The organism is Liquorilactobacillus sp. (assembly GCF_047719775.1).
Classification (GTDB): Bacteria; Bacillota; Bacilli; order Lactobacillales; family Lactobacillaceae; genus Liquorilactobacillus.
In genome coordinates this window covers 57,672-115,342 of sequence record NZ_JBDNTS010000003.1, presented here as the reverse complement: position 1 = coordinate 115,342, position 57,671 = coordinate 57,672, and the positions used below count along the sequence as shown (strand labels likewise).

Annotated in this window: 40 protein-coding genes and 3 pseudogenes (2 of these 43 cut by a window edge); 6 read left to right on the top strand and 37 right to left on the bottom strand. The window is 35.3% G+C overall.

Translation table 11 applies throughout. The features are described from left to right. A protein-coding gene (locus ABF682_RS02560) for an amidase (RefSeq protein WP_415618928.1) crosses the window boundary here: on the bottom strand, positions 1-1,316 show its 5' portion. It extends 175 nt beyond the left edge of the window; only the first 1,316 of its 1,491 coding nucleotides appear in the window; it begins with the start codon at positions 1,314-1,316; its stop codon lies off the left edge, out of view. 20 nt (positions 1,317-1,336) lie between these two features. After that, a complete protein-coding gene (locus ABF682_RS02555; protein WP_415618927.1) occupies positions 1,337-2,734 on the bottom strand; it encodes an MFS transporter in 1,398 nt (465 codons plus the stop codon). Between the two features lie 248 nt (positions 2,735-2,982). Between ABF682_RS02555 and ABF682_RS02550 the strand changes: the two genes are divergently transcribed. Next, the gene (locus ABF682_RS02550; protein WP_415618926.1) at positions 2,983-3,480 is read left to right on the top strand and encodes a cysteine hydrolase family protein; all 498 of its coding nucleotides are present in this window, start codon (positions 2,983-2,985) and stop codon (positions 3,478-3,480) included. Between the two features lie 114 nt (positions 3,481-3,594). Here the strand turns inward: ABF682_RS02550 and ABF682_RS02545 are convergent, their stop codons facing one another. The 17 genes from ABF682_RS02545 to ABF682_RS02465 form a co-directional block, all read right to left on the bottom strand. Then, positions 3,595-4,803 carry an MFS transporter gene (locus ABF682_RS02545; RefSeq protein ID WP_415618925.1) on the bottom strand — a complete coding sequence of 403 codons (1,209 nt, stop codon included), beginning with the start codon at positions 4,801-4,803 and terminating at the stop codon, positions 3,595-3,597. Between the two features lie 233 nt (positions 4,804-5,036). After that, the gene (locus tag ABF682_RS02540) at positions 5,037-5,966 is read right to left on the bottom strand and encodes a helix-turn-helix transcriptional regulator (protein WP_415618924.1); all 930 of its coding nucleotides are present in this window, start codon (positions 5,964-5,966) and stop codon (positions 5,037-5,039) included. Between the two features lie 33 nt (positions 5,967-5,999). Next, positions 6,000-7,745, bottom strand: a complete 1,746-nt coding sequence (locus tag ABF682_RS02535; protein ID WP_415618923.1) for an ABC transporter ATP-binding protein — start codon at positions 7,743-7,745, stop codon at positions 6,000-6,002. Positions 7,746-7,757: 12 nt separating this feature from the next. Next, the gene (locus ABF682_RS02530; RefSeq protein WP_415618922.1) at positions 7,758-9,506 is read right to left on the bottom strand and encodes an ABC transporter ATP-binding protein; all 1,749 of its coding nucleotides are present in this window, start codon (positions 9,504-9,506) and stop codon (positions 7,758-7,760) included. Positions 9,507-9,852: 346 nt separating this feature from the next. Next, positions 9,853-10,959, bottom strand: a complete 1,107-nt coding sequence (locus tag ABF682_RS02525) for an ABC transporter ATP-binding protein (protein WP_415618921.1) — start codon at positions 10,957-10,959, stop codon at positions 9,853-9,855. 22 nt (positions 10,960-10,981) lie between these two features. Continuing rightward, positions 10,982-11,734, bottom strand: coding sequence for an alpha/beta hydrolase (locus tag ABF682_RS02520; protein WP_415618920.1), 753 nt, complete (start codon positions 11,732-11,734; stop codon positions 10,982-10,984). A gap of 20 nt (positions 11,735-11,754) precedes the next feature. Next, positions 11,755-12,720: a LacI family DNA-binding transcriptional regulator gene (locus ABF682_RS02515; protein WP_415618919.1), complete on the bottom strand. Its 966-nt coding sequence runs from the start codon at positions 12,718-12,720 to the stop codon at positions 11,755-11,757. A gap of 23 nt (positions 12,721-12,743) precedes the next feature. Then, positions 12,744-13,574: a carbohydrate ABC transporter permease gene (locus ABF682_RS02510; RefSeq protein WP_415596327.1), complete on the bottom strand. Its 831-nt coding sequence runs from the start codon at positions 13,572-13,574 to the stop codon at positions 12,744-12,746. A gap of 12 nt (positions 13,575-13,586) precedes the next feature. Further along, complete coding sequence (locus ABF682_RS02505; RefSeq protein WP_141052641.1) at positions 13,587-14,477, bottom strand: carbohydrate ABC transporter permease; 891 nt, start codon at positions 14,475-14,477, stop codon at positions 13,587-13,589. A gap of 159 nt (positions 14,478-14,636) precedes the next feature. Continuing rightward, complete coding sequence (locus tag ABF682_RS02500) at positions 14,637-15,872, bottom strand: sugar ABC transporter substrate-binding protein (RefSeq protein WP_415618918.1); 1,236 nt, start codon at positions 15,870-15,872, stop codon at positions 14,637-14,639. A 121-nt stretch (positions 15,873-15,993) separates the two neighbouring features. Further along, positions 15,994-18,126: a GH36-type glycosyl hydrolase domain-containing protein gene (locus ABF682_RS02495; protein ID WP_415618917.1), complete on the bottom strand. Its 2,133-nt coding sequence runs from the start codon at positions 18,124-18,126 to the stop codon at positions 15,994-15,996. Positions 18,127-18,443: 317 nt separating this feature from the next. Further along, positions 18,444-19,706, bottom strand: a complete 1,263-nt coding sequence (locus tag ABF682_RS02490) for an amidohydrolase family protein (protein WP_415618916.1) — start codon at positions 19,704-19,706, stop codon at positions 18,444-18,446. A 382-nt stretch (positions 19,707-20,088) separates the two neighbouring features. Next, positions 20,089-21,063 (bottom strand): sugar kinase, encoded by a 975-nt coding sequence (locus tag ABF682_RS02485; protein WP_415618915.1) that lies wholly within the window; start codon positions 21,061-21,063, stop codon positions 20,089-20,091. A 53-nt stretch (positions 21,064-21,116) separates the two neighbouring features. Next, positions 21,117-22,445 carry an MFS transporter gene (locus ABF682_RS02480; protein WP_415618914.1) on the bottom strand — a complete coding sequence of 443 codons (1,329 nt, stop codon included), beginning with the start codon at positions 22,443-22,445 and terminating at the stop codon, positions 21,117-21,119. 32 nt (positions 22,446-22,477) lie between these two features. Then, on the bottom strand, positions 22,478-23,497 hold the full coding sequence (locus ABF682_RS02475; protein ID WP_415618913.1) for a zinc-binding alcohol dehydrogenase family protein: 1,020 nt from the start codon (positions 23,495-23,497) through the stop codon (positions 22,478-22,480). 13 nt (positions 23,498-23,510) lie between these two features. Next, a complete protein-coding gene (gene uxuA, locus ABF682_RS02470) occupies positions 23,511-24,587 on the bottom strand; it encodes a mannonate dehydratase (protein ID WP_415618912.1) in 1,077 nt (358 codons plus the stop codon). A 33-nt stretch (positions 24,588-24,620) separates the two neighbouring features. After that, a complete protein-coding gene (locus tag ABF682_RS02465; RefSeq protein ID WP_415618911.1) occupies positions 24,621-26,240 on the bottom strand; it encodes a mannitol dehydrogenase family protein in 1,620 nt (539 codons plus the stop codon). Positions 26,241-26,409: 169 nt separating this feature from the next. Here ABF682_RS02465 and ABF682_RS02460 point away from each other — a divergent pair, with 169 nt between their 5' ends. The 4 genes from ABF682_RS02460 to ABF682_RS02445 all read left to right on the top strand — a co-directional run bounded on the left by ABF682_RS02460 (position 26,410) and on the right by ABF682_RS02445 (position 29,458). Next, the gene (locus tag ABF682_RS02460; protein WP_415618910.1) at positions 26,410-27,054 is read left to right on the top strand and encodes a bifunctional 2-keto-4-hydroxyglutarate aldolase/2-keto-3-deoxy-6-phosphogluconate aldolase; all 645 of its coding nucleotides are present in this window, start codon (positions 26,410-26,412) and stop codon (positions 27,052-27,054) included. Positions 27,055-27,089: 35 nt separating this feature from the next. Beyond that, positions 27,090-28,046, top strand: a complete 957-nt coding sequence (locus ABF682_RS02455) for a sugar kinase (protein WP_415618909.1) — start codon at positions 27,090-27,092, stop codon at positions 28,044-28,046. A gap of 66 nt (positions 28,047-28,112) precedes the next feature. Next, positions 28,113-28,784 (top strand): GntR family transcriptional regulator, encoded by a 672-nt coding sequence (locus ABF682_RS02450; RefSeq protein ID WP_415618908.1) that lies wholly within the window; start codon positions 28,113-28,115, stop codon positions 28,782-28,784. Positions 28,785-28,933: 149 nt separating this feature from the next. Next, complete coding sequence (locus ABF682_RS02445) at positions 28,934-29,458, top strand: hypothetical protein (RefSeq protein ID WP_415618907.1); 525 nt, start codon at positions 28,934-28,936, stop codon at positions 29,456-29,458. 579 nt (positions 29,459-30,037) lie between these two features. Here ABF682_RS02445 and ABF682_RS02440 read toward each other — a convergent pair. The 18 genes and pseudogenes from ABF682_RS02440 to helD form a co-directional block, all read right to left on the bottom strand. Next, a complete protein-coding gene (locus ABF682_RS02440) occupies positions 30,038-31,042 on the bottom strand; it encodes an alpha/beta hydrolase (protein ID WP_415618906.1) in 1,005 nt (334 codons plus the stop codon). Between the two features lie 14 nt (positions 31,043-31,056). Next, positions 31,057-32,940, bottom strand: coding sequence for a beta-glucoside-specific PTS transporter subunit IIABC (locus ABF682_RS02435; protein ID WP_289980804.1), 1,884 nt, complete (start codon positions 32,938-32,940; stop codon positions 31,057-31,059). Positions 32,941-32,954: 14 nt separating this feature from the next. Next, positions 32,955-33,797, bottom strand: a complete 843-nt coding sequence (locus ABF682_RS02430; RefSeq protein ID WP_289980803.1) for a PRD domain-containing protein — start codon at positions 33,795-33,797, stop codon at positions 32,955-32,957. A gap of 314 nt (positions 33,798-34,111) precedes the next feature. After that, positions 34,112-34,675 (bottom strand): MFS transporter, encoded by a 564-nt coding sequence (locus ABF682_RS02425; protein ID WP_415618905.1) that lies wholly within the window; start codon positions 34,673-34,675, stop codon positions 34,112-34,114. A 286-nt stretch (positions 34,676-34,961) separates the two neighbouring features. Continuing rightward, a pseudogene (locus tag ABF682_RS02420) lies at positions 34,962-35,285 on the bottom strand (EmrB/QacA family drug resistance transporter); the annotation flags it as partial. An 81-nt stretch (positions 35,286-35,366) separates the two neighbouring features. Beyond that, positions 35,367-35,591, bottom strand: a complete 225-nt coding sequence (locus ABF682_RS02415; RefSeq protein ID WP_415618904.1) for a hypothetical protein — start codon at positions 35,589-35,591, stop codon at positions 35,367-35,369. Positions 35,592-35,915: 324 nt separating this feature from the next. Beyond that, positions 35,916-36,548 (bottom strand): hypothetical protein, encoded by a 633-nt coding sequence (locus ABF682_RS02410; protein ID WP_415618903.1) that lies wholly within the window; start codon positions 36,546-36,548, stop codon positions 35,916-35,918. A 14-nt stretch (positions 36,549-36,562) separates the two neighbouring features. After that, positions 36,563-40,249 (bottom strand): restriction endonuclease subunit S, encoded by a 3,687-nt coding sequence (locus tag ABF682_RS02405; protein WP_415618902.1) that lies wholly within the window; start codon positions 40,247-40,249, stop codon positions 36,563-36,565. Positions 40,250-40,445: 196 nt separating this feature from the next. Then, positions 40,446-41,424, bottom strand: a pseudogene (locus ABF682_RS02400) (transposase); the annotation flags it as partial. Continuing rightward, positions 41,394-43,037 carry a PTS transporter subunit EIIC gene (locus ABF682_RS02395; protein ID WP_415618901.1) on the bottom strand — a complete coding sequence of 548 codons (1,644 nt, stop codon included), beginning with the start codon at positions 43,035-43,037 and terminating at the stop codon, positions 41,394-41,396. The pseudogene ABF682_RS02400 and the gene ABF682_RS02395, both read right to left, overlap by 31 nt. Before the next feature lie 1,018 nt (positions 43,038-44,055). Further along, positions 44,056-47,574: a hypothetical protein gene (locus ABF682_RS02390; protein ID WP_415618900.1), complete on the bottom strand. Its 3,519-nt coding sequence runs from the start codon at positions 47,572-47,574 to the stop codon at positions 44,056-44,058. 236 nt (positions 47,575-47,810) lie between these two features. After that, positions 47,811-48,192, bottom strand: a pseudogene (locus tag ABF682_RS02385) (hypothetical protein); the annotation flags it as partial. Positions 48,193-48,310: 118 nt separating this feature from the next. Next, on the bottom strand, positions 48,311-49,408 hold the full coding sequence (locus tag ABF682_RS02380) for a hypothetical protein (RefSeq protein WP_415618899.1): 1,098 nt from the start codon (positions 49,406-49,408) through the stop codon (positions 48,311-48,313). 170 nt (positions 49,409-49,578) lie between these two features. Next, positions 49,579-51,117, bottom strand: a complete 1,539-nt coding sequence (guaA, locus tag ABF682_RS02375) for a glutamine-hydrolyzing GMP synthase (RefSeq protein ID WP_415618958.1) — start codon at positions 51,115-51,117, stop codon at positions 49,579-49,581. Positions 51,118-51,254: 137 nt separating this feature from the next. Further along, positions 51,255-52,175 carry a type I pantothenate kinase gene (coaA, locus tag ABF682_RS02370; RefSeq protein ID WP_289980768.1) on the bottom strand — a complete coding sequence of 307 codons (921 nt, stop codon included), beginning with the start codon at positions 52,173-52,175 and terminating at the stop codon, positions 51,255-51,257. Between the two features lie 172 nt (positions 52,176-52,347). Then, positions 52,348-53,082, bottom strand: coding sequence for a GntR family transcriptional regulator (locus ABF682_RS02365; protein WP_415618898.1), 735 nt, complete (start codon positions 53,080-53,082; stop codon positions 52,348-52,350). 265 nt (positions 53,083-53,347) lie between these two features. Then, positions 53,348-54,058: a deoxyribose-phosphate aldolase gene (gene deoC / locus ABF682_RS02360; protein ID WP_415618897.1), complete on the bottom strand. Its 711-nt coding sequence runs from the start codon at positions 54,056-54,058 to the stop codon at positions 53,348-53,350. A 587-nt stretch (positions 54,059-54,645) separates the two neighbouring features. Further along, positions 54,646-56,946 carry an RNA polymerase recycling motor HelD gene (gene helD, locus ABF682_RS02355; protein ID WP_415618896.1) on the bottom strand — a complete coding sequence of 767 codons (2,301 nt, stop codon included), beginning with the start codon at positions 56,944-56,946 and terminating at the stop codon, positions 54,646-54,648. A 177-nt stretch (positions 56,947-57,123) separates the two neighbouring features. On the opposite strand from helD, the gene ABF682_RS02350 reads away from it, so the two are divergent. After that, on the top strand, positions 57,124-57,671 hold the 5' portion of the coding sequence (locus ABF682_RS02350) for a VTT domain-containing protein (protein ID WP_415618895.1). 94 nt of this gene lie beyond the right edge of the window; only the first 548 of its 642 coding nucleotides appear in the window; it begins with the start codon at positions 57,124-57,126; its stop codon lies off the right edge, out of view.

Here is a 57,671-nt window from a genome sequence, read left to right as displayed (position 1 = left end):
TGTTGTGTAAATGGTGAACACGTCAATGCAGGTAGCCATTGATCCCAAATCAATTGCCTTTGTTCGTTGGGTTCCAACTCTTCTATATGTTTCATTTTAAACAAATTATCATCACTGACTAATTTATCCGTTATTCGCGGTGCCGCATAAGCAGTTGTTGGCGTTAAAATTACTGGATATTTTTCATGTAACCGTGCCATTTGGTAGGCAGCTTCATCCCAATTATTTAAAGCCTTACTGTATTCAGCGGCCGAAAGATTTTTACCTGTTTGATATAATGCCCATGTGAGTAACTCCATATCATTTGAAGTTAAAGTTCGCTTCATAGCTTGCTGAATTGAATCAAGAGTCGCTACCATTTCTCCTTCATTCATTGTATAGTAAGAATGCATTAATTGAATTCCATCAGTCGGTAAAATAATTTCTTTTGTGTTAAATCCTTGATCATTTAAAAACGAAACAGCATTTTCCACTGCCTTAATTGCTTCTTCATCAACCCGTGTCCCAATTGGTGACTTGGTAGTATAGCCAATCGTGATATTACTAATTCTTGAGTTAACGCTATTTAAAAATCCCCGCGTATTCAATGGTACTTGAAAAACACCTGCTGGTTGAACAGTCTGCAAAGAATCAAGCAAAGCAGCTGTATCATCAACACTTCTCGTCAAGGCAAAATTAACGGATGCACCTTGCCACGAACGCCAATCAGTCGGTCCGACTGGAATTCGCCCACGGGTTGGCTTTAAGCCAATCACCCCAGACCAAGAAGCGGGTATCCTAATGGAACCTCCACCATCATTTCCTGCTGCAATTGGCAGTATTCCATCTGCCAATACTGCACCTGCACCTCCGGATGAACCTCCTGCGTAATAATCTAAATTCCATGGATTATAGGTTACCCCTTTAATCTTAGAATCTGTAATATTTTTCAATCCAAACTCTGGAAAATTAGTTTGTCCGATGACAATAAAGCCCTCGCGTTGCAATGCTTTAACATAATTATTTGTTAATTGAGCTCTCGCATCTTTGAACATTTTGTTTCCATAAGTCTCAGGTTCACCTGCAAGTGACTGGCCCAATCCCTTAAGTAAGATTGGAACCCCTAAAAAGGGCTGGCCTTTATCTTCTAACTGGCTGGCCTCTTTTAAGGCTAACTCCCGTCTTGTTGAGATTACCGCATTTAATTTAGAATTATCCTTCGCTATTTTACCTAGTGCTATTTCAACTAATTCAGCGGAACTGATTTTCCTTTTTCGAACTAACTTAGCCAGTTCTAATGCCGGTTTTAACAGTAATTCTTGTTCATCATTACTCATTTTAGCTCTCCTTAAAAATCTTAGTTACTATCTATATTCGACTTTAAATTCAATAAATGATGAAATAAATAAAAGATAATCACCCCAAATACCACTAGCAAAACGAATGCGCGTGTACTGCCCGCACTAATATTTTGCGCGCGTGTGTACCCCGTCTGATTAACTGAATCCATTATCAATGCTAACACCGTAGTACCAATTGCACCTGTGACTTGCTGACCAGTATTATAAAGTGCATTTGCATCACTGCGAAACTTCTTATCAATGTGTTCTAGACCATAAGCTACCGAATTTCCAAAAGCCATCGAGCGGCCGACTGCAAAAATCATATATGCTAAGGTAATTCCCCAAATGCCTAATTGCGTGCCCCCAACTGTGAGTCCCACAAGTGAAAGTGTAAATAAGATATCACCTATGTATAATGGCAATTTGCCACCCAAGTGATCGAGCATCCACCCATAAATTGGTTGACCAAAGCAATTCAAAATGCTGCCCGGTAAAAGAATTAATCCTCCAATTAATGATGTTGCCTGAAACACCTCTTGTACATAATTGGGTAATAAGAAATTAATTCCAACATTTGAAAACTGCAACATAATATATGGTAGAAAGCTGAACAAAAAAGCTTTTTCCTTAAAGACTGATAACGAGAACAATGCTTTAGTTGCCTTACTTGAAAGTCTAACAAATATTCCTGTTAAAATTACGCTTGTTATTAATAAGACCGCAAAAGTAATATACAAATGCGAGCCAAGGTCGTTTAATCCAATGATTAAGCAAATTAAGGCCATTCCCAAAATTAAAAACCTTGTCCAATCAAATGTGTACTTTCCTTCAATTGGTGCATACTGTCTAATTCTTTTAGTCCCCATTACCAATAAAATAAGAGCTAATGGCAGAGTTGCCCAAAATATTACACGCCAGCTCGCAAAAGCCACAACTGCCCCACCAAAAGTTGGTCCTAGAGCCGGTGCAACCAAGATAATCAGATTTGCTAAGCCAATATATGTTCCTAACTTGATAGGTGAAACAACATCAAGAATAATGTTGACCATCAATGGTGTACAAATTCCCACACAACCTGCTTGAATCATTCGGCCTATCAATAACATCCAAAAATTAAACGCACTCCCGCAAATAATATCTCCTAAACTAAAAAGAATGACAGCGATAATAAATAGTTGCCGATTTGTAAATCTCCTCTTCATATAGGCAGAGGTCAACATGACCAATGCGGCCATTAATAAATATCCCGACGTTACCCATTGAACCGTGCTCAACGACTCATTAAATTCGCTCATTAAAGCAGGAAATGTAACATTCATCGATGTCTCCGTCAATACCCCCATGAATGACATTAGCGCAACGATCGCAACAACGAACATCGGTTTTTCTTGCTTTATTGCTGGTGCTTGCATTTCAATTCTCCCTTTGATGATTTATATTGGTATCAAGCTGGTTAATTGGACGTACACAACTTAATGTAACCGTGATAATTATACGGCAAAAATATGAAATGCGGAAAAATAAATTCCATCTTTAAAATTTTTTGCATTATTAAATATATCATCTAATTATGGTACTATCTTGGTTGTGCTATGATAGAGTTCATATAAAAGAGCTATTTATACTTAAAAAACCGTCGATCCATGGGAGGAAATATCAAATGCTACTAGCGGATGTTCTATTAATAATTGACTTTCAAAATGGTGTCTGTAAAGGTTCAACACCTGTCGCTGATCTAAGAAATTGTATAAGTAAAATCAACAAAAGAATTGAAATGTATCGACAATCTGAAAAACCAATTATCTTTGTTCAACACAATGATAATGAGCTAGTGAAAGAGCAATGGAACTGGTCAATTATAGATGAAATAAATACCAAAGATAATGATTATTACGTCCAAAAAACGCATGCTAATTCTTTTTTCAAGACAAACTTAAAAACAATTTTGGATGAAAATAATGTCGCTGCAATAGAAATCTGCGGTGCGCAAACAGAATATTGTGTGGATACGACCATTAAAATGGCTCATGGTTTAGGATATAAGCTGCAAATGGTTCGTGGTACTGCCACCACCATTGCTAATGATTACATGGATGCAAAAACAACCAATTCATTTTACGAAAATATCTGGAATCATAGATTTTTAGAGTTCGTATAATTTCAGTTTTCTATCCCTCTATCGTTTATAAGTTTATTATTTCTTACGACAAAAAAAGACCTCCTACTGTTCTAAAGAGATCTCTTTTTGTTATACATTATGATAATCCATTATTTAGCCTATCAAATTCTTTTTTTGCTTTGTAACCATCAGAAAGAATAAATAGGCAAGGCATGCAAAACCGCCAAATAAGAAGAAAGGAAATTTAGGATTCAACTGATAAACGAATGATCCTAATAGCGGTGAAACAATTCCCGCAATACCTTGAATCATCGCAACAGTTCCAGCTACTGCACCCTGCTGACTTTCAGAAACAGCTAAGGAACAGCCCGCAGATAATGAACTCATGCCTAAGCCTGCACCCGCACCAATAAGAATATAACTAACAAAAATTAAATAATATGCACTCGTTATAGTTGCAAGAAGCAAACCAACAATTATCAGTGGTATTCCCACCATCATCATCGTCTTGGCTGTCCACTGTAATACTTTCATTTGAAGGACCTGAACAAGCATTAAAGCAATCCCAAGTACAAAAAATAATAGCGCTGCGGTTTGTGCACTTTGGGTAACCGTTTGCTTAAAGCTATCATGTAAATATAGTGAGGTAATCAACTGTAGTACAACAACTACTAGCATAACTGCACATCCTGCTAACAACCATGCTGCCAATTCCAATGAAAAGAAACTCCTTTTTGATTTTGTTTGCTGTAATGTATTCGTTAATGTTTTTTCAGGAGACTTTATTTTCTGTTGTCGTGGTAAACCGACTACCATTACAAGTGAAAAGATTAATAATCCTACAATAGTTAAGTAAAAGGGTGTATATAAATTACCAATTGTGGAAACAGCACCACCAATAATTGGTCCTAATACCATTGCAAGTCCAGTTGCAAATCCAAGAGAAGCCATGTCTTTAGAGCGATCTTGTGGTGAAGAGATGTCAGCCATATATGCACTGGCAGCTGTAGGAGTAGTTGTCATGAATATTCCTAACAAAAATCTCGTTCCCATTAGACTATAAACCAGTACATTGACCGCTTTGCCAGTCGAAATCGATAAATGAAAGAGAACAACATAGAGTATAAAAAAGATAGACATTCCTAATAATCCACTAATAATAACCATCCGACGGCCTAATTTATCACTGATTTTCCCCCAAACCGGGGCGAATAAAAGCATTGCGAAGGCTCCACATGAAATCATTACACCAATTTGGCTAGGAATCATGTGCGCTTTGGTAGAAATTGCGGATAAGATCGGCATAGTTACGTATATTCCTAAATACGATACTAGTGTTGCTAAAAAAAGTTTGTTCTTCATAGTTAATTCCTCTCATGCTAATATTTTTATCACCAATTAACATTCTATATACTATAGGTCTCTTTCTCTGCTCCACAAAGACAGGACTGCCCCTAAAAAATACTTAACTATTTCACTGATGTAGTTTTGCTGTAATATTAATTAAGCCAAATAAAAAACTAACACTTGGAAAACACAATACGTTCCATGGTTAGTTTTTCTTTCAGACACCCTAATAAATTTCCTGTTCTTCCTTAATATCGATTCAAACTGCGATATTTAGTAGGTGTCATCATCATCTTTTTCTTAAACATTGCAGTAAATTTACTTGGATTCGTGTATCCTACTTCGTTTGCAATTCGTGCCACATAAAAATTTGTTTTCTTAAGTAATTCACAAGCCTTTTCAATTCGCTTTTCTCTTAAATAAGCATGAATTGATGCTCCATAAAAATCACGATACCCCTTTTTCATTGAAGTGGTGGAAATTTCAAATTTGTGAGAGAGCATTTCTAAACTAAGTTGTTTTGTAAAATTCTGATCTAGATATTGTCGCAAGCGACGAATTTTATCCATTATTCCTGCAGAAAAGGTTTCTTTAGGATGATTATTCTTTGCTATTGTTTTGGAGGAAAGATAAATCAACAATTCGGCAACTTTCAAACGCAGATAAGTTATTGAACGCTTCAAAGTAGGCGTGCGAAGATCCTCAAAAAGTCTTTCAATAAAATCCGTCTTTAAAAAAACATGATCTCCATTTTTACGATAATTATCGCTAATTATATTTAAATTGAATTTTTCTCCAGTCATCTGCATGAGTGTTTCTTCTTTTGCCTTTTTGTTGATTATAATTGTTACCCCACTGTATTGGTGAGATGGGAAAAAATATCTCATATTTTGTTTTTCACGCCAATCAAGTTTTAAAAATCCGGGTTCAAAGAAAACATTATACTTATCCACGACAGCGTAATCAACATGTCCCTTGTAACAATAATCTAGACGCAAGCTGCCCTTAGCAATCCTTAATGGTGACTCGAATTTAGTAAAATTATAGTGGTGAAAAAAAATTGAAACTCCTTCAAAAAGAGTAAGATAATCTGTTTGTACCACATCTTCTTTATTAACAAGTGACAGTATTTTGGTCTCTTCTTGTTTATCTTTCTTCCATCCTATTTGTTTTTTCATTTATCGTCACCAACCTTTTATAACCTGCATTCTTTATAGCTGCCATTTTTTGGCTTTTTCTTTGATTTCGACAAAGTCACGATAAATACCCGGTTGCTCCATTAATTGCTTGTGCTTTCCTTTTTGGACTATCTTCCCTGCATCTAAAACCACAATCTGATCCGCATTTTGAATAGTCGCCAAACGATGAGCAATCGTTATGATTGTTTTATGCGTAACCAACGAAGTGATAGCACATTGCAAAGCCTGTTCATTTTCGGGATCAATACTAGCCATTGCTTCATCTAAAATAATGATTGGTGCATCTTTTAAAATCGCTCTAGCTATAGATAATCGCTGCTTTTGCCCTCCTGATAAGGAATTACCACCTTCATCAAGTACTGTGTCATATTGTTGTGGTAGTTGCATAATAAAATCATGACAACATGCTTTTTTACTTGCATCTATGATTTCAGCCATTGTTGCATTCTTTTTACCAAACAAGAGGTTGTTCTTAATAGTATCATGAAACAAGTACGGTTTTTGAAAAACAATACTAATGTTTTTTATTAAACTACTGTATGAGAATTCTTTTACTTCATGTCCTCCTATGAAGATTTGTCCTTCGTCACAGTCATAGAAACGTGCAATCATTTTACAAAGCGTACTTTTCCCGCTACCTGAAGGCCCAATAATTGCTGTAGTTTTATTTTCTGGGATAGTAAGCGAAACATCATGCAATACTTTGGGTCTATCTTTTTCATATCCAAAAGTAACATGCTTGAATTCAATTTCAAAATTTGTGAGTTCCACATCTGAGCCTTCTGTATCAAGTAGCGGCATTTTTTCTAATTGTTGTAGGTGATGCAGATTATTATCAATTGCGCCTAAAATATGAGTAGCATCCGTCATTTCCTTGATACTGTTGAAAAGGATGAACGAGAAAAACATTAGTGTCACAAAAAAATCCAATGATAATTGACCGCTTTGCTGATTAGCTATACAAATTGCCATAACAACAACCGTCGCAGTATCTAAAAGCAACAATAACAAGCAATTTAAAAAAACAAACTTTGTCTGAATCTTTAACCGAATCTGCTTGCTTTGTTTAAAAACAGACTTCAAACTATCCAAAACTGTACTTTCTTGTCCATATGTTTTAGCAACATTGATTCCTTTAACGAATTCGACTACACTATTTGACATTCCTATCTGAACTTGATCGGCTATCTGTGAATTTTCTCGACTTCTTCTATTGATTATTTCTATTACTAAAGTTCCTAGGATAAGTGTAACAAAAACTACGATTCCGATACGTACGTCAACCACAAACATAAATAGACTCATAACAAAAAAATTAATATAACCATTTATAATTAAATCAATCATTTTTGTGCTTTGTAGTTCCAACATTGACAATTCAGTTGTAACAGCATTTAGCAAGCTGCCAACATTATTTTTACTGAAATATCCCATCGAAGTTTTTTTCAATTTTTGTGCAATTTCAAGTCTTGACTTCGCAGCAATTTGAAATCCAATGCTTTCCTGCGATTTTGCTTTTAGATATAAAAATAAGAATCTTAAGCCACAACATAGTGCAAGTGCACAAAATAAAAAAAATGCAACTTTAGCTGGTGAAATATCTTCACTTCTTTTATATGTTGAAACTACAGCCTGTGTGGCTATCCAAAAAGGCAAAGCTGCAAACATCGAAGCAATGAAAGAATATAAAAAGCCACGATACAATTGCTTCTTGTAACTGCTGCTCCACTGCATGATGCCTTTAATAGTATTAAACATACTTTCTTCCTCCTAGTGATTGTCAATGTGCCATCCCTCAGTTTGAGTATAAGAAGCCCATAATCGCTGATAAGTTGGACAACTTTTCAATAATTCTGCATGCTTTCCATTTCCAACAATTTTACCAGTATCTAAGACTACAATCTGACCTGCATTTTTGATTGTACTCAATCGGTGTGCTACTATGATTACTGTTTTATTTTGAGCTAATTCCAGTAATGACTCTTGAATTTGTTGTTCATTTTCAGGATCAATACTTGCAGTAGGCTCATCTAAAATGATAATGGGCGAATTTTTTAAAATCGCACGTGCAATAGAAATTCGTTGTTGCTGTCCACCTGAAAGCTGTCCATTGCCAAATGAAATTTCAGTTTGGAAACCTTGTGATAGTTCATTAATAAACTCTAGACAACGAGCGGCCTTCGCTGCAGCATAGAGTTCATCTTCAGTTGCAGTCGGATTACCCATTTTAATATTCTCAGCAATTGTTCCTTTAAAAACGAAACTGTCTTGTGTGACGTAACTGATAGCACTATTAAGTTGATGAAGTGTTAAATCTTGCAGAGCAATATTGCCAATCATGATACTTCCCTCTTGAATGTCCCAAAATCTAGTTAATAATTGGAGTAAAGTTGATTTTCCACTTCCAGAAGGGCCCACAATAGCACAAAAACTATTTTCTGGAATTTTTAAATTAATCCCTGTTAAAATAGGTTCATGACGAGTATAACCAAATTCAACATTCGACACTGTGATACTGTTATCACTAATCTGACCAACTTCTTTTTTATTAAAAGAAAGAATGGGTAGATCTAAAAATGCTTGTGTATTAATCACACTCTGCTTCATAGCATTAAAATCATTCGTAAATAAGGAAAGTTTATTCAGTGGATTGCTCAAACCAATAGCTAGTAATAACCCCAGCAATAGTTGATTCAAATTCAAGATGTCATCTAGATATAACCAAATGCCAACAGGCAAGGTGCCTAACAGTGTGAAGGGCAACAATGCAAAAATTAGATTTTGCGTTTTCCATGCAGTCCTTAACCAGTTAAGGGTATAATCTTTAAATCCATCAACAGCATTCGAAAATTTTTTAAATGAATTTCCTGTTTGATTAAATGTTTTAATGACTTCAATTCCCTCAATGTATTCCACCATGACATTGTTAACTTCATTATTTGCCTGCATATAAGCTTGATACTTTTCGCCAAAATTCTTCATTAGTAAAAATAATGGAATACTAGCTAACGGAATCGTTAATAGCGCAGCCAGTGCCAATCGAAAATCCAATATAAATAAATAAACTACTGTCACCACAATGAGAAGTACATTAGCTGACAATTCAGGAATCATATGTGCTAACGGGATTTCAACTTCCTCTGTACGATCAAGAATTGCGTTCTTAATGCTACCTGCTGAAAAACTTTTAACAACTCCCAAAGAAGTCTGCATCAGCCTATTAGTGATAGCATTACGCAGATTGTTTAAAGTATTATATGCAGCATGATGTGAAAGTGTCGTTGAAATTCCATAAAAAATAGTTTTTAAAACAAATGCAAGTAGTATTACGCTAAGAAGTACAATGAATTCTTGATAACTATTTTGTTTCATAATTATCATCGCCATTAATCGTGCACCGATTACATAGGGAACGATTCCTGCAAAGACACTTAAAATTGAAAAAAAGACGGACCAAATAAATAAAAATTTATGTCCACTAGCAAAGTTGAATAATATTTTTAACCACTTTTTCTTCATCGATTTATCCCCTAACTTACAGTATCTATTAGAGTTTAAATTCTTATCGGATTTCAAAGTGTTCCATTTAGACAAAAATATACCATTTAGACACTATTTTTTACTTGTATCACTCAGAGTTTAATAATCTATTTCATTACGATGTTAAATCAAAAATGGTAGTACGAAATCGGAAAACCTGAACACTGACAAGAAAATTATAAACATTTTTTGTACTTTATTATAAATAATTTAAAGTTAGGCAAAAAACTTTGATTTATAGTACATACTTATGCAAAATCAAAAAAGAAGCCAGATCAAAATTTATTTGATTCAGCCTCTTCTTTGATTTATCGCTTATACTACTCTAAAGTATACTTTTTTGGGTTTCTGCATCAAAGAAATGTGAATTATTCAAATCAAACCCTAACTCTACAATCTGATCAGGATCTAAATAGTCGCGCGCGTCTACTTTGGAAACGAATTCATTTTTTCCAACTTTAGTGTATAAAATAGATTCAGCACCTAATAATTCAGAAACCACTACTTTGGCCCTGACAGTTGCATTCGGAAAGGTCTCAATAAAAGCTTGTTCTGCATGAATATGTTCAGGTCTCACCCCTAAAATAAGTTTCTTCCCTTCATATCCCTTTTGCTTCAATATTTTATAAACACCTTCGGGTACATCCAAGTTAAAATTATTCTCTTCTGTTTTAATATGCCCATCTTGCAAAATAACATCAAAAAAATTAGTTGCTGGAGCTCCTATAAAGTCTGCTACAAAAACATTCACGGGCTTTTGATAAACTTCTCTTGGCGTTCCTACCTGCTGAATTTCACCATCACGCATTACTACTATCCTATCCGCCATCGTCATTGCTTCTGTCTGGTCATGAGTGACATAAATTGTGGTTGTTTGTAAGTTTCTGTGAAGCTTGGCAATTTCAGCACGCATTGAAATACGTAATTTAGCATCCAAATTAGATAAGGGTTCGTCCATCAAAAAAATTGGTGCATCCCTTACAATTGCCCGTCCTAAAGCTACTCTTTGCCTTTGTCCCCCTGAAAGAGCGGCTGGCTTACGTTTCAGAAAATCCTCTAGGCCTAAAATTTTGGCTGCATTTTGAACTCTCTTCTCGATTTCCGCCTGTGCATATTTTCTTAATTTCAATCCAAAAGCCATGTTATCAAAAACTGTCATGTGTGGATAAAGAGCATAGTTTTGGAAAACCATTGCGATGTCTCGATCCTTAGGCGCCTCATCATTTACCATCTTTTCATCTATATATAGCTTACCTTGGGTAATTCCTTCAAGTCCTGCAATCATCCTTAATGTCGTTGATTTTCCGCAGCCAGAAGGTCCAACAAAAACAATAAACTCTTTGTCTTTTATGTCTAGATTAAAGTCTTTTACCGAATAGCCTTTAGCTTCTGTATACTTTTTAGATATATGTTCTAATTTTATTTCTACCAATTGTTAACACCCTCTATCTTAATTATTGCGCTTCAAAACATAGTTTCTTTATCTCTGCAATCACTATAACAATTGCCCTATCCCATACTTCCCAAGAATGGCTTCCTTCAACTTCTAAAAACAAGCTTCGATAACCCTTTTCTTCAAGTAATTCATTAAAATCACAATTTTCTTGATAAAATGGATCATCTCGACCACATAATTGCCAAATATATGGTTTTTTCACAGTTATTTTACTATCAGTAACCAAATTAAATAAATCATTCTCAGAATTTTTTAACTCTTGAAGTGAGCCAAACAACGTTTTGTACCACATCTCACGTTCTTTGTCTTGTTCCCATCTTTGTGGCAAATTTAAAGCAGCAGACATAAGAAAAGCACTCTTATATATTTCCGGATGCAATAAGGCTGCTTTTGCCGCACCAAAACCTCCCATGGATAATCCACCGATGAAAGTATGATCTAAATCTGTGTTCAAATTAAACCAAGTACGGCATTTTTCAAGCAACTCTGTACAAATGTAATCAAAATATTTTTGCCCTGCTAATCCATTCTGATAGTAACTTCTCTCAGCTCTTGGCATGATTATTGCCAAAGATTCTTGCCCAACATATCTTTCCAATGATGTTTGCCTAATCCAACTATTTTCATCATCTCCAAGCCCATGCAGTAAAACAAGAACTGTGAGTATTTCATGTGGCTCATCTGGCAGTAAAACATTAATTCCTGTCTTCATCATCAAACAGTTAGAATAAAAATCAATATGTGCCAGCATTTTTTTAATTTCCTCCAAATTTACTTTTCTAGAGACCCTCTACTGATCAATTTAGTTGCAACAACTTCATTCCTAGTAACTTCATTTTCTATCATGTCCAAGAGAACTTCTGCTGCTTTTTTCCCCCATTGATGTTTTGAATAATCAACAGTTGCAAGCTGTGGCCTCACGTATCTTCCTATCAAATCATTATCATAACCAACAATTTTTATGTCTTTTCCTGGAGCAAGATTATTTTTCTTCAATCCTTCATACAATCCAAATGCCATTTCATCATTTAGCGCGAAAACACCAATTTGCTCTCTTTTTATCTTAATAATCTCTTCTGCTGCCTTCTTACCGCCTTCGATTGTAAAGTCACTTGGAATTACAACTACTGTCTGATTGCCTTTTGCTTGAAATTCATTTAAGGCTGCTTCAAGCCTTTTCCTCCCATCATAGGATGTACTTGGCCCTGTCAGAATCGCAAACATCTCAGTTTTTGTTTCAACTAAAGCATCAACAGCCTCTTTTGCTCCCTTTTCGTTATCTAGTAAAACATGACTCACAGACGACATATTTAATTTTCTGTCCATTAATACAAGTTTATTTCCTGCCTTAGACAGCCTTTCAATCTCGTTATCAGGAAAGGTTGGATCAAGAATAATAGCTCCGTCTACCAAGCCTTGTGAAATAAAGGATCGTGATTGTTTTCCACCAGAAGCAACAATTAATTCATACCCTTTATTTTTTAATACTTCTGCAACACCTGCTAATAAATGACCGTAGAAATAACCACCAAAATCTGGAACATACATCTCAACTAGCTTCGTCTTTTGTTTTTTCAAACTCCGTCCAGCCAAATTCGGTGTATAGTGGAGTTCCTCAGCTATTTTTAAAATTTTATCCCGCGTTTCTTTGGTAATTTTATTACTATTATTCAAAGCATATGACACTGTTGAAATCGAAACTCCAGCTTTTTCAGCTATTTCTTTAATACCAGCCATAATATCTTCTTCCTTATCCTTTTTTATTTATCCATTTGAATATTAAATCCTTGTAAAATATATTTTTGGAAAATCACAAAAATTATTACTATAGGAATAACCATAAAAGAAGAACCTGCCATTTGCAACCCATAATCTGATGTATGTTGTCCCTGTAATAACTGCAACCCTACTGATAACGTATAGTACTTCTGATCATTTGCAATAATCAATGGCCATAAAAATGCATTCCAACCACCAATAAATGTCAATATTCCCTGTACTGCTAACACCGGCTTAGAAATTGGCAAAATCAGATGAAAGAAGATGTACCACTCTCCTGCTCCATCAAGTCTAGCTGCCTCTACAATTGAATCTGGAATATTGGACATGAATTGTCGAAATAAGAAAATTCCGAAAGCGCCCACCAAACCTGGCAACACAATACCCAGTAAAGTATTTGTCAGTTGCATCTGATTAAGGATCAGATAAACTGGAATCATTGTTACTTGTCCAGGAATCATCATAGTGGCTAAGACTGCCATAAATAAAAACTTTCGCCCTTTAAAATCAAATTTGGCAAACCCATATCCTGCCATAGCATTTAAAAATAAACCTACAAATGAAGCAGCAGTAATAATCAAAGTATTCTTAATATAAGTACCAAAGCTCCCATTTGTAAAAAGGTTCTTATAATTATCAATTGTCCAGTGCTTTGGCCAAAAAGTTTGTGATAATGAAATTTCTGTACTCGTTTTGAATGATGATAAAAACATCCAAAGAAACGGAAGAATCATTAAAAAGCCAAGTACTGTCAACACTAGCCCAACGAGTACTTTAGAAGTTTTGCTTATATCTTGCATTCCGGTATCCATTTCCGCTTCCTCCTATTCTCCACGCTGTTTTTCTTGTAACTTAAATTGGATTAATGTTGCTAAAATGATTGCCACAAACATCACAAAAGAACCTGCTGCAGCATAACCAAAATTACTATTTTGGAAACCATTTTGATAAACAAAAAGAGCGACAGAATTAGTACTGTTCAATGGTCCTCCCTTTGTCATAATAAAGGGTTCATCAAAGAACTGGAACCAACCAATTAATGTAGTAACCGTTACAAAAAAGATAGAGAATTTAAGTGATGGAAGAGTTATATGTCGTGTCTGTTCCCAATAATTTGCCCCATCTAACTCAGCTGCTTCATATAAGGAACGTGGCACACCTTGCAATGCTGCTAGAAAAATTAACATATTAAGTCCCACTGCTTTCCACACTGCCAAAATAATAAGTGATAATTTTGCAACATTGGGATCTGTCAACCAACCAATCGGCCCAACACCTACTTTTGCTAACAAGGTGTTAAAAAGTCCTAGACTTGGATTATAGAGATATGTCCATACAACAGCTACAGCTACAGTATTTGTTATTGATGGCGTGTAAAAAACTAGACGCATCATTTTGAAAAAACTATTTCTTCCGCTATTAATTAAAATCGCAATTGTGAGTGAAAAAATAATAACTAGGGGTACCCCTACCAAAACATAAATTACCGTATTCATAATTGATTGTAGAAATGCACTATCTTGGAATAGTTGTAAATAATTTGAGAGTCCCACAAACTTGATTTGTGACCAATCACCTAATCCTGTAATATCTAAGCCAGTAAAACTAATCAATAAGGCTATGACAATTGGAATAAGTGAAAAGATTGCCAAAAGAAGCAGTGCGGGAAAAACAAATGTATATGGAACAATTTTTTTCAAAAAACTACTTTGCATCTTGCTACCTCCTTTACAATAAAAGGGATCATCAAATTAAATTTTGATTTAGCCCTTTTTCTTGATTCCGTATAAAAATGTTCCAAAAATCAAAATTCTTCATACAATTTCAGATAGATAATCAAATTTTACTAACTTATGCCATACTTCTAATAAAACCTACTTATTGATCAATTGTTGTGTTTCTTTGTTAAATTTCTCCATTGCTTCTTTAATATTATTATTCTTCAATGCTATTGGTTCCCATACCTTTAGATAATTCTGACCAATTTCTTCCCATTGTTTCAACGCTGGCATCGCTTCCGAATTATTTAATTGCTTTCTAAACACTTGAATTTTTTCGTCTTTGAGCGAGCTATCTGTCCATGCGGATTTTAAAGTAGGCATTGAATTACTGTTCTTGTAATATGCTAATTGATTTTCACGTTTGGAAAGATACTTCAAAAGTTTAACAGCATTTGATTTATTTTTACTATATTGGAAGACCGCCAAGTTTCCACCACCAGTAACTGACATATTGCTCTTCTTTCCCTTAGGTAACTCTGCTACAGCCCACTGATCACTCTTTAACCCAGCTTCTTGTTTAATTGTTGACAGCATCCAAGGCCCTGAGATAAACATTGGAATTGGTGCTTTCCCTCCAAATGATTGGGCAATAGTCAATTTCAAGTCTTGTTTAGGTGACACTCCATTTTGAACAAACTTATTTAAATACTCTAGTGAGTTTACCATCGCTGAACTGCTAAATTGTGTTTTTCCATTCTTTACTAATTGAGCTCCATTTTGGCGTGCGAACATAAAACCAAATGTTGGTTCACTACTATCAACATTAAATCCATACATATTCTTGCCTCGACTTGCAAGTTTTGAAGCAACCTCATAAAGCTCGCTCCAAGTTTTTGGTGCATGATCGTAGCCTACACTTTTAAGAACATCTTTTCTGTAATAGAGAACTCGTGTCTCAACATACCATGGCACAGCGTAATATTTACCACTGAACTTAGTTGTATTTTCAGAACCACTAAAAAATTTACTTGGGCTCAAAGTTTTATCATTCTTTACATATTTTGAAATATCCATCAATGACTTTGAACTAACAAAATTTGCCATTTGTGTTGTTCCCATCAACAATACATCCGGACCACTTTTTGACGATGCAGCTGTCAGCAATTTGTCATTATATTGACTCCATGGAATGCTTTGAATTTTAACTGTAATTCCTGTTTTTTTCGTGAATTTTTTTATTATTGGTTTAATTGCGGTATCACCGTCTCCTGCATACCAAAATGTTAATGTTTTGCTTGATGAAGAACTGCTTTTACCACATCCTGTTAAAAATATAACTAACCCTAACAAACTCATAAGCACTAAAATTGTTCTTTTTAATTTTTTCACTGTAAGTCCCCCTCTTTTGAAACGTTTCTATAGATATTATATACTTTTTGGTAGCGATTACAATACTATATTTTAAGCATTTCTATTTATTTTTTAAAAAATAATAATCAAAATATTCTAGTTAAACCTTTTTATGATTGAGCAATTTTTTCAATGCTGCTACATAGATTCCAGGGCCACTGCTGTATAGACGCCAGCCACCTTTAACTGGAATCTCTCCTTTTTTCAATTCTGCAAAATTTTGTTGTGCCTGATAACGATCGTTGAATGCTGCATCAGAACTTGAAAAATATGTGTTAGCTTGCCTTAATGCAGCATTCGGAACTCTCTTCTTTAAGGAAATTGGATTAATCTGTAAAAGTGCTTTCCAAGCCTCTTTAAAATAGCCACATTCAATTAGTGCTTCAGCATATCTTATATGAGCATGCACATATAAAAGTCCCGTTTCTCTACCAAAGAAGGACGATTGCTCCGCTCTTTTAAAAATCTCACTAATTCCTCCTTGGTACGTAGCTGGACGATCCATCAGTCTCACACCGTCTGGAAAAAGAAGATTCTTCTTAATTATCGCAAGCACTTCTTGCGTTTCTCGTTCATTGAAAATATTACTAAGAATTCCTTGCTGTAATGGCAACAACCTATAATTTATCTTAGTAACCTTATCTTCTGGATGAATTATATAATGTGGCTTATTTTCAGTATCCATACTAATAAAACCTGGTAAAACACTGTCTTTCATAAAATACTTTCTAAAATCAGTTTTCATTTTTTCTTTTAGTTCAAAAATTTCTCGTGCAAATTCCTCATCAAACTCTGCTATTGCTTTAGAAGTTAAGTCTAATGTTTCAATCGTCAATTCTTGCGTCCAGGTACTTGCCATCGTTTTTTTCTGCTCACTATTTGCGGGTTGCAAAGTATCATCCCAATCTCCATCACCATAAGCCGAAACAAAAGTATGCGGTAAGAAATGACTCGTTATATAATTAAGCTGCCTTTTAATGTGATCTATCAACTTCTCCTTTTTAGAAGTAGTTTGCTTATCTTTAAATGACATATAACTTAATGGTTCATTTAAAATTGTTATATCATGAGATTGCTTGAGATATTCTGCTACAACCTTTAGCGGCCAAACTATGATATCTCCATGGCTTTCCGCTGCAAATTGATCTGCATATTCATCAAACATAAACCATTGTGGCCAATTTCCATTTTCAATAAATTGATGCTCGTACATAATCTTAATAATTTCACGCACGGGTTCGTTATATCCCAATGCCAAAAATAATTCTGTTGGTCCCTGAGAAACATCCCTTGTACCCCAAGCAGCTCCACCATATTGTTCAAGACCATGGGGTGACATAAGGTGTACTAGCGCATCATGGGCATACCACTTAATAATTAATTCCGTGGGTTGTAGATATTCAGCTAATACATCTTCAGATTGTACCTGCTCCAGATTTATATTTTGCACAAAGTTTGCAATAAATTTCTCATTTTTTTTGCGTTCACTGTCAATGTCAAATTCTTTATTAGAATGGCCTTGAAGACCAGTAACAATTCCAAATTTATTACATTGTTGATATTGAGCTACTAAATACTTCTCTTTTTCTTTTTCTTCGAGTTGGAGAGTGACATCATCTTCTTCATAAGACAACGTGTATTGCAGTTTTGGTAGTTTTTTGGCCATTTCACCTGCCGGTATTATCTTCATCTTTGCATCTTGAATATCTACCTTTACATTTTCTCCAAGTGTTGCAAGTTCAAGTTGAGTAATTACCTTAATATCATATTTCTTTTGCTTCATAGAAATAAATTCAAGCCTTAATTGATCTGTATCTGCAGAAGCTTCACCTCTGATGAGCAGAACATCATCTTCAAGTTTATAAATCCAGTCCGTTCCATTAAAGCTCATTGCAAAAAGTGAAGGCATTGTTAATAATCTGTATTTTCCATTTATCCTAACTAGAATACGAGTTCCACTATTTTTGAAATAATTTAAAGAATTACGGACATTGGTTGTCAATATATTCATATTGGTATTTCCAAAAACTGTTTGAGATTCAAAGATACCACACATATATTGAGTTGTTGCCATCACTGGTGCTCCTGGTTTAAAAGAGGATCCAGCCATAATAATATTACCCGTCATTCGCTCTTGCTTTTTTTCTTTTGCAGGTAAGACAATGTGTCTGCCTTTTGTATCAAAAAATGATAGCAGTTCATTCTTGCTGTTAGTATGGTTTAGCAAACACATTTTTGGAAAATACTATAATACTTTTGAAAATAATGTTCAGATATATCAAAAAATGAATATGCTCCTTCAGTTTATTATGATTCAAATTGCATTAAGCAGCTACCACAAAAAATTGCATCATAATCATAAACCTAGTAAATGCAAGTATAAAAATCTTACCTCAGGAACATACAAGCCTACACTTTAACAGCCGTAGGCCATTCTTGTATTGAATAATTTCATGCAATATTAAAGAAAGAAGAGACATTACTATTACCCTACTATTTTTTTGAAAAAATATCCTTGAGCTTTTTTAGTCGATTGCTTCACCTAAAATCTTAAGAAAAGGGCTTTCTAATTTCTTTGCCACAAACATACCGGTGCATAATATTACGATCATCTCCACAATAAATAAACTTTTCTAATTGTTCTGAAATAGTTCTTTCAGAATTATGGACATCTTCTTTTATTACAAGCGCGTCAAAATCATATTCTTTTTCAAATGAACCAACTTTGCCAAAAAAACTTCCACTTGATTTTGTTGCTAGGAAAAAGGCTTCTGATAATTTTATTGGTAAATCCTTTGGATGGTTCACCCACCACAATTTTGAGGTCTGAATTGCTTCTACTATGTGTCGGTTCATATCTGGTACATGGGCACCCGCAACATCACTCGCAATTGCACAATGCAGACCTTCATTTAAATACTTCCTTAATGGCATTATTCCACTTGATAAATCTGCATTTGATTGTGGGCAATGTGCTACTAAAACTTTTTCTTCTTTTAATAACTTTCTTTCTTCTTCCGACAGATAAATACAATGAGCCATAATAGTTTTATTCTTTTTTATTAGTCCATATTTTTGATATACATCAGTATAATTTTTACTTTCGGGATGTAACTCTTTTACCCACTCAACTTCTTTTCTGTTTTCTGATAAATGAGACTGGACAGGTAAATCAAATTCATCAGCGATTTCACCTAGTTTTTTCATTAAGGAAACTGAAGTCGATGGAACAAAGCGAGGGGTCACAATATACTGTACATTCTCTCGAAACTTTTTTGTGGCTTCAATCAATGCTAATGTATCTCTGACAGAATCTTCTGTTAACTCCGTCAGAGACGCAATAGAATTCCGATCCATATTTACTTTTCCTACAAAAGCCTTTAATCCGGATTGTGAAATTAAATCCATTAAAATAATCGTTGATTCTTTGTGAATAGTTGAAAATGCAACAAAACGTAAAGTCCCAACTTCCCATAACTTCGTCAAAAAAAGTTTATATTTGTCTAATGCATAATTTGTATTTTCATATTTTGCTTCCATAGGAAAAGTATACTTTTGCAACCATGGTAATAACTCTTGATCAAATCCTAATCCAGCCATTGGAAATTGCGGAGCATGTAAATGTACATCATTAAAAGCTGGGATAATAAGCTGTTGCCCAAAATCAATTATTTCTGAATTAGGATATTTTTTATCTAAGTATTTCCCGGTTTCAATTATTTTCCCAGCCTTGACCGCAATAAATCCTTGCTCATACATAGTAAATTCAGTGCTCACTTTTGTAAAAATAATATTACCCTTATATAGTTTCACCTTTAGTCACACCCATTTTCCATATTTTTCTTGTGGCCTCAACAAGCTTAAGAAATCTACTGTTAATTATTATTATCCAGATACTTCAAATTTTCGATAAAAACTAATTTTTTGAATTGTATCATTTAAGTGTTAAAAAAACAAACAGCAAACCATGATTAAGATACCTAGTATTTTTTTGAGTTTTCAAATTAAATTTACAGTATAAAAAAATTAGGCAAAAATTAAATTTTTACCCAACTTTTTCCCATTTTTTTGTTTTTCATTCAATTACTAGGTATGTTGAAATAAACATATATAGAAAATACTTTTTTTATAAATTTGCTTAACTCAATCAAAAACAATTTTTAATAATATCAATAGAGAATTTTTTCCAAAAAAATCACCCAATTGTTACTTTACTCATAAATTCATTTAATTCATTCAAATTAGGCAAACCTTCATTATCACCAAGATTTTCCATTTGAATTGCTCCAACCGCACTTCCTCGTCGTAAACAATCTCTATCACTTAAATTCTCTAATTTTGCTGAAAGCACTCCTGCAACAAATCCATCTCCTGCTCCAACACGATCAACAATTTTTGAAACTTTGATTGCCCCAACTCGCTCAGTTCGATAATTTCCACTTAACTGTCGGTGTTTACTATATGCACCATCATCCACTAGATTAACAATTACTTGTTGGACATGACTCTTTGGATCTTCCAAATAATAATTGGCAATCTCTTCAACTGCTGTTTTTCCAGTTAAAATTCGGCCTTCTTTAATGTTTGGCAGCACTACATCACATAAGTTAGCGATTTCATTAGTTCGTTTAATCATTGGGCCTTCAGAATTCCAAATTGTTGGACGCAGATTTGGATCAAAAGTAATTTGAACATCATGTTTACGTGCCAATTCAATCAGCTTTAACGTAGCCTGATAACCCTCATCGCTTAACCCGACCAAGATTCCGCCTAAGTGTAAAATTTTAGCACTAGTAAAGTCCATAAAAGCTATTTTTTTGGAATCAATATGTGAGGCAGCACTTCCTTTACGATAATAATCAGTCTCTGGACGCCCATTATCTGCCAAGCTTTTCAACATGAACCCCGTTTTCCAATTAGCACTAATTTGTAAATCACCCACATTAACTTTCTCGTTTTGCAGCAATTCTTTAATTTGTTCACCAAATGTATCTTTGCCAATTTGTGAAATAAATTTGACTGTGTGATTTAGTCGAGCAACTCCAATTGCAACATTTAAATCAGCTCCTGCAATTCGACTAGTAAAATGCTTTACATTTTTCAAAGGGCCTTTGTCTTGAGCAATAAATAATCCCATTGGTTCACCAGCAGTAATTAATTCTCCCACCATTTATCCCTCCTTTAAATTTGTGCCAAAAATAATCTCGTATTGCATTAATTTGCTTACATTGGATCGTCCAAATCATTTAAATCTCTTCCTGTAGTATCTTTAGAAACATAGGCACTAAAGAATGTTATAAGCGAAAATACAATCACCATAATTGCAATAGGCCACCAACTATTTAGCATTGCTGCTACCCAAGCTGCAGCAATAACTGGTCCAAATCCGGTCGCTATAACTCCTGCAATTTCTTTTGCTAATGAAACAAGGGTTACTCTGTTCTTAGAACCAAATAATTCAGCTAAAGTTACATTTTCGAGAGCAAACAATCCTTGTACACCTAAATTCAATCCAATAATTAAAGATATTGTCAAAACAACTATATTTTTTGAATTGATCATTAACATTATAGGAATCGCATAAAAAGCCATTGCTAAAGAAAGAATCATATACATCAATCTTCTACCAAATTTATCACCTAAATACCCTACTACAGGAATTGTTATAAATGAAATTAAAGAAGATATAATATTTGCATCCGTAGCAACTGTTTTTTGCATAGCTAAAACGGTTACAATAAATCCTGCAATGTAAGTCTGTAAAAGTCCACTATTTCCAGCTTGACCAAAGCGCAATCCAAGTCCTACCAAAAAGCCCTTATGCAAGTTTTTACTGGTCTTAATGTTGTCTGTAGAGTCTTCTTTTCTCTCCTCTATAAGCAATTTCTTCTTTTCAGCCATAACTGGGCTTTCTTTAATGAAAAGTCTAATTAAAATAGCTGCAATCATAACTATAAATGAAGCAAAGAATGGAATTCTCCATCCCCATGTAAGAATGTTTTCCTTACTAACAGTTCCAAGAATAATTGCCCAAACAATATTTGCCAGTAATGTACCTGAAGAAGTTCCTAAACAAACCAAACTCCCTATCAACCCACGATTACTTGTTTTGGAAAATTCTGCAACCATTACACCAGCACTACTAATTTCCGCTCCTGCTCCGAAGCCCTGAACAATCCTAAGTATTACCAATCCAATAGGTGCAAGAATACCTACCTTTTGATAAGTTGGCAAAAATCCAATTAGCGTTGATGCAAGGCCCATCAAGGTTATCGTGACAAAAAGAACAGTTCTTCTTCCCAACCTGTCACCCATTCTACCAAAGAAATATGCACCTACTAATCTTGCCACATACCCTGCCCCATAGGTTCCCATAGACATAACTAATCCCATCGCCGGACTATCATTTGGGAAAAAGACTTCATTAAAAACGATTGCTGATGCAAGTGAATATAATTGAAAATCCATGAATTCCATAGCGGTACCTAACCAACCACTTGCGGCAACTTTAATTAATTCACTAGTTCTAACTTGATACTTTTTATTTTCCATTTCTGATACCCACCTTAACTTATTGGAAATAACTAATCAAACGTCAAAACAATTTTACGCGCCTTTTCTGGATGGTTATTAATTAAATCAAAAGCTTTTTGAACATCTCTAATATTAAATTTCTGATTCACCACACCATCATCAACAAGCAGTCCATTTTCAATTGCTTTTATAACTGGTTCAAACTGATATGACTGCATTCTTGAACCATAAATTGTCAATTCTTTTTGCATTATTGGTTTTTGCATAATATGTGAATATTTTTCAGACATTCCTAACGGAACAATTGCACCAGCCACTGAAACTAAATCAAAACATTGTTCGAATGTCTGTGGTAAACCGACTGCATCAATTACAACATTTGCCATTTCACCATTAGTCCATTCACAGACCTTTTCTTTTAAATTCTCTTTTCTTGTATTTACAATTTCATTTGCACCGTTTTCTTTAGCAAAATTCAATTTCTCTTGATCTATATCAGTTACCATCACACTTGCACCTTTTACTTTAGCCATTCTCAATGTCAATAATCCTATTGTTCCAGCTCCTTGAATTACTAGTGTTTTACCAACTCCTACTTGACCACGACTTGTTGAGTTTCCAGCGACCGTATAGGGTTCAGCTAATACAGCTGTTTCCCATGGAATACTTTTACTAATTTTATGCGCCTGCATAGAAGTAATTTTTAAATATTCCTGCATTCCCCCGTCTTTATGCACACCTAATGCTTCTAGATGAGAACAAACATTAGGCATCCCCTGCCGACATGCATAACATTTTCCACAATAACTAATTTGCTCAACTACTATATGATCACCTATTGACAAATCTTTTACATTTTCACCTAACTCTGTAACTTCCCCAACAATCTCATGTCCCATAACTCTTGGTAGTACTACAAAAGGATTTTCGCCATGATATATATGATTGTCACTACCACAAATACCAACCATCTTTACTTTTATTATTACATCTTCTGGTGCAGTGATTTCTGGTTCTTCAACTTCTTCTAAACGTAAATCTTCATTCCCATACACTCTTGCAGCTAACATATTTCAATTCCTCCTATTTATTTTCTTTTCTTATTGCTTCCCATAACCCATTCAAATACGAAATTCCTAAGGCACGATCATACAAACCATACCCAGGTCGTCCATCTTCACCCCAAATATTCCGTCCGTGATCAGGTCTGATATAGCCATCAAAGTTTGTATCAGAGAGGGCCTTCATGATCTCGTACATATCCAATGAACCTTCTGAAGATAGATGCGCTGATTCATGAAAATCTCCTTCATTACCCATAAATTTAATGTTTCGTGCATGGATAAATGGTGCCCGATCTTTTCCAACAAACTCTCTGATAATTGCTGGAACATCATTATCAGAGTTCTCCCCCAAACTACCCGTACAAATCGTAAAGCCGTTGTATCTTGACTCGTGTAGTTCCTCAATCACAAACATATCATCACGATTCTTACAAATTCTTGGTAATCCAAATAATGGACGTGGTGGATCATCTGGATGGATGGCCATTCTAATGTCAACTTCTTCACATACAGGGATAATTGCATCTAAGAAGTATTTCAAGTTCTCTCGAAGTTTGTGCTCATCAACATCCGCGTATGCTTCAAATAAATTTTTCACCTCGGAAAGTCTTTCTGGTTCCCAACCAGGAAGAATGTACCCATTTGAGTCGTTTTGAACCGCTTTCAAAATATCTTTTGGATCACTCTCAACTTTTTTATGTTCAAACGCTAAATCGTTCGACCCATCTTCTAATTTAAAGTGAAGATCTGTTCTTACCCAATCAAATATTGGCATAAAATTATAGCAAATTACCTTTATTCCTGCTTTAGCAAGATTCCTAATCGTTTGTTTATAATTTTCAATGTACTTATCTCTTGTTGGTAATCCAATCTTAATATCATCATGAATATTTACGGATTCAATCACTTCAAGATTTAATCCTGCTGCTTCGACCTCCATTTTAAGAGATTGAATCTTTTCCATTGGCCAAACATCACCAACAGGTACATCAAAGAGCGCTCCTACAACTTGTGTAGTTCCTGGAATTTGACGAATATCTTGTAATTTAATTGGATCATCATTTGATCCATACCAACGAAAACCCATATTTTTCATAATTACATAATCTCCTTATGCGAAAGTTGCTCATTAATCTGCAACAATTCTTTTGATTGTTTTAGCTACTGCTTGCTTCCCATTAATTAATTCTTTAAAATACTCTTCCACTTTTTCTCCGAGACCAATCTGATACAAGTCAAAACCAAATATTTCTTTATTACTCAAAATAGTTTTAAGATGCTCATGTACGTCAACCGGTGCACTCAACTTAATATCTGCAACTTTTGGTGTTAATTCTGTCAACATCGGATCTGAGCTTAATTCAAATTTTTGACCCTGATCATCAATCCCCATCAAGTAACGACACCAACCGGCAATAACAAATGGAATAAATTCCAAATCTGTAACATCAAAAGCGGGATTATTCAGATAATGTTGAATTGTTACTCCATAACGAATTTTTAATTTTTGTGATGTATCTGTTGCAATCCGTTGAGGCGTATCAGGGATATTACGATTAGGTAACCTCTTTTCAATTAACTGATCAATAAATAGTTTTGGATTAATAATTTTAGGGTCTTTGACTACTGGCAGGCTTTCCTTATATCCAAGATTCTTAATTAAATCAAGCAAATCAGGATTTTCAACTTCTTGCCAAATTGATTTGTACCCAAGTAAATTACCAAAAATTGCAAGAGCAGTGTGTAACGGGTTGAGGCAGGCCGTCACCTTCATTTGATCTGCATCGTTAACAGTATCCCTATCTGTCAGGATTACACCTGCCTTTTCTAAATCCGGTCGTCCATTTGGGAAGCTATCTTCAATTACTAGATAGTGTGTCTCTTCAGTATTACCAAATGGAGCAATATTAGTATGCTTAGCAGTGTGCACAATTTTACTATCTTCAAATCCTATTTTTCTTAGTTTCTCAGCAACCGTTTCTGCTGGGTTAGGTGTGATTCGATCAATCATACTCCATGGAAATGTAACTTTGTTTGTATCTTTTAAATAATCCAAAAATCCACTCTCAACAAACCCATTTTCAACCCATCCATTTACAATTGTTAAAATTGCATTTTCTAGTTTTGCACCATTTTCTGAGAAATTATCCGTGCTTACCATTGCGATAGGCGCTTGATTTTCTAAATAACGTGCATATAGAAGATGTGCAACTGCTCCCATATTTGTCTTAGGGTGCGATGGCCCATCTGTAATATCCTCAATTGCAAGTTGTGTTAAGTTACCTGAACTATCCCGTAAACTGTAACCTTTTTCAGTAATTGAGAATGTTGCAAATTGTAGTGAGGGATTCTCAAATACTCTTGTCAAGTACTGCCATCCAGTAGGATTTTCATCATTAAAATAAACACTGTGTGCAACACTGGCCACTAATTTCTTTTGTAATGATCCATCCGCATTCATTGTCACACTAAGAATCCGATTATTATAAGCATGATAGATTTCTTCAATCACTTGGTCATCATATGTTTCCGCAACAATGACTCCACTCTTCATAATTTCCTTATTAAGTAATTCTTGAGCAATCACCGCATGGAAACAGCGAAATAAATTCCCCCCTCCAAAGTGTACCCACAAAGGTGTTTTATCAGTTTCCATACTAACTTCTTCTTGAGAATATTTTGGCACTTCAATATCCGCCAAACTGAAATCTCTTTGTTTACCTACATAATCATCTGTAAGTTTAACCATTTGTATCCCCTCCATTTTTCAACCAAGTTACGGTTGTAATTTCCAAAAAATTGTTTTATCATACTGATGTACTAATATATCAGTTCACAAAATACAATGTAATCGCTTTCTACAAAAAAGTCAATACATCTTTGAAATTATTTTCACAAAAAATTAGGAGGTAGACATAATGCTTAAAAAAATAGTAACTACCCAGAAAATTAAAAAATCTGGCGTAATCGCTGTTATCAGAGCCAAATCAGCAAAAAAAGCAGTTGATATATCTGAAGCTGTAATAGCTGGTGGGCTTACAGGAATTGAAATAACCTTTACTGTACCTCAAGCAGATCAAGTAATTACCGAACTATCATCAAAGTACCAAGATACTGATGTTGTAATTGGAGCTGGTACAGTTCTGGATTCCGTTTCAGCACGATTGGCTATCTTAGCTGGGGCACAATTCATTGTTAGTCCTAGTTTTGATTCTTCTGTCGCTGAAATTTGTAATCTTTATCAAACACCTTATACTCCAGGGTGTCAGACTCTAACCGAGATGCAAACTGCTCTTAAAGCTGGTGTAGACATTATCAAATTATTTCCAGGTGCAATTGCTGGCCCGCAAATGGTTAAGGCCGCTTTAGCTCCATTGCCGCAACTTAATCTGATGCCTACAGGTGGTGTAAATCTTGAAAATATGACTGATTGGTTTAAGGCTGGTGTAATTGCCGTCGGAGCAGGTAGTAATTTGCTAAAACCTGCAGAAAATGGAGATCTTGCTGGTGTAACAGCTACTGCCAAAAAATATGTGGAAAAGTTGAATCAAATTCGGAGTTAATTGTTAAAAATCTTTTTAAGTGAGGTATTTTAAACATGATTGATTTTTTAACGATTGGTGAACCGCTTGTAGTATTTGCGGCTACAGAAACCAATAAATCATTAGCAGATGCAAAAACATTTCATAAATATTTGGCGGGAGCCGAATTAAATGTTGCAATTGGTTTAGCACGTCTTGGATTTTCAACAGAGTATCTCTCTCGTGTAGGGTCAGATCCCTTGGGGCAATTTATTATTAGTGAACTAAAAAATAAAAAAGTTGGCGCTAAAAAAGTCACAATCGACTATACTGCGTGGACCGGTTTTGAGATGAAACAAAGAGTTACAGCTGGCGATCCTAATACTTTCTACTTTCGAAAAAATTCAGCAGCTACTAGATTATCTACTGAAATCGTCGAAAAAATTGACTTTAGTGAGATTAAATACCTGCACTTGACAGGTATCTATCCAGCCATTTCAGACAACGCATTAAAAGTTGCCGAATTGCTGTTATTTAAAGCAAGAAGGGCAGGAACAACCATAATTTTCGATCCAAATTTACGCCCTGCTTTATGGCAAAATGAAACAAAAATGGTTGAAGCCGTTAATACCTTAGCAAGTAAAGCTGATATTTTCATTCCAGGTATTAAAGAAGCCCACCTATTAACCGGTTTATCGGACGAATCTGAAATTAGTGATTACTATTTACAAAAAGATTGTAAATCTATCATCATTAAAATGGGTGCATCTGGTGCTTACTTGAAAGACAATAATAATACTGAATTTATTCCCGGGTATCATGTCAAAAAAGTGATTGATACTGTTGGTGCTGGTGACGGTTTTGCTGTTGGCTTAATTTCGGGTCTATTAGATAATCTGTCACTATCTAAAGCCATACTTCGTGGTAATGCCATTGGTGCTTTAGCAGTACAATCATCAGGAGATAGTGATGGCTATCCTACACGGGAACAACTGGATTCATTTGTTATTAATAATTTACCAACCTTCGAATAACTGATATACTAATGTATAATTATCATTGTTACTTAATACATTAGACGATAGAGAAGAGTTGGTACCTTGCTTAACACATCCTTGAACCTCCATGATCAGGCTTACAAGATTATACTTGAAAAAATTCTGACTGCTGAATATGAACCCGGTCAGAAAATATCTGAAAAAGAAATTAGCGATGAGCTGGAAATTGGTAGAACTCCTGTAAGAGAAGCTATTTTACGCTTACGCCAAGAAGGATTAATTAATGTTATCCCTCAATCTGGAACATATGTCACAAAAATTGATTTAAAAGTTGCTACCAGTGCGCGTTTCATTCGTGAGAGCATTGAAACCAATGTAATAAGGGAAGTCGCATTAAAAAAAGATATTATGACCGATCAATTGCACATAATTATTGATAATCAGAGGTATTTTTCCAAACAAAAGCAATTCGAGAAATTTTTTGCCGAGGATGAAGACTTTCATCGTGAATTTTATGTTCTATCTGGACACAGTCAAGTTTGGGAATGGCTACAAACTATCAACACACAATTGAATCGTTTCAGAATTCTACGATTAAAGGTTGCGAAGCTTCCTTGGGAAACCCTGATACAAGAACATGAAGATCTCTTAAGTGCTGTCGAAACACACAATGTAGATGTCGCAACGACCCTGATATCTAATCATCTTCATTTAATGCTTGATGAGGAGAAGACATTAATACAAGCTTTTCCAGACTATTTTTCAAATTATTAGTTGTGGTTATTTGAATTGTATTTTAATTATAAATACGCACTATTATTAAAATTATTCGTCACTTTTCAAAACTAGTTATCGAATACTAAAAACCATTTTGAAACATGATGCAGATGCAGTATTATCACAATGTCATGGAGCTTAGGGAGATGAACATGGGTAAAAGTCTAAGGGAAAAGCTTAGTGGCGGTGATTTGCGCTCTATCGGAGAAGCAAATCTAGTCATTGGTGACATAAAAAATCAAAGTGAATTTGATATTCTTTTTCAATATTTATATGATAATGAACGATTGATTGTGATGAGAGCAGCAGATGCGATTGAAAAAATTTCTTTAACACATTCTGAATATCTATATTCACATAAAATTGATATCATAAATTTATGTTCATCAGCGACTGACATTGAATTAAAATGGCATCTAGCCTTATTAATATCACGCCCTTCTTTGTTGGTTTCAGAGCAAACAATTGCATTCAACATATTGAAAAAATGGGCAATCAATCCTAAAGAAAGTAGGATTGTTCGAGTGAATGCTATTCAATCACTCTATGAATTATCAAAACAAAACAGTTCATTTAAGACAGGCTTTTCGTCAATAATCAATATTGTTCAAGAAGAGAACATTGCTTCTATAGATGCAAGAATTCGCAAAATACTAACAAGTGAGGTTTGATTAAGACGAAAGAATTTCTCGTAATATTCTTCTAATTCTAGTTTAATATAGAGAGTATGCCACGAATTGGCAATGTAGCACCCTCTCGAAAAATGACTCTTTTGAACAAAATGAGATTTTGGGATAATAGGGTATTAGAATTAAACTTTTTTAGAGAGAACTATTTAGCCATTTGTATTTGCAACTGACAGAAAAAAATCCGTTGATAGATTGCCACATTTACAATCTGTCAGCGGATTTTTTTCATACCAAAAGACACATAAACCTTCGTCATTAAAAATTCCACGTACGACAACATTTTTAAGATGATTGAAAACTTATGAGTCTCTTAGACAATTCTATAAATTTTTTGCTCAATATTGTAATTCTTCACAATTATGCATATGGAAACTTTTTAGAAATTGGAAAGCTGAAACCTTTTTTACTATTATTAGATGTCCATGACCACCATTTTAAAAAACAGTTGTCTTAACAAAGATATCTTCAACTAAATACACACGCTTGAGAATACGTACGAAGCAATACAAGACATCATGGTAAGTTCAAAAAGTCGTTTTTGATTTCAGGAACTATTACTATCTAATTTTCCATAGTATCAACGATCGTATTTACTAAATCTTCAGCTTGTTTTAAAAAACCTAACCTGTCAAAAAAGCCATGATCAAGACCTTTGTACATAACTACATCGACATTTGCTCCCAATGCTTTTGCTTTTTCGGCAAAAAAGATGTTGCTTTGAAGAAAATAGTCAAATTCAGCTTCAATAAGCGTTATGTCAGGAAAATTTTCAAAATTATTTATATATACGGGACTAATCAGTGGATTTTCTACTTGCTCAAAGTTGGTATACAAAACATTAATTATTTTGGTTAGTAGAGCAAATTTGTTTAATCTCGTATGAATATAAATTTCATGTTTTTTGGCAATGTTATATTTAGAGTAATTCCACTTATAAAGTGTCTTACTCTTTTCTGTCATATCAAGTGCTCCATAAATAGAAATAACCCTACGGATAAAATTATTTTTATTTTTCAAGCCACAAATAATTGCTAAATTACCTCCTGCACTATCACCTGCAATATATATTTGTGAATCATTAAACTCTAAAACTGCTTTATTGTTACTAATCCATTCTAATGATTCTACAACATCAAGGTAGGCTCCTGGATATGGTGTCTCCGGAGCTAGCCGATATCCAATAGAAATAACAACACAATGGCCTCTTTCAGCTATTAACTTGCATTGATTATTTACTGTATCTATAGATCCTCCAATAAAGCCACCACCATGTAAATAAACGAGACATTTAGTACTATTCCCATTAATATTCGGTGTATATTTTCTAGCCGGAATATAACGACCTAAACAAGGTATCAAGAAATTATTAATCTTCACATTCTCCTCACTTAGATCTCTGTTGTAAGACCCCATATTCTCTCTTAAAATATTAAGTTGAATATCTTCAATGACTATTTTTTTATCAACAACTTTATCAAAGATAAGTGCTTTCCTCTTTGTACGCTCTAAAACCTGTGGGTCTAAGAAACCCCATTTTTCTCCATACGCTGAATTTTTAATAATCATATTCGACCCACTTTCTAACTAATAAATTGCCCTAAAATAGCTCCAGCCGAAATTTCCCCTAGTTTAGTATCAACAATATCTGTAGTCGGAGTAGAATTAACCAGTGTTACAATTACCGTACCATCGTATCCCCTAGTTGCTATACTTTCAAAATCAGCAACACAAAGCTGCTCTCCCTTTTTAATTTTCTTACCTTTTTGAATAGCTTCACTAAATAATTCTCCTTTTAAATCAACAGTATTAATTCCAATGTGAATTAAAAATTGTCGTCCATCATCTGCAGTAATCCCATATGCGTGTTTAGTAGAATAAGTTACCGTAATAATGCCATTTACTGGAGATAAAACACTTTGCCTAACTTTACTTGGCTTAACTGCAATTCCCTTACCTAAGGAACCGGAAGCAAATACATTATCAGCAACTGTGGATAAACTTACAGCCTCACCATTTACTGGAGCATAGACTATTAGTGGTTTCCAATTTTCAATCTCTCCCTCTTTGATAGATTTTATTTCTGGCTTTACTGGAATTGTGGCAGTTAAAGAAGCATTATTTATCTCAACTTTTTTATCAAAGCCAAAGAAGTAGGTTAAAACTGCTGCCACCATAAATGCTACAAAGTACCCAACAATAAATTGAATAAACCCATGTCCAAAGTAAACAGGAAAGCTTGGTACACTGGCAACTGCTACAGCAGTTGCACGAGAACCAGCTGCACCTGCTATTGCTCCTCCTATGCCTCCTCCAATCATAGCCATCAAAAAAGCACGTTTATACTTTAGAGTAACACCATAAATAGCTGCTTCTGAAATTCCGAAGAAACCCATAATTGTTGCAGAAGAAGCAACTTTTTTCATTGCAGAGCTTTTAGTACGCAATAAAATACCTAAAGCGGCTCCTGATTGTGAAATGATACTTGGACCAAAAACAGCTAAAATTGTATCATACCCATATTTTTGAATATTAGAAAAGATAATTGGGAACAATCCCCAATGAATTCCAAAGACAACCATTGCTTGTGCAAAAAAGCCTATAAATGCCCCGGCTACCATTTTATTTAAACTATATAAATTCATATATACGCTTGCAATACCATTACTTAAACCTGATCCTAGAGGTCCAAATAAGATAATCGTCAAGGGAACAAGCACAATCAAAGAAATTAATGGAGAAAAAATATTTTCAACTGCAGAAGGAATGATTTTTTTTATAATTTTTTCAAGATATTTTAATGAAAAAATTGCAAAAATTATCGGAAAAACACTGCTCTTAAATGTAGCAATTTCAATAGGAATATGCATAAAATCTATTGTCTTACCATATAAAGTAGCCATGCCTGGATAAACCAAGGAACCGCCTATCGCTAGTGAAACAAAAAGATTTGTTTTTAATTTTCGTGCACAAGTAACTGCCAAAAACATGGGTAGAAAATAATATAGACTATCCCCCGCGGCATTTAAAATCGCATATGTCCCCGATGTTGCGGTCATCCAACCAACAGATATAAAAATTGCTAATAGCCCTTTAATAATACCAGAACCAATTAATACGTAAAGTATTGGTGTAAAAACGCTAGAAACAAAATCAATTAATGCGTTAAATGGGTTTTTCTTACCTGTGTTTTCCCCATTGATGTCAACGTCTTGATCCTTAATAGTTATTAGGTCGTTCATTTCATTAAAAATATCAACTACTTTCGGACCGAAAACAACTTGATATTGTCCAGCAGCTTTAACTACAGAAATCACGCTTGGTATACGTTCAATATTATCCTTATCTGCTTTATCTTCATTTTTAAGCTGAAATCGTAACCTAGTTGCACAGTGTGTAAAAGACTTAATATTCTTTTGACCACCTAATCTTTCAATCAAATTTTGAACAATTTCTTTATCATTCATTATTTATCCCTCTCTCAGTTATTATTTAAAATAATTCTTTGAATGTGAATTGTTAAATATGCCTGTTCACTTTTTGATAATTCAACTTTACGTGTCTTTCTAATGTAATCAACTATTTTCAATGTACATTTAAAGGCTTGTGGCATTTTTTGAGATAGTTGATCATAAAAAAACAACGTATTTTCATCTTCTTTTTCCCCGTATAAAATCCGTCTAGTTAAAAAACGAAGATGAATTACAAATCTTACATAATTAAAAGAATTCACGTTATATTCAATATTAAAAAAATATTTTACTATATTTAAAATATCTGTAATTGTCTTGATTGCAGTCCCTGTATCAATCTTTTGGTAATTCTTTTTCAAGTTGTCTACTATATGGAATGTAAGCATTCTAGCTTCTTCTATTGGAAGTGTTATGTTAAAAAAGGCATTTATCTTTTTAAGTGTTTTGACTGCTTCTTTATATTCATCTGGATAGATATCTTCAACTTCCCATAGAAGTGAAGTATTAATATTATCATTGTCTTTTTTAAAACGAGATACTGCAAAATAAATATGATCCGTTAAGGCAATGTAGATGTTGTCATCTAGTTTTATTTTTAAATTACTTTTTAGTTCTCGGACTATGCTATCCGTAAATTTCAAATATTCATAAGGAACTTCAGTAGCAACTTGAATCAATTTATTTTGATTATCTTGAGTATCTAATTTGTAGGTCCTTTCAATCTTTAATTTGTTAACTTCTTGTCCCCTTTTTACATTGAATCCAATCCCATTCCCAGTCAAAATAATATCAATTCCATTTTTGTTTATTGCCAAAATTGCATTATTATTCAACTTTTTTTTGACAATCATAAATGTCCTCCTTCCATTGTATTAAAATTTTTAATACACATTTTAAGCTTTCACCTTCTTTACTTTAAAAAAACAAAAAACCTACTAAATAATGTGAAAATTCCTAAAAAAGAATTCACAAAATTTAGTAGGTTATGCCAGCACAATCTGTAACAAATCCTATTCCTGTTTACGCTTACATTATATAATTAGTACTATAGCATGTCAATCTTTAATGTTCATTAGTTACTAACATTATTCATAGATTTTCTATGTTTATCAACATTTAATTACAAATCGTATTAAAAAGCAGAACACCCCTATAATATTTGGTATCAACCTTTAGTCGATAAAATAATAACTAACATGATTATGGCTGCACCTGAAGCAATCCAATAATTGTAGTCTGGATTAATAGTGAATAATTTCCCAGCAAAAAAAGTAATTGCAGCCCAACCTAGTGACCCCCACATTCTAGCCCGTCCATATTCAAATCCATACTTCAAACTAAGTTTTTGTGCATAAGATTCGAGTGCACTTAAACCTGCTTGAAATCCAATCCCTAAGTACACCCCACCAACCAAAGAACCAATTATCAGATTATTAGTCAACAAAGTGCCATAAACATAAATAAAAAATGGACCTGAAAATGCTAATAAAACACCTAGGAAAATTAGGACATTTTTCTTCAATCCCAACTTATCAAGAATATACCCATAAAGTGGCTGAGCAACTAAGGTTACTGCCGCATTAAGATCAAACACAATCCCTGAATCCGTCCCATTTAGGCCAAGGGATTTGCTTAACCAAATTGAATATAAAGAATAACATGCTGCAAAGCTAACAAGGAAAAAGAAAAAATATGCACTAATTGCCCAATAAATCCTTCTTTCAAACATTACCCTACCTGCCTTATCATCTATCTGTAAATGCTTTCTCTTAGAGATTATACAAGCCAACAGATTGAAATCAATCATGTTTTTGGCAACATTTTAGCAGTAAATAAAAGCTAAACAAGGTATATTCAACGATATATAGGCTTGTTTGTGCAACAAAATGGGTAATACAAAAAAAGGCTTAAATGGTAGGTCGCAAATGATCATTAATAACTGGGTTGTAATCACTCATATGGCTCATTAAAAAATTTAACAAATGGGACGGAATACCTAGCAATATTAACATTGATTAAAGATTATTTAATAGTTTTTTTGATAATTGCGTTGCAAGTATTAAACCGACAAGAGCTAAAATAAACGTAAAATAGAAGCCATAATGAGTACCGTTCACAAATGCGTTGGCAGCTTGATGGCCAGCATTAGCATAGTAAGATGCCTGGCCTATGTTTAGTAGACTAGTGGCAATTGCTGTTGAAATGGCCCCAACGACTTGCTGTAATGTATTCATAATAGTGCTACCGTCAGCTGCAATTGGCCCCGTTAAGGCATTTAAGCCATGTGTTTGGGACGGAGACATTGCCAGTGGCACACCAATCATTAAGACGACATGGGCTGTAGCTAGTTTCTCCGCTAATCTGCAATGCCATGTTTAGCCCTTGTACTAAATACTTTGCTAATTTTATAGCACTTGGTATCATTTGACCACACGCACCCCTTCTGCACTAAAATAAACGTTAGAATGAATTTCAATTGCTTCTAAGTTGTCTAATTTCACCTCTGATAAGAACGGTGGCAAGGAAGGCATTTTTTCAAACTTCACAGCAAAAGGATTAACGCCTTCTTGTGAAAAGTAAAGTTTATACCCCTTGATTTCATCCGCAAGATATTTTGCGGTCGTTTCTACACTGTATACGCTCACTGAATTACGAGTAACTCTTCACCTCACTTTAGTAGTATCGGATATCAGCAGTTAACCGACCCCTTCGCCGTGTCGTTCGCGACAGACATGACGACTTGTTATCAAGCTCTGCTGCACTTGATGAACTAAGTATGCCCGATTTTTTCTTAATATGTATGGGCTTTAAAAATAAAAAAATAAAACCCCCGCACTAATGCGAAGGTTTTATGCTTCAAATACTATCCGTTTTTTCCCTTATTTTTAACGGTTGAAAACCGTGTTCTTTCTTGCTCTCTTCATCAAGAAGTTCATGAAATTCATCAAATCCAACGAGCCAAATAAACTTTAATAAGCCTTCTTAACAAATACGTCGAGTGAACTAGGCAAATTTTCAAATGTCAAAGTTTTTGAGCTGACGTTTTTCAAGTAGCTATTATCAACTTTCACATCTTGCCACTGAAAAATATCCCCGCTTTGCTCAATGCTCTCATAACCGTTATAAGTAAAGCCAATGAATGTTGATAATAGGGAATTAGTTTTCTTCCCGTCATTCAGTATTCTATTTTCATATTTTTCATAGAATGTTTCAATTTCTTCCTGTGTTGATAACGGTATATTCCAGAAATAACCAATATAATCCGCTGATTCTTGGATTTCTAAGAGCAAAGTAACGAAGAAGTTCTTAAAATATTCTCGGGGATCACCCCAAAAAACTTCATTTAGATTGTTGAAGCCCAGATTTTCTACTAAAGATTTTGCCAAGTCTAAAGTAATAAGTTTGGAATAATTTCCATTCTTAATTTTCTTAGTTTTGTGGTAACTCAACACATTGGTTAATAATTTAGTATCAGAATAAATAGTTATCTTAGCAGGACGTTGTCGTCGTTCTGCCCACTCAATATATTTATCATCAATGCACTTTGAAGCCTGAGAATAAATTAGTTGAATAGTTTTCGAGTATAATAACCGTTTTACCATGTCTTTCAAATCACCTATCTTAAAAAGTTATCAAGAATTTGATTTTTAGATTCTTGAACACTATCCATAATACTTTCTTCAGTTGAAATTTCACTTTCTAATGATGAAATTTTATTTATAACTTCTTTTTGATTATTAAATACTGGCAACTGCGTATTGTAAAGGTCACGACTATAAAGTCTCTTAATAGTTGAACCATCAGAAGATGTCCAATTTATATATGGTAAAACTTTTGCTAGATACTCGTTGCTTACTAGTTTTTCATCATTTTCTATCCATACTATATTGCTATCTTGAAAATATGCATCTTCACCGTCATAAACAAAAGTTTTGCCAATTGTTCCTGATGCAGAAATCAAGACATCACCTTTTTTGGGGAATGGATATTTGGTTCTATATTCTTCATATTTTTCTCTAGTAATAAATGCATCCGGAGCCTTTCCAAGCGTACCAATTTTATAAAAAGGGACATCTCCCGATGAAGTAGTTTCTTTCGCATAAATTCGTTTACACATCTGCATCTCGCCAACTTTTCCAAGGCTAATCCACGCACCTCTTAGTATATCAAGGCTTTGGAAGATTTCTGATATTTGTTTTCTGTAATCTTCAATCTTCATGCGAGAAGTTTCATATTTTTCATCCAGTTTTTCAACTGATTCAATTATTTTCTTCTGAACATCATCTGGAACTTGCGGGATAGGTATTTTCGATACATCTTTTGGATAAACATGAGGTTGAGCAGCACCCCTTGCCAATTCAAAAATCAAGTTCTGTCGCGACTTCAAGAAATTATAAATATATTGCGTCTCCTGTTTATTATCAGTTTGAACAGTTATAGTATCACTTGCAAAAATTGGTTCATCCCAATAATTAACAAAGCCTGCATTTGCGCCTGAGGCAGAAATTGTAATAATCTCCGCAGAACGATTAGCAGTGTCATGAGTATATGCATAATCAATACCACCCGCAACAACTTTTATATTTCCTTCTTTTGTTTGAGCTTGTGTAATTGTAGTTCCTTTTTGAACATTTGCAATCTTTCCCAATTTTTCTAACGGATATTTACTGATGATTTTAATTTTTTTATCAGAAGTTGTTTTAATTTGAGTATCAAAGCTAGTTCGAGTAAAATCTAGCATATCAACCAAAGTAGAAGTATTTGCAAAGTTATCAAGTGAAGTTGGAATTACATTCAATTCCCCATTAAAATTATTCCGTATCACTGAGTTTATTTTATCTTCATCCATTAGATTATTCGGGTTGAACAAAGGAGTTTGAATGTTGTTAATGGCCTGATTTTTAGAAGTCTCCATATCTTCATCAGAAATATTTTTCCCGATGTATTTAATTCCTTCTTGTCCTTTTCTTTTAGACCACTCATAGCCTAAGAATTGTTTCATTCCTGAATTATCCGTTGGAGATTTGACAATTACGACATCTCTAATTTGCGCATTAGCAATAGCAAAATAAGTAGCTTTTTCTTGTTCAATATCTTTTACATAAGATATTTTAGCCCTTTCAAGTTCAGTATCCCTTTCTTCTTTAGAGTATCTCGCTGTTACTTTTTTCTTGGATATCCTTTTGTAATTAGCCGATTTTTCAAAATTCTCAACGTATTCTTCAAATAATTCGTTTTCAAGCAATCTGTCCAAGGTATTATCTTGTAATTCACAATAATCTTCATACTCTATGCCAAGTAGATTACAATAATCTTGAATTACTATTCTATCTTCATCTAGTACATCTGTGTCAGAAAACCATCGTTCCACAGCATACTTATAGTTATCTGATTCTTTTGGTGGATATTGTTTCTTCTGTAGGAATAAAGTAACCGTATTTGTGCCGGTCGAACCAAATGTTTTAGAACCAAACTCTGCGATTGCAATAATATCAAAGTTTTCAATCAACATTTTTCGTGATTTTGAATATAAGTTACCATTTGATAATACCGAACTAGGAACAATGATGCCTGCAACACCTTGCGATTTCAGCAATTGCTTAGCTCGTTCTAAGAAGAACAATTCAATACTATTATTTGTATCAATCTTATCGACGAATTTATTCAGTTCATAATTCGCTCGTTGCCTTTCAGTAAGTGTTCCTAAAAAGCCCTTAACTGAATAAGGCGGATTTGCCACAATAACAGAATAACTATTATTGTTTACTCCCTCGTGCTCAACTAGAGCATCGCCATAAACAATATTAATATCATCTTGACCGTACATAAACGCTGAAACCTTTGAAACTTTTGAAAGGCGATATTCTTTTTCAATTCCGTATATTTCAGAATAATAATCAGGTAACTTTTCTGAAGTAACAAATTTTTTGATTTCTTCTGCATATTCATTTAAGAAGTGCCCTGAACCACTAGCATAATCAATTACTTTGGGAATATCCGTACTATTATTGATTTTTTCAAGCGGTAAACTAGAAACAATAAACTTGACTATCGGTAGTGGTGTAAAAAACTGTCCTTCTGATTGTTTGACACCATTATCAAGAAAACCTTCGAACAAGTCACTCAAGAATTGATTTTGTTCTTTTGTTTTCAACTTCATATCCTGTAACATTTGAACAATTTCAACTAGGATTTTTGAGTTTTGATAGAAAAGCTGTTCATTATAAACGTCTAAAAAAGTAAAATCATTATTTGAAAAATACTTCAACTCTTTAAAGTATTTCAAAATAGCTTCCTTAGCCGCATCTTTTTTAAGTCTAAAGGAATCAACTACATCTTTTTCTGAAACATATGAGACTTTCTCATCAAGGAATTTTCCCATACCAACTTGATACAATTTTTGCAGGCGATCAACTAATTCAAAATATGTGTCCTGTGCGACACCTTTCCAATTGAACTGTAGATCATCAGAATTTTGTTGCTCATCAACAATTTTAGCTAAGAATAAATTAACTAGTTTATCAAAGGCATTTTCACGCCCACCAACATTATACTTACGAAGGATAGTCGCAAATTGGTTATACTTTTTCCGAACTTCATCATGTGTAATTTTATTCAAATCATCAGTTGATGATTTTGGTTTACCAAAAGTAAATGGCGCAATATTTTCTTCAAGAACACCATTTGTGACATAATCTTGCTGATATGTATCCCGCCAAATTTCAAATTTGTCGTTTCCACCCTTAGCGTCCTTATACCCTCTAGGATTATCTAAAGTTGACAAAAAATCTTCATTATCATTTAAGCTTACTGCGTGGTAAACTCTTTCGATAGATTCATTTATAACTCTTGAAGAATATAAAACAAGTACTTGTGCCTTGTTATCTTGTTTTTCATAGGAAAATAGTTGTCCACCATCTCTAGCAGTGTTACTCCATTCTTTTTCAAACTCACCGCCATACGTTTTGGCTTCGATAATAAAAAATGGATTACCTTCATTATTATCAACCGTAATATCTGCGTTACCAGATTTTGTATCGTGTCCAAGTTTATAACCCTTTTCAATTGAAATTTGATTAGGTTGATAACCTTGCTTTAACAAGCCAATAATTGCTTCAAGTACTACAAAATTTTCCGGGCTTGAAAGATTTGTTGTTGTATTTCTACCTATTTCTTTTAATTGCGGGTAGTTAATATTTTTATCAGTTGCATCTAAATCAATGCTTATTGTATTGCCTTTAATCGTCAGTTCATTATTTTCATCAAAGCCCAAAGCATTGAGCCATGGTTTAATATCCGCCATTGAGTTTTATCCTCCAAATAGTTTTATTATCAGTTATTAGTACTATGTTAAATTTATATATTCATTTTACATACAAAATTCACTATTAATTATACCATTAACAACACCTATAAGCACTAGGTACCATCTATCTTAATACGCAAAAGGGGCTGTGCCATAAGTCCTTCAAAATAGAAGAGATTATAAAACAGTTATGATTGGTGCCCTTCGCCACCAATTTTCTAATATTCATTGCCATCAAGGCAATTCCAGCTTTTCTTTTTACCTTTTCAAGACCTCTAACAGAAAATCTTTTAAAACCCAAACAAGCCTTCAATCCACCAAAAACTGATTCGGCATCTATTTTACATCGTCCGTAAATTGAACCAGTTTGGTGATTTGAAAGCAACTTGCGTTCCTTGGCTTTGAAATATTCCCATGCGCCATTGATATTTATTTTACGAGGATTTCCGTTTTTAGTGAAAGCTCGGTGATCAACTTGAAAATCCCTATCATATTTGTTTGCCTTATACTCTTTAAATTCACGTACAAATCTGTACTTGTCTTTGCGCTTACGGTAAGCATAAAAACTAAATCTAACTCCTTGTGGATCAATAAAATAATCGTCTTTAGGATGATATGCCCAATTCATGACCTTGCGGTCGTCACTTTGCCATTTGCGACCATTTTCTTTCAGCATTGTTCCATATGGAATTAACGCTGTATGTTCAGATAACTCATCTTCAAGGTATCGATAATTTGTTTCTGAACCGTATCCTGCATCAGCCACAATATACTTACCTAAAGTTCCAGCTGATTTTTGCTGCTGTAAAAAGGGAATTAATATTTTGGTATCTCCTGGATTTTGAAAAATATCAAAGGCAGTTACAAATTGTTTACTCGTGGCAATCTGTAGATTATAAGCTGGTTTTAGCTGCCCATTGAGCATTGAATCTTCTTTAACACGCATAAAAGTTGCATCATGATCTGTTTTCGAATAACTATTTCGTTTACCATACAGCTTGTATTTTATGTTCTAATAACTTAGTTTGGCGTAACCCAAGTTTTCTTTTTAACGATTTCAGTTTTCGACGTTTAGACTTGTCTGGATTTGGAGAAGTGTACTCTTTTTCAATTTTTTTATTCAGATCCTTCAAATTATTCTCTAATCGCAAGATAATTTTATCAAGCATTTCCTATGAAAAAGAATTTCGATTCCGTCATCAGTTGTCATACCTAATGCATGCTTAGTTTCATAAACCATAGTAACCTTCCCATCAATTGGGGCAAAGAGTTTACCCTCTTTTGGAATAATTGCAATCCCCTCACCCAAAATTCCGCTAGAAAATACACTATCACCAACTTGAGAAACTGGTTCAATCTTACCAATAACCGGAGCAGTCAATTTAACTGCACCAATCTTATGCATTTTTATCTTTTCTTCAGCAACTTCAATTGTCTCTGAACGATCCTTCCAAGTAATTAGTCCAATTACAAAGGAAATAATCATGGTAACTGCCATACCAACAAAGGCCCATAATAGATTGCTATTATCAGTTTTAGAAGTAAACATGGTCATACTTGCAATACCTGGGCCTACAGCAACAAATGCTTTAACTCCGAAGAAGCCCACTAGACCACCTCCAATAGCACCAGCAGCCATTACACTTCCTAGAGCACGTTTATTTTGTAGCGTAATCCCATAAAGAGCCGGTTCAGTAATACCAAAAAATGCTGAGATAGTTGCTGAGATAGCAGTTGCACGAATAGTTTTATCCTTAGTTCGTAGTGCAACTGCAAAACAAACACCACTTTCAGCAAAGTTATGCCCAATCGAAGCTGGGAGATAAAGTGGTTCACCAGCAGTCGTAGAAACTTGGGCAACCGCATACGGTATGAATGCTTTGTGCATTCCTAATGAAACTAGGAGCGGTAACAATCCTGCTAGCAATGCAGTAGCAACAAATCCAAAATAGCTATAAAAGAAAAAGATAATTTTAGTAAATCCTTCTCCAAAAATATAGCCCGCCGGACCGAGAAAGAGTAATGTGATAGGAACTGTTATTGTAAGAGCGACCAGTGGCACAAAGAATATACGAATAGCTTTAGGTGAATATTTGGTCAATATACGCTCAAGGATAGAATATAGTAGCACACATAAAATTGCAGGAAAAACTTGTGACGCATAAGTAATATTGGTAATACCCATTCCCAAAAATGTTGCACCCTTAGTTAAGGCAGTAGTCATATCAGGTAATAATAATGCTGCGACTGCCGACATTGCGACAACAGGATTAACATTTAATTTTTGTGCAGTTGTAAATCCCACTAGTAATGGTAAAAATATCAACGGAGCAGAACCAATTAAATTCAAAATACTATAGGTACTACTCGTAGCACTCATCCAACCAAATGATGAAAAAAGTAATAAAATTGATTTGAGCATTCCACCACCAGCAATGGCTGGAATTAGTGGTTGAAAAACACCTATTAAAAAATCAAGAAAGACTGCACCTGGTTTCATTTTCTGTTTTTGGGAAATTTTCGGACTGTCACCAAGGTCGCCTAACTCCGCTTGAACTGCATCAAACATTTCCACAACATTGTTACCAACGATTACTTGGCATTGTCCAGCTGCAATTATTGCCCCCATAACACCCGTAACTTTTTTTAATTCGTTCAAATCTACCTTGTCAAAATCACTCAAGGTAAAGCGGAGTCGTGTCGAGCAGTGTATAACTTTAATTATATTTTCTTTTGTGCCTACAAGGCTAATAATATCCTTGGCACTAGATTTATAATCAATCATGTTTAAACCTCCATCTATTTGTAGTTAACAAGTCGGACCGGGCCCAAACCAGTTTACAAACAAAAAGCAGAACCCAAAAACGCCATTAAATGGTGTCTTCGGATCCTGCCTGCATTACCAGTTACATGTCCAAAACTTATCTATAGTAGGAGTATAACCTTTTATTGTATGCGCTGTCAATAAAAAATAATCTCACCACTTATATTTTAAAATGTAATATTTATCATCTTGTGGGAATCAATTAAATCGTTTGGGGTTCAAAGCTATTATCTTTTACCTTTTCCTAATAACCCAAAAGCACTAAAAAGCCTACCAAATATAAGGTAGGCTTTTTAGATAGGAAACATTATCCCTACTCACTCTAAAAAAATCAAAATTATATTACAAGATACTGTTTTATTGGTAATTGCAAACTAAATTAGTTATATACTTTATTCCCCACGCAAGCTTATCTTCAGTGGTGTTAACCCGCAACATCACTAGCTTTCTATATTTCAACTGCCGTTTTGGCTAGTCTTAGTTGTTTGTACTTAACCGCCTGATTTACCCACGAGCCGCACCTGATTTTGGCTTGCCGTCTCGATCGTGATGTTGCCAGCAATACACATTAAGTCAGACTAGGCATCATTGAGCAAACTGTCTCCAAGATAGAACGCGGCGTATTCACCCCTCGCAGATACAATCATGCAGGCCTGTGACGCACTCAACGTCACCCCAAACAATTGATGACCAATAATCTGGAAATGCAACGGTGGCAATCTGAGCAACTTGAGCATCAAAAACACTCTATTAACGGCCTGGCTGACCAGATCAGTACCGTGTAGAATACCTTCGCCAAGGATGACATCATCCAAATGTACGCCTGGTGAAACGATGATATGAGAGAGATTGCAGAATGGCTGAATAGACGGCACTTGAACCAATATCTGGCAAAAATGCAAACTGAGGTTAGAGCAACGATTATTAATAATACTAAGATCTAAACTAGATTACTCCTTTTTGAATTAAGAGTATTTCTTTATTGAAGTTCAGGGACAGCACGAAACTCGTTGAATCCTAAGATTGAAAATGGATATTCTTTGAATTGAGATCGGACAATTTTATTCGCCACAAAATAAGGTCTAACCGTAAAGTGACCATTAAAACCGATGTTATGCATAATGTCATCTACATGTGCTTCAAAGTAATTAACTCGTTTCAAAAATTTCTCGCCTTTCGCCGTCTTATCAAGGAAGTATTCACTCTGACTCTCAATATTCTCGGAAGCAGTTTGATCCAAGCGTAAATATTTCACTTCGACAATCCAGACCTCATGTCTTTGAGGGGCGATGGCAATCACATCATAATCTCCTAGATTCCGAGGATGTCTGCCTTTTTTATCAAGCTTATATAATTCTTTATTTACATGCGTAATAAATCGATTTGGCAAGAACAGTGATGCAATATTTTGAACAATTATATTTTCATACTCTTTTTTCCATCTATCAAGCACTCGCTTCGAGCTAGCCATGTTCAACTGGTAGGGTAGTGTGAAATTGTAAGCACCAACGGACCAGTTGGACAGTGTGTTGTTTAGATTTACGGGTTCATAAACAATCTTATTATTAAAAAACACTATTGGTTTTGCTACGTACTTATTTGAACGTCGCTTTTTCTCCCATGTTGGAATTAGGCCTGATCCATCAGTTAACGAAGAGGAATCTAAACATAGAAATTTGATAACTTGATAAAAGTTTTCAATACTTAAAGTTGTTTGTAAATCAAATTCCATCGCCAGTTCATCCATTGGTGCTTCAACAACATTTCCAATGACAGTTACTTTGTGCCTACGCTTGAGCTCTTTCACGATTCCATAACATGCTAAGAATTGGAGAACACTTACCATCACATTGAAGTTAATTCCAGTATCAGTTTGGAAGGCTACTTTAAATTCTTTGAAGTATTTCGAGTCCAAAGTCTCATCACGATTATCAAAATCTCCAAATTTATAACGTGCTTGAGTAATCTGCGTTCCGATTAAATCTGCATGTGTTGTCGGTATTAAATCAACCACTCCATTGTCCTGGATACTGACAGTAACCCAGTTCTCGGCCCCCGATTTAACTTGATCATCAACGGATTGAAAGTCAAGAATCCATTTGGCTAAAGCAATCATTTTTTCCTTATCGTTATCAGTAACATTTTGCTCAGATAAGTTGCCGCCATATATGAGTGACGCTTCGATTAAATATTCCATTACCCCTTGATATTGTTTCGCTTCTTCACGTAATTTAATAGTTTCCTTCCTAAATGCAGCCTGACTTTCTTCGGTTAATCGGCTGCCCTCCGAAAAAGACTCAAGCCTTTTTTTATGCAACGAGATTTGGAATACATCAGCCGCGTGCCAATTCATAAAAGCAACAAGTAATGACCGCACGTTAAAAGACCGCAAAAGGTCAACAAGCTTCATCCGTAATTCGGATGAAAACAATCTCAACGGCTCAACTGATTCCACGTCTTTATACTTACCGGCTTTAATCTGTTGCTTGTAAACAACTGAAGCTATTATCTGACGCGCCTCGTGAACCGCAGTAATACTCGGACTGAAGAATTGAATATGAGGATCAATGTAGTATCTCTCTTCTACCGTTGAGATACCACTGGTTCTTCTTGCATGATCATCTTGATGTATCTCCTCTAAAAGAATTTCTTTATCATTCAAATCCGAAACAGTAACAAAATCAATGAGTAAACTATTCTCAAAGGCGCGTTTTTCAGACGCAAGATTGTCTTCTAATATTTTCCCCCACTTAGGGGTTACGAATAGCGTTTCGACAATTCCGCTTGCATTGCGGCCGATACTGTAATAGTTGCTTTCAACGAGAGCACCCATAGATTGCATTTTTGTCAACTTTTTTGAGGAAATAACAATTTTTAAATATCTATAATTCAGTTTTCCAAGTATTTGTTTCTTGTGTTGTTTCAATTCGCGATCGATGATTTCTTCAAATGATTGTATACCAGTTATTAAACCTTCAATCTGTGAGTCTTCCAACATACTCTTGTTTTCGCACAATATGATTGAGTTATCTCGATCAGAGTACACTGTAATGTGCGATTCATTTCCTTTTGAGTTTAATTCTAGATCTGCAGCGCGCTCACTTTTCTCTGGGAAATACCAGTGATGTGGGTTAAGGAACTCTTTTCCCGCGTCATATGGAAATGAACGTGATAATGAAGCAAAGAATTCTATATTCGCATCAGCCTCAATATATGTCGAAACCATCAACGAAAGTGGGGACGCTCCCTCATTTAGAACCTTGTGTTGTTCGTGCCATGTTTGAAATAGACCTGCTACTCCAGACGTCAGCCACATCTTTTCAACATTTAACGATGTCGGATCTGCATAACTCATTAAGAAATCTACTATCTCAGGAATATTAGATGCATAATTTACAATTGCTATAATATCTGTACTGTACATCCAACTTCGCATACCTCTTTCACCGAACGATGATTTGTTGATGTTAGGTGAGAGATCTGTAGCGGTTACCAGCTGATAGAAAATATTAATTCGTTTGGGGACTTCCACATGTGCTTTCAGCTCTATGCTCTGTCTCCCCTTAATTTCCACATCGCGTTCTTTGAGTACTGACTCAATCCGGTGGGTTACAACGTCTGGTTCGTCCGTAACAATTATCACAACGCATCGATCTTTATCGAACAAGACCAATGCATCTTCTAACACGGTATCACCTTTATCATTAGAGATAGTAGCCGAGCAAAGGTATTCTAATACTCCATTTGTATGATTAGTATAATTACTAATAACGCGTTCCTGCAATGTTTGAGCAGTTGCATGCACCAAACTTTCTGTCGGGCATTCCTGCTCAACTTTCTCTTCAAAAACTTCTTTCATCATTGGCAGAAACACCGCTAAATGTAATTGATGAGTAAAAAAGGGATATAATTCATCGTTTATACTTCGATACTGTTCGAAAAACTCGGCAAGTTGGTTAGATTGAAAATCAGAGTAATTAATGCAAACATTTTGATAATATTCCACTGTTGGGCATGACCAATCCGATTCAAACTTGTCATTGAGACTTGTGTTTCCATACAATATATTCAGTAATTTATTTTCGTACTCTAAGATACCTGTCCATATATTAGAAAATTGATTATCCGAAGATGCTAGTTGATCGACAATATAACAGCTTTCATAGGTGTCTTCAGAACCATTTCCAATAAATACTTGATAGTATTTATGATTCTTATCCGAATAGAATTTAACTTCTCCGACGTCCACCGAAAAAGGCTCGGGTGGAAATGTACCCTTTGTATACTGATCCTTTACATCCTGATAAAAACAAACAAAATCCCGGTAATTTTCAATCTTCTGATGACCGTATACTTGAGTTTGTTCATACGCGATGAAGTCCCGATTCAATTGATCAACAACTCCCAGATATCGACGGTTAACTGGCCACGAAGTTAAGGCAAATACGGCAGCTCCAAGCGATCTTATCTCATATTTTTCAAGTCGTAGTTTTGACACCTTATTCTCCTCCTTGTGTAACTTACCACTTCATGAATTCATTCCAAATATTTTCAAATTTTCAACGTTTTAAAACTATCTCATCAGCAAGCATACCATAATTCATCGTTTTACAGAACAAGCATTTGTAAGACGAAGAGCCAGCCCAGATTTCTCCGGACTGGCTCTTCTTTTTCTGGTAGAAAATCACTTCAATTCTACCTATTTCAACTCGTTTCACTCAATCGAAAGCGCCGTTAAATCAAGCTTTTCGTCTCAAATGTCACCTGCACATTATTCCCACACAAACGTATCTCCAGCGGCGCTAACCCGCCCCACAAGTGCGAGTAGTGCTTGAGTGTAATCTCAGGTGATAAATGCCCTAAGCACTTGGGCAACACCAACACCGAGACGTTGAACTCATTGATGAAATACAACACAGTTCCTTCGTTGACGCGCAGTCAGGAAATACAGCCACAACATCACGAAGTTCAGGTGCCCATAGATGTCATCAATACAGATTTGAGCAATAACTTGTTCAAACTCGGCTTTCGTCCAGAACGGTACACTACTTTTGGCCTTAGGAATCGCCTTGACTCGCTTCGACACATTGCTGGATATATACTGCATCTGCAGCGCGGAAGTAGTCCATACTGTCCTCGTTGCCTTGCAAAAAATCAAAGTTGCTACTCATTAGTTACCCTCCAGTACAATTTAAGTACCCCGTTTTCATCGCTTAATACAATCGAACTCGGTACTAATTAAGGGCATTCCAAAGTTCAGCCACTGAAACATACTCAGTTGAAGACGGGAGAGTATTCTTTGCACTCCTTACATCTTGGTCAGAAAAATAATAATATCTGTATGTAACACCTTCACGGTCTGTGAAGACATGACTATCATTTTCCGGAGACAACCCAATTATCGATATTTCGCCAGAAAATCTTTCGTAATTCTCGATTGCAAGCATAGACTGAAACGAAAGTGTCGGATCATCATCTATCTTCTGCTGCGCCTCCAACGCAAGTCGTTTCTCTCTTAAATCAACTCCACTATCAGGAACTTGTAAAATATCGGCTTTTGTCAGACGCGAAAGATTATTCATGTTGGCAAGAGTCTGATATTTGAGTTCACCAGAGTAACCCATCAACGCAGTTGAATGAAGATACTCATACCCTGGCTTATTGGCTAGCTTATTTGCATCAAACTGCTTGTCACTGAGCGAATTTCTTAAGCTGTGAGGATCATACAACTGATTCAATACGTCAAATTGTCCATGAATGTGATGTACAGTATTGCTATATATATTATCAAGGTTCAAATCATAGTTGGTGGTAAACACAGCATCAAAAGCATTCACAAATTGAATGAATGCTGGGGAATACCGACTAAACAATCGATTGACTTTCCCATGATTATAAATTCCAATCAGTAACATATCTTGTATACACTCTAATGCTTCGTTCTCCTGACCAAGGCTGAAAGTATCTCTGTCATCAGGTAATACAGGATATTTTCTTCGCGAAGAGTATATTAAGTGTGCCACAAACAAATAATCCTCAAGCCCAATATCACCCATATCATGCAACGTTCTACTGGAATAAACAGATTTAAATCGTTTAAGCAAAGAGTCGTTCTGAACATCATCAGTGTCATCATAAGCACCTGATAGAACTTCCGGAATTAGTGTGTAAAGTTTAGAAAAAAAGGCGAGTGTCTCCCGCGGTACCACATCATAAACTTTATGGTCTTGGCGCAACGTATTGAATCCACGCCGAATAATCTTGGCATTAGAATAATCTTTACCGCCAAATTTTATATTTAGACCATTTCCGAAAATTACCGCATTCTTCATCCGTTGCTCCTTTAATTGGTGCTACCTATTTCTATTCTACTACTCAAACGCACGACAATCTGCAACATTGCATTCCAACTGCAACATATTATTACTAAAAAATCCCCGCCAACTCAGTCCTCAATCGGCCCAAACTTGGTGGGGATTCTGGTTTCAATTACATATACCTTTTATTCCCACTCTATCGTTGCCGGTGGCTTCGACGTAATATCGTACACTATGCGGTTAACGTGATCGACTTCGTTAACGATTCGAACTGAGATTGCTTGCAAGACATCCCATGGAATCTTAGCAAAATCAGCAGTCATCCCATCAATCGAAGTAACTGCACGAATTCCAACCGTATAATCGTAAGTCCGACCGTCACCCATGACACCGACACTACGGATACCAGGAAGTACCGTGAAGTACTGCCAGATTTCCCTTTCAAGACCATGATTAGCGATTTCTTCACGTAGAATCAAGTCACTATCACGAACAATTTTAAGTTTTTCTTCTGTAATTTCACCAATCACTCGAATTCCAAGACCAGGTCCTGGGAATGGTTGACGCCAGACAAGGTCAGATGACATTCCAAGTCTTTCACCTAATTCACGAACTTCATCCTTGAATAATGTCCTCAAAGGCTCAATTAACTGGAATTGAACATCTTCTGGCAGGCCACCAACATTGTGATGCGACTTGATTGTTTGTGCTGTATCTGTTCCCGATTCAATTACATCGGTATAAAGTGTTCCTTGTGCTAAATAATCAATTCCATCTAACTTAGCAGCCTCATCATCAAAGACACGAATAAATTCGTTACCAATGATCTTACGTTTCTTTTCAGGATCAGAAACACCAGCCAATTTATCCATGAAACGCTTTTTAGCATCTACTTGAATAATGTTCAGCCCAAATTTTCCTTCAAGACTTGCCATAACCTGCTCAACTTCACCCTTACGCAACAAGCCATGATCTACGAAGATACTTGTCAACTGCGTTCCAATTGCTTTATGCAACAAGACACCCACAACTGACGAATCAACCCCACCTGATAAACCAAGCAAAACCTTCTTATCACCAACAGTTTCACGAATTTTGTCAATCTGCATATCAATGAAATCATCCATTGACCAGTTGTCACGTGCCTTACAGATATCAAAGGCAAAATGACGCAAAATATCATTACCGTGTTCTGTGTTACGTACTTCTGGGTGGAACTGTAAACCATAGAACTTCTTCTCATCATTTGACATTGCAGAGATTGGACAATTAGCACTTGTCGCAGCAATTCTGAATCCTTCAGGGACACTTGTTACTAAGTCGCCATGGCTCATCCAAACCGTCTGCGTAGCTGGTAATTCCTTGAACATTGGTTCATCAGCGGATGCTACATGAATATCAGCCTTGCCATATTCCTTGTTATCAGCACTTTCCACCTTACCATTAAGCTCATTTGCCATTAACTGCATCCCATAACAAATTCCTAAAACAGGGATTCCGAGTTCAAAAATCTCAGGATCCACATGGAAAGCATTCTCATCATAAACACTATTAGGACCACCAGAGAAAATAATTCCCTTGGGTGCCATTTTCTTAATCTCAGCAGCTGTCAGGTTATGTGATAGCAATTCTGAATAGATACCGAACTCACGAATTCGGCGGGTAATCAATTGATTATACTGGCTTCCAAAGTCAAGCACAATAATCTTGTCAAAAGCCTGCATGTCAACATTAGTCAAGAAGGTTCACCTCGTCTTCAAATTTTGGAGCATTTACTACTTTTATTCTACCGATTAGAGCTTTAAGGGTCAAATCAATTTCACGCAATTTCCAGTAAATTCCGGACAATTTTTAGTATTTTCTAATACTTACGCAAAAAAAGTTCGTTTACTAGATGATTTTGCATTTTATGTAAGATTAAATCTGCGCGATTTCTTGTTGGCAATATATATTCACGCAAATTTGGCCTGTTAATTGTGAGCCAGACCTCTCTTGCCATTCTGGTTGCCTTAGTTCGATCCCCAATTGCATACGGATAATAATAATTGGTAGGATCTTGAAATGCAGTATCCAATAATGTTTCAAACCTTTCAAGATACCAGCCTTGAATCAAATCCTCATGCGCATCTACATAGATAGAAAAGTCAAAGAAGTCACTGACATATAGCTGCTGATTACTTGGCAACTGCAGCACATTAATTCCTTCAACAATCAAAATATCGGGGTTGTCTACAACATCAAACTCGTTGGGAACTATATCATAGACCTTATGAGAATACCTAGGCGCCTTAGCTGGCAACCCATTCTTCACGTCGTTAGTAAATGTCAGCAACCGTCCCATATCATAACTTTCAGGAAAGCCCTTGCGCTGCATTATCTGGCGTCTCTTCAATTCCTTATTCGGATATAAAAAGCCATCAGTTGTAATTAATTGCACCTTTTTCTCTGGATATGTCGTACTTAAAAGGGTTTGCAGCAACCTGGCAGTTGTACTCTTGCCCACTGCAACACTTCCTGCGATTCCTAGAATAAACGGAACTTTGTGTGCTTCAATCCCTAAAAACTCTGCCTGCTGCTTCATCAGCTCTTGCCGTGATTTCATATGGATTCCTAACAAATGCACCAATGGCTGATAAATATCTTGCACATCAGCTAATGAGATACGGTCATTGACAGATTTAATCCGTGATAATTCTTCTAAGGATAAGGAGACTTGATATTTTTGGTATAGGTTCCGCCATTCATCACGTGGAATCTTGTAATAATTCATCTGATTATACATTGCTACTCCTACATTGTAATTAAATTAAGATTATTATAGCATTTTACCGGTTTGAATATTAGGCTTTATTTATAAGAGTGTGATTCAAGTCGGGAGATTTCAAGTACTAGCGAAGAATTACGAACATAGCCCGGTTTTGGCTATGAGTAATTACGTAATTATAGATATAAAATCAGATACGCAAATCGCGTGTTGTGTCTGATTTATCAATATCAAACATGAAGTAGTTTATATCACCACGGTACTTAGCAATTGAATACTCTATCTTTTGCCCATTTGTATCTCCAGTAGTGTGAAAATAAAAAAGAGGTTCAGCAATCTTGACATTGAGTAGCGTACTTGTGGTTTCACCAGCAGCAATTACTTCCAATTTGCGACGAACATGAGTAATAGGATAACCACATTTTGCCAATTCATCATAGAGAGAATGTTTTGTAAAGTCAATCTTATCAAAATTATTCAAGAGTTCATAAGGAAGAAAAGTAGTAACAAGGACTACAGGTTCAGTCCCTGCAAAACGCAGACGAACTAATTTATACACCAAGCTGTCCGCATCAAGGCCGAGTTTTTCAGCAACTTCCGGCGTTGGATTTTCATTGCGGAAAACAATAACTTGAGTTTTAGCTGTTAGTCCTTTAGATTGCATCTCACTGTCATAACTTTCAATAACGTGGGTAAATTCTTGACTAATTTTATTTTGACGTACCCTGGTACCACGATGACGTTTTTTCTCGAGAAGTCCCTCGTTTACAAGATTTTGAATAGCTTGTCGAATAGTAGGTCTACTAACATTATATTGGGACACTAGAATCATTTCTTTAGGAATAATGCTGTCTTTAGGGTAGATCCCAGAAATAATTTTTTTCTTAATATCATCTTCAATAAACTTGTACTTAGGTACTGCCATGAGCCACCGTCCTTTTACGTTCTGTGAGTATAGTATTATAGAACTTTTTTAACAATCTCCACTAGCCTTTTTATGTCCGTGATCTTAATACTAATATTTACTTTTAGGGGTGGGTCAAAGCTTAACTTTTGAGCCACCTCCTCTATTTATTCCGTATAAACATGTTCCATAAGTCAAAATGCTCCGTCTAACTTCGAATTACTCATAGCAAAGTACCCGCTATGTTCGCAATTTCGAGTTAGTACTCAAATTTTCCCGACTTATGTTACAACTCCATTGTTTTTACACCATCATCATTCATTCTCTTCTTCAAAGCATTGATGATTTCAATACCTGAACTGGTACCAATACGACAGGCACCAGCTTTAATCATCGCAAGAAAATCGTCCGAGTTCCGAACACCTCCAGCCGCTTTAACATATACACTTGAACCAACAATTTCTTTCATAAGTTGAACGTCTTCTACAGTAGCACCACTCGGACCAAATCCGGTAGCAGTTTTGATAAAATCAGGGCGAACTCGCTTGGCAATAAGTGCAACTTGTTTAATCTCGAACTTTGTAAGATACGGATTTTCAAAAATAACCTTGCAAAGAACCTCTTCATCATGACAAATCTTAACAATTCTAGTCATCTCATCCTCAATATAGTCATAATTTTTTTCTTTTAACTCAGTGATATTAATAACATAGTCAATTTCATTAGCACCATTAGCGATGGCATTCTTGGTTTCAAATTCCTTAGCTTCAATTGTCGTTTGCCCGAGAGGAAAGGCAATTGCAGCACCAGTATCAATATCTGTTTCTTTCAGCAATTCCGAGCAAAGTTTAGATTGAACTTGATTAATTGCAACCATCTTAAAATGATATTTCTTAGCTTCATTACAAAGTTTTTTCATATCAGCATCTGTTGCATATGCGTGCAAATTTGTATGATCAATCATCTGTGCAAAGTCATTAATAGTATACTCAGACATTTTAATCCCTCCAATTAGGTTATTACATAATGATAATAAAATCATTTGCTATTAAAGTCAACTTTCTTTTCATCTTTTTACAGATGTCCATAAATGTGAGAGACTGCGCTTACATATAATGATTTAAAGCGAGTCTTCATTTTATTAAGTAATCACCTATTATGAAGAAGATAATATCATGAAAATTAATTTATTTTCACACATCGATATAGTCAATGAACTTTTTCCCTCTTATAAACTAGTTGCAGGCACACTGTTCAATTCAACACTGTTCAACCAAATAAGGCAGGCATAAATGAATTTCGCAGATAAAATCAAGCGTGCCTCATACACAGATTTACCAAAGAACTGCTACGAATAGATAATATCAAGAATACTTCCATCAATTGAATACGACCATTCAAAATAACGGTCTGATTATCGCAGAACCTCAATTATTCAGGAAACTGTCTATTAATCTCAGTGCTTACTCACCAATGCATTCACTAAAAAAACAAAAAAACACCAGAAAGTGAAGTCAGGCACTTAAAAAAAGACTACCACAAAAGATTAGTTTTGCAGTAGCCCATAATATTAATCGCTAACGCTTAGTCCGTAATCAATTCATAAGAATCGGTAGAAATTCGCTTAAATAAACGTGATAATTCATTTAGCGCAACAACGTTTAGCTGATGCATTGCCCTTGAACAAATTGTATACACTAGCTGACGTTCATCCTCATCGTGATAATTTTGTTCACTAGCATCCCACATTATTACTGCATCAAATTCCAGACCCTTTGCCAAGAAAGCAGGAACGATGATGTTGCCAGCAGCCAGACGTTGATTTTCAGTCTTAATCAATGTGACCTTGACTCCTTGTGCTTGTAAATCAACGGTCAATTGTTGACATTGTGCTAAGGTCTTGCCAATAATCGCTGTCGTTAGCTGTGCTTCATCATTTTTTTGCAATTGTTCTGCGACCTTTTGAACCATTTGTTCTGCGTTACTGAATACTTGTAATTCAGGCAATTTACCTTGACGTTCAAAAGCCTCAACAGATGCCCCGCTAAGTAGGACCTGCTTTGTAAATTCAGTGATTTGTTTGGTTGAGCGGTAAGATTTCGTAAGTTGGACAACCTTGATTCCATCTTTAGGGAAGAGTTTACTCATTTCTTCTAATAAAGTATAACTTTCTTTTTTCGTAAATATGGCTTGATTCAAATCGCCCAATACAGTGAAACGCGTTCTTGGAAAGCTCGTCTTCAGACAAGCCAACTGATATGGTGTGTAGTCTTGGATTTCATCAATAAAGACATGCCGAATCTCTAGTTCGCCTCGCTTGCCAGTAATCAAATCATAGAGGTACAGATATGGGCTGACATCCTCCATCAACATTCTTTTCTCTTTAACAGCAGTGATTACACTTCCTATTTTCTTTTTCCATTGTTCCTCAGTAATTCCGGCTTGCTGAATGTCTAACAAGTCGGGAACACTGTTTAGAAAATGAATATATTGAGCATTGATATTCAAGAACCGGTTACGTTGTATATCTCGTTGAATCTGCTTATATTGTCCCATCACATACCGTCTTGTCAAAAAATGCAATTCAGCATCTCCGTCTCCAAGATCACGTGCATGGTCACCATAGAGCTGCGTTAATTCTTCTGGGCTCAACTCTTGAACTGCCTTTTCCACCCATTCTTCCTTGGCAGTCTGATCAATTCGCCTACTAAGTTGTTTCAGCAATCGTTCTTTTGTAGCTTCCAGCCGATTACGCAAATGATAGTTCTCGTTGAAACCATAATAGATTTTCTCAATGTGTTCCTTATCAAAGAAGAGCTCGCCTCTAAAACGAATATCTTTAAAACGCATTCCCTTCTTTTCAAGAAAATTACCATATGTTGTTGTTGCATTGAAGAATTGTAGACCATCCTTTAATCCCTGAATCTTTTTCTCACCAGTTGTCCTAGTCCGTTCAAAACGTTGCTGTAAAGTTTCAACTTTGAGCTTGGGAAGTCGTCGCTGAGCATACTGATAATACGTCATTTGAATCATATTTTGTTCACCCAAATCAGGTAGCACTTGATCAACATAATCATTGAACAATTGATTAGGAGAAAAAAGAATCACTTGGCTTGAAGTCAAGTTACCTCTGAAACGGTACAACAAGTAAGCAATACGCTGTAAGACTGCCGAAGTTTTCCCAGAACCAGCTGCTCCTTGTACAAACAACAATTTGGCCTTGGTCTCACGAATAATTTGATTTTGTTCTTTCTGAATAGTTGTTACAATGCTCTTCATTTTTGTATCTGAAGAATCATCCAACACATCTAAGAGCATCTGATCTCCAACTGCTTCATCAGTATCAAAAACTGTCTGAATTGTGGCATCTTCTACTAAAAATTGACGTTTTAGACTTACATCAACGTTTTGCGCCCCATCTGGCGTCTCGTAGGAAACTTCACCAATTCCCCCATCATAGTAGACACTTGAGATAGGTGCACGCCAATCATAGATTAAGAAGTTATCTGGTCGATCACTAAATGATCCTAAACCAATATAGACAGATTCTTTTTTTAGTTCGCCTTTTTCTTTGAAGTCGATTCTTGCAAAGTACGGTTTCTTTTCTAGTTTTGCTAAAATGTCCAGTCTTCTGGCAGCTAATTTCCAATTATTCTCACGTTCTTGTAAGAGTTGCTGCTGCTGTCTAACTGTCATTGCAGTCTCAAATATTCCTGAATAAGATTCTGTCTTAATTCGCAGATTGTTTGAAAAGTCTTTCTTGATAGCTTGTGAATCTTTTTTTGCGCTTGCAATCTCTTTTTGATGTTTCTTTTGGGCAATCTTAATCTTGCCAACTACAGCATCCATACGCTTTTGTTCTTGAGCCTTAATATCAGAATTCATAGATTTTCCCCCAATTGCCTAAATTCTTGTCATACAATTTTAACACCTTTATCCTCTCCCCACAATTAAGGATATCTAGTATTATTTAAAAAAATATAAATCCTGTGTAAAATACTAGCTTTTAAGTGCAATCTTCGTTAAAATTATCTACAAATTAACTTAAAGGAAGTGATTGTCTTGATTAGCAACATACTCTATTTTCTATCTCATCTCCAACTCTACTTGTTACCGCTAGTTGAGACATTAGGCGGTTGGGTATACATTGCACTCTTCGCAATCGTTTTTATGGAGACTGGACTCGTAGTGTTCGCCTTCCTTCCTGGAGAGTCCCTTGTTTTCTTCGCAAGTACCTTAGCGGCGATTACAGGTTCTTCACTTGATATCAAAATTCTTGTCCCTGTATTCTTCTTTGCTGCCTTGATTGGTGATACAGTCAACTATGAGATTGGCTGCAACCTCCACAGGCTGCCATTTTTTAGAAGGTTCCTTTCTGAAGATAAGCTTGCAAAGGCACAGGCATATTTTGAAAAACACGGGGGAAAGACAGTAATGTTTGGAAGATTCATTCCCTTAATCAGAACTTTTATTCCATTAATTTCAGGAAGTGCTCGCATGAATTACAAGCGTTTTTGTATCTACAATCTCCTTGGGGTACTAATTTGGGTAGTTTTAGGTTCTTCGCTAGGTTACTTCTTTGGCCAATTAAACTTTGTTCAAAATAATTT

Excerpts from the sequence above, each read along its gene's own strand:
- ABF682_RS02555 (WP_415618927.1), bottom strand. The coding sequence starts at position 2,734 with ATGCAAGCACCAGCAATAAAGCAAGAAAAACCGATGTTCGTTGTTGCG.
- ABF682_RS02405 (WP_415618902.1), bottom strand. The coding sequence starts at position 40,249 with ATGGCGGATATTAAACCATGGCTCAATGCTTTGGGCTTTGATGAAAAT.
- helD (WP_415618896.1), bottom strand. The coding sequence starts at position 56,946 with ATGAATTCTGATATTAAGGCTCAAGAACAAAAGCGTATGGATGCTGTA.
- guaA (WP_415618958.1), bottom strand. The coding sequence starts at position 51,117 with ATGCAGGCTTTTGACAAGATTATTGTGCTTGACTTTGGAAGCCAGTAT.
- ABF682_RS02440 (WP_415618906.1), bottom strand. The coding sequence starts at position 31,042 with ATGATTATTAAAAATTCAGCGTATGGAGAAAAATGGGGTTTCTTAGAC.
- ABF682_RS02455 (WP_415618909.1), top strand. The coding sequence starts at position 27,090 with ATGATTGATTTTTTAACGATTGGTGAACCGCTTGTAGTATTTGCGGCT.
- ABF682_RS02430 (WP_289980803.1), bottom strand. The coding sequence starts at position 33,797 with ATGATTGTCAAAAAAAAGTTGAATAATAATGCAATTTTGGCAATAAAC.
- ABF682_RS02540 (WP_415618924.1), bottom strand. The coding sequence starts at position 5,966 with ATGAAAAAACAAATAGGATGGAAGAAAGATAAACAAGAAGAGACCAAA.
- coaA (WP_289980768.1), bottom strand. The coding sequence starts at position 52,175 with ATGTATAATCAGATGAATTATTACAAGATTCCACGTGATGAATGGCGG.
- ABF682_RS02445 (WP_415618907.1), top strand. The coding sequence starts at position 28,934 with ATGAACATGGGTAAAAGTCTAAGGGAAAAGCTTAGTGGCGGTGATTTG.
- ABF682_RS02550 (WP_415618926.1), top strand. The coding sequence starts at position 2,983 with ATGCTACTAGCGGATGTTCTATTAATAATTGACTTTCAAAATGGTGTC.
- uxuA (WP_415618912.1), bottom strand. The coding sequence starts at position 24,587 with ATGAAAAATATGGGTTTTCGTTGGTATGGATCAAATGATGATCCAATT.
- ABF682_RS02485 (WP_415618915.1), bottom strand. The coding sequence starts at position 21,063 with ATGGTGGGAGAATTAATTACTGCTGGTGAACCAATGGGATTATTTATT.
- ABF682_RS02520 (WP_415618920.1), bottom strand. The coding sequence starts at position 11,734 with ATGCTGGCACATATTGATTTTTATTCTAACTGTTTGATGATGAAGACA.
- ABF682_RS02465 (WP_415618911.1), bottom strand. The coding sequence starts at position 26,240 with ATGGTTAAACTTACAGATGATTATGTAGGTAAACAAAGAGATTTCAGT.
- ABF682_RS02480 (WP_415618914.1), bottom strand. The coding sequence starts at position 22,445 with ATGGAAAATAAAAAGTATCAAGTTAGAACTAGTGAATTAATTAAAGTT.
- ABF682_RS02425 (WP_415618905.1), bottom strand. The coding sequence starts at position 34,675 with ATGTTTGAAAGAAGGATTTATTGGGCAATTAGTGCATATTTTTTCTTT.
- ABF682_RS02435 (WP_289980804.1), bottom strand. The coding sequence starts at position 32,940 with ATGAATGATAAAGAAATTGTTCAAAATTTGATTGAAAGATTAGGTGGT.
- ABF682_RS02510 (WP_415596327.1), bottom strand. The coding sequence starts at position 13,574 with ATGGATACCGGAATGCAAGATATAAGCAAAACTTCTAAAGTACTCGTT.
- ABF682_RS02515 (WP_415618919.1), bottom strand. The coding sequence starts at position 12,720 with ATGGCTGGTATTAAAGAAATAGCTGAAAAAGCTGGAGTTTCGATTTCA.
- ABF682_RS02395 (WP_415618901.1), bottom strand. The coding sequence starts at position 43,037 with ATGATTGATTATAAATCTAGTGCCAAGGATATTATTAGCCTTGTAGGC.
- ABF682_RS02460 (WP_415618910.1), top strand. The coding sequence starts at position 26,410 with ATGCTTAAAAAAATAGTAACTACCCAGAAAATTAAAAAATCTGGCGTA.
- deoC (WP_415618897.1), bottom strand. The coding sequence starts at position 54,058 with ATGTCTGAGTATACTATTAATGACTTTGCACAGATGATTGATCATACA.
- ABF682_RS02495 (WP_415618917.1), bottom strand. The coding sequence starts at position 18,126 with ATGTGTTTGCTAAACCATACTAACAGCAAGAATGAACTGCTATCATTT.
- ABF682_RS02530 (WP_415618922.1), bottom strand. The coding sequence starts at position 9,506 with ATGAAGAAAAAGTGGTTAAAAATATTATTCAACTTTGCTAGTGGACAT.
- ABF682_RS02365 (WP_415618898.1), bottom strand. The coding sequence starts at position 53,082 with ATGGCAGTACCTAAGTACAAGTTTATTGAAGATGATATTAAGAAAAAA.
- ABF682_RS02380 (WP_415618899.1), bottom strand. The coding sequence starts at position 49,408 with ATGAAGAATGCGGTAATTTTCGGAAATGGTCTAAATATAAAATTTGGC.
- ABF682_RS02545 (WP_415618925.1), bottom strand. The coding sequence starts at position 4,803 with ATGAAGAACAAACTTTTTTTAGCAACACTAGTATCGTATTTAGGAATA.
- ABF682_RS02475 (WP_415618913.1), bottom strand. The coding sequence starts at position 23,497 with ATGTTAGCTGCAAGAGTGTATGGGAATGAAGATTTACGTTTAGAAGAA.
- ABF682_RS02410 (WP_415618903.1), bottom strand. The coding sequence starts at position 36,548 with ATGGTAAAACGGTTATTATACTCGAAAACTATTCAACTAATTTATTCT.
- ABF682_RS02535 (WP_415618923.1), bottom strand. The coding sequence starts at position 7,745 with ATGTTTAATACTATTAAAGGCATCATGCAGTGGAGCAGCAGTTACAAG.
- ABF682_RS02505 (WP_141052641.1), bottom strand. The coding sequence starts at position 14,477 with ATGCAAAGTAGTTTTTTGAAAAAAATTGTTCCATATACATTTGTTTTT.